Source organism: Nocardia rosealba (assembly GCF_020216065.1).
Classification (GTDB): Bacteria; Actinomycetota; Actinomycetes; order Mycobacteriales; family Mycobacteriaceae; genus Nocardia; species Nocardia rosealba.
Window position 1 is genome coordinate 169,481 of sequence record NZ_JAIWNA010000008.1, and the last position, 56,745, is coordinate 226,225.

Below are 56,745 nucleotides of genomic sequence, written 5' to 3' on the forward strand. Positions count from 1 at the left end.
GCCCTCGGCATCGGCCGACATCTTTACCATCGAACTTCCCCCAATCCTCGAGTTCCCGGGCAGAGTACGTCATTCACATGATTCGACGCACCGGCTCCGCGTTCGGTTCCCTCTTCCGCGAAATTTCCCCAGCGGACGCACCGGAAGCGCGTGGGTGACCCTATCGTTTTTTCATGCGCACCGACACCGTCGACCATCCGCTCGCCGCCACTCTGCTGAGCACGATGCGAGACGCCCGCACCGACAACGCCACCTTCCGCAACGCATTGGCCGACCTCACGGGCATTTTGATGTACGAGGCCCTGCGTGACGCGCCCGTCGTCCGCGAACCGATCAACACGCCGGTCGCCGTCACCGACGGTGTCCGCCTGGCCGCCCCACCGCTGCTCGTCCCGGTCCTGCGCGCGGGCCTCGGCATGGTCTACGCCGCCGCCGATCTCGTGCCCCAGGCCCGCGTCGGTTTCGTCGGCATCGCCCGCGACGAGGAAACCCACCAGCCCGTCCCGTACCTGGAATCCCTGCCGACCGACCTGACCGACCTCCCCGTCTTCGTCCTCGACCCGATGCTCGCCACCGGCGGCTCGATGATCCACACCCTGGAACTCCTCGTCGCCCGCGGCGCCACCGACATCACCGCCGTCTGCGTCGTAGCCGCCCCCGAAGGTGTTGCCGCCCTGTCCGACTCGGGCCTGCCCGTCCGCCTCGTCACCGCCGTCGTCGACGAGAAACTCAACGAACACGCCTACATAGTCCCCGGCCTCGGCGACGCGGGCGACCGCCAATTCGGCCCCCGCTGAAACCGAGTGTTAAGGAAGCTCGAGCGCTCGGCAGAAGTCGGCCAGGTCATCGAGTCTTGCTGTGGCGGCAGCGCGGGCCTTCGGTAGGTCGGCGCTGTCCGCGACCCGGGCGAAGACCTCCAGGTAGCACTTCAATTTCGGTTCGGTGCCCGAAGGGCGGACGACGATGCGGAAGTCGTCGGCCTCGAAGATCAGTGCGTCCGTGCGCATTCGGCCGCGGACCTGGGCTTGATCGGTGAATTTCACCGGTGTGCCCGCGATCTCGACGGGTGGATTCGTGCGAAGGGCCGCCGCGAGGGTGGTGGCTGCCGCTTGGTCGGGCAGACGCAGCGATACCTGACCGCCGACGTGGAGGCCGAATTCGACCGCGTAGGAATCGAGTTCGTCGAGGAGAGTGCGGTCCTGCGTCTTCAGCAGGGCGACCAGATCGGCGGCGGCCACCGCGGCGGAGATGCCGTCCTTGTCGCGCACTGTCGACGGGTCTACGCAGTGGCCGATGGCTTCCTCGTAGGCGTACACGAGTCCGTTGCCTGCCCTGGCCAGCCATTTGAAGCCGGTGAGGGTCTCGGCATAGCGAGCTGAACGGGCGGCCGCCAGCTTCGAGAGCAGGCGCGAGGAAACGATTGTCGTGGCGACGAGCGGGTCCGCGGAAGCGGTGCGCAGCACGTAATCGGCGAGCAGCACACCGGTTTCGTCGCCGCGCAGCATACGCCAGCCGTTCGGTCCCGGCACGCCGACGGCACACCGGTCGGCATCGGGATCCAGGGCGATCGCCACATCGGCGCCCACCCGCTCGGCGAGTGCGAGCAGCAGATCGGCCGCTCCCGGCTCCTCGGGGTTGGGGAATGCGACGGTGGGGAAGTCGGGGTCGGGGGCGAACTGTTCGTCGACCACGTGCACGTCGGTGAAGCCCGCGGCGTGCAGCGCCCGCACGGCGAGGTCACCGCCCACACCGTGCATGGCCGTCAGGGCGATCCGCGCCTCGGCCCGCGCCCCAGGACCGCCCAGCACACCGGGCAGTTCGGCGACCCGCGCCAGGTACCGGTCGACCAGTTCGGCCCCGGACGGTGAAACAGGCTCCCGCTCAACCGGTTCGACGACCTTCTCGATGTACTGCTCGATCTCGGTATCGGCCGGTGCGATGAGCTGCGAGCCACCGTCGAGATACACCTTGTACCCGTTGTCGGCGGGGGGATTGTGCGAGGCGGTGATCTGCACGCCCGCCACCGCACCCAGCTCGCGCACCGCGAACGCCACCACCGGCGTCGGCACGGGCTCGGGCAAGAGGGTCACGGGAAAGCCCGCGGCCGTGAAGATCTCGGCGGTCGCGGTCGCGAATTCGGCGGAACCGTGCCGGGCATCGCGCCCGACCACCACCGCACCGCCGCCGAGACACCGCGCCCGCAACCAGTCGGCCAGGCCGGCGGTCGCCCGCGACACGGTGGTCACGTTCATCCCGTCCGGTCCCTCGCGCAACGGGCCACGCAGGCCCGCGGTCCCGAAGCGCAGCATCTACACCCGCTCCAGGATGCCGCGCAGCAGCTTGCCGAGCCGGGGCGCGGCGGCCTGCCCCTCGGCCAGCACCTCGGCATGCGAGAGATGCTCACCGGTGACCCCGGCGGCCAAGTTGGTGACCAGCGAGATGCCGAGCACGCGCGCCCCACGCGAACGCGCCTCGATCGCCTCGAGCACTGTCGACATGCCGACCAGGTCGGCGCCGAGAGTGGCGAGCATGCGGATCTCGGCGGGCGTCTCGTACTGCGGCCCGAGCAGCCCGGCGTACACGCCTTCACCGAGCGAGGGGTCGAGTTCCTTTGCCAGCGTGCGCAATTCGGGGTCCCAGGCGTCGACCAGGTCGACGAACCGCGCCCCTTCCAGCGGGGTGCGCGCGGTGAGGTTCAGGTGGTCGGCGATCAGGACCGGCTCGCCCACCCGTAGCCCGCCCCTGATCCCGCCCGCGGCATTGGTGAGCAGCACGATCTCCGCACCGGCCGCGATCGCCGCCGACACCGGGTGCACCACCTGCTGGGGCGTGTAGCCCTCGTACAGGTGCTGACGGCCCATCAGCAGCAGCACATTGTTGTCGTTGACGGTGACCGAGTGCACCATCCCGCCGTGCCCCTGCGCGCTCGGTCTGCCGAAGCCGGGCAGGTCAGGCATGGCGATCGAGGCATGCGGCGCGCCGATCTCGGCCGCGGCCTGCTGCCACCCCGATCCGAGCACCACGGCCACGCGATGACGCGGCACTCCCGTACGTTCGGCGATAGCCTCGGCGGCCTGTTCGGCAAGCATGGTGGACAGCCTATTAGCCCCGGCGCGGAAACGGTGCCGCGTGGCTGCACGGAATCCGCCTACCCGCGAGTAGGGCAGGGTTCAGGTGCGGTTTATTCTGCCCGTATGCCGTATTTGGAGCGCTCTGGTGAAGTTTTCGTCCTGTACCTCGGTGACGAGGGGCAGACCGACAACGAGAACCGTTTCTCGCCGGACTGGATCGACGCCTTCCACGCCGAACTCGACAAGGTCGAGGCCTCCGAGGGTGCCGCGGCGCTGGTCACCGTCGCGACCGGCAAGTTCTACAGCAACGGCCTCGACACCGATTGGGTGTTCGCCAACCTGGACAAGATCCACGGTTACCTCGACCGCGTGCACACGCTGTACACCCGCCTGCTGACCTTCCCGATGCCGACCGTCGCCGCGATCAACGGTCATGCCTTCGGCGCGGGCGCCATGCTCGCCTCCGCGCACGACTTCCGGGTGATGCGCGGCGACCGCGGCTTCTGGTCGCTGCCCGAAGTGCACCTCGGCATGCCCTTCACCATCGGCATGAACGCGCTGCTGAAGGGCCGCCTCAGCAATCAGGTGTGCGTGCAGGCGATGACCACCGGGCACCGCTTCGGCGCCGACGAGGCGATCGCCGCGGGCATCGTCGACGCGAAGGCCGACGCCGACGAGGTGCTGCCCACCGCCGTCGCCCGTGCCGCCGCGCTCACCAGCCTGCGCAAGCCGATCACCCCGATCATCAAGACCTCGCTGCACGCGGAGACCCTCGCCGCGCTCGCCACGCCGGTGACCCCGGAGAACCTGCCCTTCGGCAACTGAGGTCCTTCGCCGGTGCGCCCGGGTGGAGCACTGATGCGAGACTGAGTGCATGGCACCCTCGCGTACCGGCGAATTCTCGGCGACCGCAGCCGATACCGCGATCCTCGCGGCTTCGGACGAGCTGATCGGGTTGTCGCACGCCATTCACGCCGAACCCGAACTGGCCTTCGACGAGACCCGAAGCGTCGCCAAGGTTCTCGCCCCGCTACGCGCCCGTGGCTTCGAGATCACCACCGGAATCGCCGGGCTGCCCACGGCCTTTCGCGCCGTCTACGGCAGCGGCCCGCTCACGGTCGGCATCTGTGCCGAATACGACGCGCTGCCCGAGATCGGGCACGCCTGCGGGCACAACATCATCGCCGCGTCCTCGACCGGCGCGGCGCTCGGCCTGGCCGAGGTGGCCGATCAGCTCGGCCTCACCGTCGTCGTGCTCGGCACGCCCGCCGAGGAGAGCGGCGGCGGCAAAGTACTCATGCTCGAGGCGGGCGCCTTCGACGACATCGCGATGGCGATGATGGTCCACCCCGGCCCGGCCGACATCGTCGGCGCCCGATCGCTGGCGCTGGCCGACCTCGCCGTCACGTTCCACGGCCGCGAGGCACACGCGAGCGCCGCGCCGGAACTCGGCCTCAACGCCGGCGACGCGATCACCGTCACCCAGGTTGCTCTCGGCTTGCTGCGCCAGCATCTGCGGCCCGGCCAGCAGCTGCACGGTATAGTGTCCGACGGTGGTGTAGCCCCCAACATCGTGCCCGGACGTGCGGAGTTGCTGTACTACCTTCGCGCTGCCGACGCCGCGTCCCTGGACGACCTGATGCGCCGGGCGAAGGCATGCTTCGCGGCGGGCGCCCTGGCGACCGGCTGCACCCACGACATACGGACGCTCGCGCCCACCTATACCGAGCTCACCCCCGACCCGGTTCTCATCGCTGCCTACCGCGCGCAGATCACCGGTTTGGGACGGGTGCCGATCGCGCCCGAGCTCGAGGTGCTGCGACCGCTCGGGAGCACCGACATGGGCAACGTCACCAACGTGATCCCCGGCATCCATCCGGTGATCGGCATCGACGCCGGTGGCGCGGTGACCCACCAACCGGACTTCGCGGCGGCCGCGGTGAACGCCTCGGCGGATCAGGCCGTGATCGACGGTGCGCTCGCGCTCGCGCGTACCGCTGTCGCGATCGCGCGCGATGAAGTACACAGGGACAGGTTGTTGCAACGTCTGATCGAACGACAGGAGGACATTCGGTGAGTATTTCCGGCCATTCGGGCACCGCACGCGCAGGCGCTGACGCTCTATCGATGGGTGTTGCCACCCCGTCGGTGATGCGTGAGCCCACGGTGTTCCCGACCCGGCCGGTCGCCGAACCAACCATGATGTCGGGAACCGAGATCGTCGACGCATGGCTGGCCGAACACACCGGTGACCTGGTGCAATGGCGCAGGCACATCCACGCCAACCCCGAGTTGTCGCGGGCGGAGTTCGCCACCACCGAGTTCGTCTCCGGCTGGCTCACCAAGGCGGGCCTGACCTGGGAGGTGCTGCCCGGTGGCACCGGACTGATCTGTGATCTCGGACCGTCCGACGGACCGCGCATCGCCCTGCGCGCCGACATGGACGCCCTGCCGATGCAGGAATTCACCGGCCTGAGCTTCGCCTCGACCGTGCCCGGTGTGTCCCACGCCTGCGGCCACGACGCGCACACCACGGTGCTGCTCGGGACCGCGCTCGCACTGGCCGAGGCCGAACACACCCTGCCGGTCGGCGTGCGGTTGATCTTCCAGCCCGCCGAGGAAGTGATGCCCGGCGGCGCGCTCGATGTGGTCGCGGCAGGCGGGATGAACGGTGTGGACCGGATCTTCGCGCTGCACTGCGACCCGCGACTGGAAGTGGGCAAGGTCGGGCTGCGGACCGGGGCGATCACCTCGGCGGCCGACACCGTCGAACTCGTGCTCGACTCACCCGGCGGGCATACGTCGCGGCCGCACCTCACCAGCGACCTGGTGTACGCCATCGGCACCGTCATCACCGGGCTGCCCGGGCTGCTGAGCAGGCGGGTCGATCCGCGCACCAGCACCGTGATGGTGTGGGGCGCGGTGAGCGCGGGCAAGGCACCCAACGCCATCCCGCAGACCGGCATGCTCACCGGAACCGTCCGCACCGGCGACCACCCCACCTGGTTGCTGCTCGAGCCGCTGGTCCGCGAGATCGTCGACAGCCTGCTCGCGCCGACCGGGGTGCGGTACCAGCTCAACTACAAGCGCGGCGTACCCCCGGTGGTCAACGACGCGGCCTCGACCCTGATGTTCGAGAACGCCGTCCTGGCGATCGGATCCGACGCACTGGCCGACACCCCCCAATCGGGTGGCGGCGAGGACTTCTCCTGGTACCTGGAACACGCGCCGGGCGCGATGGCGCGGCTCGGCGTGTGGTCGGGGACCGGCGAGCAACTCGACCTCCATCAGCCGACGTTCGATATCGACGAACGCGCGCTTGCCGTCGGCGTGCGGACACTGACGAATATCGTGCTGCAGGCCTGAGGGGCACTGCGAGGGCGGGGAGTGTGGTAGTTGGCGCACTCCCCGTGCTCGGGGGGTCGGCTCAGGCCGACCCCGGACCCACATTCTTGCTGTTGCGGGTGCGCAAGGCGTGCACGTAGTCCTCGGGTGCGCCCGCCTTCTCGGCGGCATCGGCGATGACACCCAGATAACGCGCCGACGGCAGCCCGCCCTCGTACGCGTCGAGCACGTACAACCAGGCCAGCCGCGACTCGCCCTGGGTGCCGGTGACCCGCAGCCGGATCTTCTTGTGGATGCCGAAGTCGGAGCCCTCCCAGCGGTCGAGGCGTTCCTCGTCCTCCGGGGACACGTCGTAGAGGACGACGAACACCCGGGAGCCCGGATCTTCGACGACGGTGGCCAACGGCCCTTCCCAGCCGATGTCGTCACCGGCGAAGGTCAGGCGCCAACCTTCCAGCCACCCGGTCCCGGACATGGGCGAATGCGGGCAGCGTTCCAGCATCTGCGTGGAGTCCATGTTGGACCCGTAAGCGGCATAGATCGGCACCTGAGGAACTGTAGCCAATAAACCGCGCGGAATTCCTGTCTCCCACCCAGATCGGCTCACGGTCACACTCGGCGGTGACGGCGAACACGCCGAACGTTGTTCACCGAGCCGACCCGGTCGCGTCACGGCGCACCTGAAATGATGGGGCGACAGCGCGGGCGGCCCTCACAAGGGGCGATGCCCGATCAGGCGAGCACAGGAGCGTGACTGGTGGCACGGATTGCGATCATCGGCGGTGGACCGGCGGGTTACGAGGCGGCTCTGGTGGCCGCCCAGCACGGGGCCTCGGTGACCCTGGTCGATGCCGACGGCATCGGCGGCGCCTGTGTGCTGTGGGATTGCGTTCCGTCGAAGACGTTCATCGCCTCCACCGGTCTGCGTACCGATCTGCGCCGCGCCCGCGACCTCGGCATCACCCTGGACGCGAGCCAGGCGAAGGTGAACCTGCCCGAGGTGAACGGCCGCGTGAAGGCGCTCGCCCTCGCCCAGTCCTCCGACATCCGCGCCAAACTTCAGGCCGCCGGCGTGCAACTGCTGGCCGGGCGCGGTGAATTGGTCGGCCCCGCAGCCGGTTTGGCGCATCGTGTGCGTGCCACCATGGCCGACGGCAGCACCGAGGAATTCGAGGCCGAGGTGGTGCTCATCGCCACCGGCGCCAGCCCGCGGGTGCTGCGCGGCGCCGAACCCGACGGTGAGCGAATCCTCACCTGGCGCCAGCTCTACGACCTCCCGGAACTGCCGGAGACCCTGGTGGTGGTCGGATCCGGTGTCACCGGTGCCGAATTCGTCTCCGCCTACACCGAGATGGGTGTGCGGGTGAAGCTGGTGTCCAGCCGCGACCGCGTGCTGCCCGGCGAGGACGCCGACGCTGCCCTCGTGCTCGAGGAAGCCCTCGCCGAACGCGGTGTGGAACTGGTCAAGCACGCCCGCGCCGACGCCGTCGAGCGCACGGCCGACGGCATCGTGGTGAAGCTGTCCGACGGGCGCACCGTCACCGGTACCCACGCCCTGATGACCGTCGGCTCCACCCCGAACACCGCCGACCTCGGTCTCGACCGGGTCGGTATCGAACTCGACAACGGCTACCTGCGTGTCGACCGCGTGTCGCGCACCTCGGTGCCGGGTATCTACGCGGCGGGCGACTGCACCGGCCTGCTCCCGCTCGCCTCGGTGGCCGCGATGCAGGGCAGGATCGCGATGTACCACGCGCTCGGCGAGGGTGTGAGCCCCATCCGGCTCAAGACCGTCGCCTCGGCGGTGTTCACCCGTCCGGAGATCGCGACCGTCGGGGTGAGCCAGACCGCCATCGACAACGGCGAGGTGCCCGCGCGCACGGTCATGCTGCCGCTCAACACGAATCCGCGCGCGAAGATGTCGGGGCTGCGCCGGGGTTTCGTCAAGATCTTCTGCCGCCCCGCCACCGGTGTGGTGATCGGCGGTGTGGTCGTCGCCCCCATTGCCTCGGAGCTGATCCTGCCGATCGCGCTCGCGGTGCAGAACAACCTCACCGTCACCGACCTCGCGCAGACCTTCTCGGTGTACCCGTCGCTCACCGGATCGGTCACCGAAGCCGGTCGTTTGCTGATGCGCCACGACGACCTGGACTGAGCCCCCACGCCCGATATCCGAAAGCTACTGCCGCGTTGCCTGTCTCGCGCTCATATGGTTGACTCACGGCCGAGGCGCGTTCGAATATGAGCGCGTGGTGGATTGTGGGGGATTCCCTCCGGGAAAGGGATTAGCGAAAAGTGAAGCATCGTAAGCCGAGTCGGGCGCAGCGAGCGATGGCAAGCACGTCGTTGCCCCTGGCCGCCGCCGCGGCCGTGGCGACCCTCCTCGCGGCTCCGGCCGGCGCGGTCCCCAGCGACCAGCCGACCACACCCGCGACTCCGGCTCCTGCGCAGCCGGGCACCGAGACCCCGAGCCAGCAGCCGGGAGAGACGCCGGAGACGGTCACTCCCGAGGAGAAGCAGCCGGAGACCCCGGAGAACGTGAAGCCGGGCGAGTCCAAGCCCACGCCGGCGCAGCCGGGTGTCACCACCCCCGCGCCGGAGGAGCCGGAGCAGGCCAAGCCGACGCCGAGCCAGCCGGGCGTCACCACCACCCCGCGTACCGCGCCGCTGCCGGTGCCGGGTCAGGCCGGTCAGGGCAACCCCGCCCAGCCCGCCGTGAACAACCCGGAGAAGCCGGAAGAGGCCAAGCCGGGCCAGCAGGGCGGCACCCCCGCCCAGCAGACGCCCGCGCCCTCGCAGAACCAGCCCGCCGCCCCGCAGGCGCAGGGCGGTGCCGCCGAAGATGGCCCCGAGACCCTGGTGCAGGAGCCGCAGGAAGCGCAGGAGCCCGCCTGGCAGGCGCCGCGCCTGGCCAACGCGCCCGCCGCGCCGGTCGTCGAGATGGAAGGCCCGCACCAGGAAGTCGGCGTCACCGTCGACGGCGGTTCGCTGCTGCCGGGTGTGCTGGCCAACACCCACCACTACAACAACGCTTCCGGTTACGTCGGCACCATCGGCTACCGCACGCCGGGTGGCGGCTTCGGTGACGCCGGTGTGGCGGTCGAGTACGTCGGCGAGAACTCGGTGAAGGTCACCACCTTCAACGGTGGCGACGGCCGCCCCGACAACACCATGGTCACCGTTCTCGACACCACCCAGGCCAACCTGGCCAAGGCGGCGGTCGAGAACTGGATCAAGGCTCAGCCGGGCGGTGCCGCCGCGATGGAACAGGCCGCGAAGGCTACACTTCCGGTGCCGGGGGAGCTGCTGCAGACGATCAACGTCGCGGGTGTCACCACTCAGTGGGGTGGCTCGCTCCAGTACTGACACGCAGTACGTCGTGTGGGGCGGTCGGATGGCGACCGCCCCACACGTGTGTCCTGGGGAAAGGATGGGACTGTGGCCACCGAGGATGACGAGAACGAGCGCGGCCGTAACCGGCCCGCGAGTGAATTCGGTCCTCCCGTAGGCGATTTCGGGCCGCCGGTCGACGACGCCGGTTTCGGTGGACCGCTCGCCGTGCCGCCGCCCGCTCCGCCGGGACCGCTGCCGGAGGTCGGTTGGCGACCCGCGCAGCCGGGCTCCGCGCCCGCGCCCGGGCCGTTCGGTGCGCCGGTGGGTGCGCCGATGCCCCCGGCCGGACCCGTTCCGCCCGCCGCTCCTGGTCCTGTGCCTCCCGCTGGGAGCGTTCCGCCGAATGGAACTGTTCCGCCCCGCGGGTCCGATCCTGTTGTGCCACCGCGTCGTTCGGCTCCGACATCGGTCTTCGGCGATGCCGTGTCGACGCCGCCGCCCACGAGTCCGCCTGCGCCGCCACGTTCTTCGGCGCCGACCTCCGTTTTCGGTGGGGCCACACCGCCACCCACGAACCCTGTTGCGCCGCCGCGTCGTTCGCCGTTCGGCGATGCTGTCGCGACACCGCCGCCCGCACGACCCGCCCCGCCCGCCGACCCGACGGTGCGTTTCGGTGCCGACGCTCCCGCTGCCGGTAGCTCGGTGTTCGGTGATTCGGTGCCGGTGACTTCCGGGAAGGAAGAGACCGAGGTCATCCGGCGCAACTCCGCGCCGCGCCAGCAGCGGGTCACCGAGCCCGAACGCGCCCCCGAACCGCCGCGCGCACCGGCCAAGGACAACGACGCCGAGGACCGGGCCTGGTGGAACAGCCCCGACGACGACGGCGGCGTCCCCAAGCCGCCCGAACCCGGCCTGTCCTGGGCCGACGACCCCATCGCCCGCAGGCTCGCCCCGAAGACGCCGGCCGCGCCGGTCGTCGAGAAGTCCGAGCCCGACAACCGGATGCGCTGGATCATCGGCGGTGTGGTGGCCGCGGTCCTGCTCGTCGTCGCGCTGGTGCTGACCATCGGGCTGGTCAAGCGTGGCGGTGGCGAGGATCCCGGACCCACCGCGGCGCCGGTCACCTCCGCCGCGGGTGCCGAATGCCGGACGATCGCCGACGAGGGTCTCACCGTCGGCAACGGCCCGGGCGACACGTCCTCGGGCGCCCGGGCGATCCTCGGCTTCCAGTACGCCTTCTATGTCGAACGCTCCGGTACGCGGGTGCGTGAGTTCGTCGCGCCCGACGGGGTGACCATCTCGCCCGCCGATGTCATCCAGAAGGCGATCGACGATCAGATCCCGAGGGGTACCACGCACTGTGTGAAGGTGCGCGAGACCGGCGTCGGCGTCTATGACGTGGAGCTGCGTGAGTGGCATCCCGACCGTACGTCGGTGGTCTACAAGCAGGAGATCGTCACCACGCTGACCGACGGGAAGTGGCAGGTCAAGTCCATCACTGCCCTCCCGTAGTCCCATTATCTGGGACAACAATTTCATATTCTGGTGAATGCTGTGCGATCGTTGGTCATCGCGTCCCCTGGCGTTCCCGGAGGTTTCCATGTCGCTGACCAGTCCAGCATTGGCGGGCAAGCTCGCCGGTTTGCAGAGTTCGGCGATCAGGGACCTGCTCAAACTCACCGCGCGGCCGGAGATCATCAGCCTTGCCGGTGGTCTGCCCGATGCGGCACTGATGCCGGGCGAGCGGATCGCCGCCGCGGCTGAGGCGGCACTGCGTGATCCGGCCGTGTTGCAGTACACGGAGTCGCCCGGCTGGCCCGCGCTGCGTGCGGTGATCGCCGAGCGCGAGTCGGCCAAGATCGGCCGGTCGGTGCCGGTCGGCGAGGTGTTCATCACCCACGGTTCGCAGCAGGCGTTGTCGCTGCTGGCCGAGGTGCTGCTCGATCCCGGCGCGTTGGTCGTGGTGGAGGACCCGGCGTATGTCGGTGCGCTGCAGGTGTTCCGGGCGGCCGGTGCGCGCATCGTCGCCGTGCCGCTCGACGCCGACGGGCTACGTGTCGACGTGCTGGAGGAGCTGCTGGCCGCCGGTGAGCGTCCGGCCGTCGTCCACACCGTCGCCAACTTCCACAACCCCGGTGGGGTCACCCTCGCGCCCGAGCGCCGTCGTCGCCTGGCGGAACTCGCTGAGGCACACGGCTTCTGGGTGATCGAAGACGATCCCTACGGCGAACTCTGGTTCGACGAGCCCGCCCCGGCGCCGGTCGCCTCCTACTCACCCCAGGTGATCCGCCTGTCCAGCGTGTCCAAGATCCTGGCCCCCGCCCTGCGCGTCGGCTGGCTGATCGCCCCCGAAAAGGTCTGTCGCGCGGTCGAACTCCTCAAGCAGGGCGCCGACCTGTGCGGCTCGGCCCTCACCCACCAGATCACCACCGACCTGCTCGCCGAGACCGACTGGCTCACCACCCACGTCGACACCATCCGCGCCGCCTACGGCACCCGCGCCCGCGCCCTCGTCACCGCCCTGCGCACCACTTTCGCCGACCGCGTCCGCTGCACCGACCCGACCGGCGGCATGTTCATCTGGGCCGATTTCACCGACGGCACGAACGCCTCAACCCTGCTCCCCACCGCCCTGGAAGCAGGCGTCGCCTACGTCCCCGGCGCCGCCTTCGCCGTCACCGACGCCTACCAGGCCTCCATGCGCCTCTGCTTCACCACCTCCGACGAACCCACCCTCACCGAAGCGATCAACCGCCTGGCAGAAGCAGCCACGACCAGCGTCTGCTGAAGCCGTGTTCGAAATGCGAGCACGAAGATCAGCGTTTTGCGATTGCGCTGCTCAGTAGGGTGTTTTTTCGGTCGGCTCGGTAGCGTGAATGCGAGTTGGCAGCGGGTATTCGGGGCCGGATCCTGTGCGTATGGAGTATTCGAGTTATGTGAAGTTCCTGCCGGCTCGGTATCGGGAGGCGGTGGTCGAGCCGCAGTCGACGTGGTGGGCGTGGCGGGGGCGCAGGGTGCATGTGGCCAGGGCGGAGCGTGGGGACGCGGCTGTTCGGGTGTTGGCGTTGCACGGGGCGGGCGGGCATGCGGGGTTGGTGTGGCCGCTGCTCGGAATCGCTGCGGGGGAGGGTGTTTCGGTCGCGGCGCTGGATCTTCCGCTCTACGGCGACACCGTCGAGCCGAAGCCCGCGTCGGTGCGGTATCGCGACTGGGTCGAGTTGGTGAGCGAGTTCGTCTGTGCTGAAACCGAATCCGACAGCAGGCCGCTCGTGCTGTTCGGTGCGAGTATCGGTGGGATGCTCGCGTACGAGGTGGCGGCGCGGACCGGGCGGGTCGCGCATGTGGTGGCGACTTGCCTGCTCGATCCCGGTGACCCGGCCGCCCGTATGGCAGCCGCTCGCTGGAAGGTGTTGGGTGCGTTGCCGCGCGGTGTGCTCTCGGGAGCGGGGCGGGTAGCGGGCGGTGTGCGCGTGCCGGTCCGGTGGATGGTGGATATGGCGAACATGAGTCTGGACCAGGAATTGTCGCGGCACTGTGGCAACGACCCGAGAGGCGGCGGCGTGTGGATTCCCGTCGGTTTTCTCACGGATTTCCTCTTGTTCGAGCACACACCTCCACAGGACTATCAGGGTTCGCCGGTGTCGCTGGTCCACCCGGCGGCGGATCGGTGGACGCCGCCGGAGCTGAGCGTGCGGTTCCTCGACCGGATCGCCGCCGACACGAAAGCGGTGTTGCTCGAGGGATGTGGTCACTTCCCCATAGAGGAGCCGGGGCTGACGCAGCTGGCCGACACCTTGCGGGAGGTCATCGGCTCGGTCCGCCCGCTCTGACCAGCCGGGGCCGGGCCGTCCACTGCCCGTTCATCCCTCGGGCAGCAACTGCCGCGCCAGTACCAGCAGCGCATCCGCATCGACGGTGTGCCGCGTCATGACACGATGCACCTGGGTGTCGATGGCGTGGACCAGGGTCCGAGCGGTGAGCTGCGGATCGGTTCCGCCGCGCCCGCATCGCCGCAGATGGAACTCCACCTCGGCGACGAGGTAGTCCTCGAAGGCCCGCACCGCCTCCCACTCCGCGGGCAGCCGCAACGCGACGCGGTGCATGAGGGCGTGCAGGGCAGGCCGGTCGCGATGCAGGTCGGCGACGGCCGTCACGATCGCACGCAGCGTCTCGTCGAAGGGTGGCTCCTCGGACCGCAACCGTGCGAACACCTCGCCGAGTCCCGTCCCGGCAGCGAGGAAGTGGCGCTCGGCCAAGGCGCGCAACATCGCCGTCTTGTTCGGAAAGTACTGGTACAGCGTGCCGATCGAGACGCCTGCCCGCTCGGCGATCCGGTTGGTCGTTGCCGCCGCACCCTCGCGGGAGAACACCTGGGCGGCGGCCTCGAGCAGCGTTTCCACGGTCTCGCGCGCCCGGCGTTGACGAGGCAGTTTGCGGGGGCGGTCGTCCATGTTCAGGACCAGTTGTAGGTGCGTTCCACGGCCTTGTTCCATTCCGAACAGCGTTGGGTGCGTTCGGATTCGGTCATGTCGGGGGTCCAGGTGTGGTCGGCGATCCAGTTGTCGCGCAGGTCGTCGAGGTTGGACCAGTAGCCGACGGCCAGGCCCGCGGCGTAGGCGGCGCCGAGGGCGGTGGTTTCGCGGACCACCGGGCGGACCACGGGGACGTCGAGGATGTCGGCCTGGAATTGCATGAGCAGGTCGTTGCCGGTCATGCCGCCGTCGACCTTGAGGGTGGTCAGTTCCAGGTCGAGGTGCTGCGCGGCGGCGTCGGCGCGCATGGCGTCGACCACCTCGCGGGTCTGGAATGCGGTGGATTCCAGTGCGGCCCTTGCCAGATGGGCCTTGGTGACGAAGCGGGTGAGGCCCGCGATGACGCCTCGGGCGTCGGGCCGCCAGCGCGGGGCGAACAGGCCGGAGAAGGCGGGGACGAAGTAGGCGCCGCCGTTGTCGGGGACCGTGCGGGCCAGGGTTTCCACTTCGGCGGCGGAGGAGATGATGCCGAGGTTGTCGCGCAACCACTGCACCAGCGAACCGGTGACCGCGATGGACCCTTCCAGCGCGTAGACAGCGGGGGTGTCACCGATCTGGTAGCAGGCGGTGGTGAGCAGCCCGTGCTTGCTGAAAACCGGCGTCGTTCCGGTATTGAGCAGCATGAAATTGCCTGTGCCGTAGGTGTTCTTGGCCTCGCCGGGCGACAGGCACGCCTGCCCGAAGGTGGCGGCCTGCTGGTCGCCGAGAATGCCCGCCACGGGCGCGCCGGCGAAGGGCCCGGCGGTGATCTCCGCGTACACCTCCGAGGAACTGCGGATCTCGGGCAGCATCGACATCGGCACGTCGAATTCCGCGCAGATCTGCGAATCCCATTGCAACGTGCGCAGATCCATCAGCATCGTGCGCGAGGCATTGGTGACGTCGGTGCGGTGCTCACCGGTGAGATTCCACAGCACCCAGGTATCCATCGTGCCGAAACACAGGTCACCCGCCTGCGCCTTCTCCCGTGCGCCCTCGACATTGTCGAGGATCCAGCGCAGCTTCGGACCGGCGAAATAGGTCGACAGCGGCAGCCCGGTGCGGTCGGCGTACCGCGACGGTCCCTGCTCGCCACCGAGCTCTGTGCACAGCTGATCGGTGCGGGTGTCCTGCCAGACGATGGCGTTGTACACCGGTTCGCCGGTGGTCCGGTCCCACACGACGGTGGTCTCGCGCTGGTTGGTGATGCCGATGGCGGCCAGGTCGCCCGCCGAGCAGCCACTGTTGCCCAGCGCGGCGCCGAGCACCCATTCAGTATTGCGCCACACCTCGACCGGATCGTGCTCCACCCAGCCGGGCTTGGGAAAGATCTGCCGATGTTCGCGTTGCGCGGTCCCGACGATCCGGCCCTGCCGGTCGAAGACGATGCACCTACTCGAAGTCGTGCCCTGATCGATGGCGGCCACATAGCGACGCATTCAGGCAGGCTACCCAACCGCGCGGTCGTCGTAGCAAGCTTTGTCGCCGACGACGAGCGGGAATCGCCCGGTTGGGCGCGGATACCGAATTTCGGCCACGCGCCTCGCCGGGTTCGTCCCACACGCCGGGTGGGCACTACGTTTAGCCTGTAGGCGGCGCCGGGATGTGCCCGGCGTCTGCACCCAACTGTCGGCTGGGACCGGCCGTTCACGGTCGGCGGCGAGGAGTCGAGCATGTCGCAGACACCGGAGTTTCCGTTTCTGAACCCTGGTGAGTTGGTCGCCGGCGGAAAACGGGACCGGCTCGGCCCCGGTGAGCTCGGGCCCGAACACCGGCGCACCGCCTGGGAGCGCCTCGGCAAGGACCGGTTCGACGTGCTGGTCATCGGCGGCGGCGTGGTCGGCGCCGGAATCGCGCTCGACGCGGCGACCCGTGGCCTGTCGGTCGCCCTCGTGGAGGCGCGTGACCTCGCCTCGGGCACCTCGAGCCGGTCGTCGAAGATGTTCCACGGCGGTCTGCGCTACCTAGAGCAGCTCGAGTTCGGGCTGGTGCGCGAGGCGCTCAAGGAGCGCGAGCTGGCGTTGTCGACGCTGGCGCCGCACCTGGTGAAGCCGCTGCGGTTCCTGTACCCGCTCACCCACCGGGTGTGGGAACGGCCGTACGTGGCCGCGGGCCTGACCCTCTACGACACCATGGGTGGCGCAAAATCCGTTCCGGGACAGCATCATCTGACCCGACACGGTGCGCTGCGGCTGGCACCCGGCCTGCGCCGTGACGCCCTGATCGGCGGTGTCACCTACTACGACACCGTCGTCGACGACGCCCGCCACACCATGACCGTCGCCCGCACCGCCGCCCACTACGGTGCCGTCATCCGTACGTCCACCCAGGTGGTGGGGCTGCTGCGGGAGGCCGACCGGGTGGTCGGGGCGAAGCTGCGCGACACCGAGGACGGTCGGACCGCCGAGGTGCGCGCGAGCGTGGTCATCAATGCGACGGGCGTGTGGACCGACGAGGTGCAGGGTCTGTCGCATCAGCGCGGCAGATTCCATGTGCGAGCGTCCAAGGGTGTGCACATCGTCGTCCCGCGCGACCGGATCGTCAGCGACGCGGCGATCATCCTGCGCACCGCCACCTCGGTGCTGTTCGTCATTCCGTGGGGCGCGCACTGGATCGTCGGCACCACCGACACCGACTGGAATCTCGACCTCGCGCATCCCGCCGCGACCAAGGCCGACATCGACTACCTGCTCGACCGGGTGAACGAGGTGCTGGTCACGCCGCTCACCCACGCCGACATCGACGGCGTGTACGCGGGCCTGCGACCGCTGTTGGCGGGAGAGAGCGACGAGACGTCGAAGCTGTCGCGTGAGCACGCCGTTGCCCGGGTGGCGCCCGGCCTGGTGAGTATCGCGGGCGGCAAGTACACCACCTACCGGGTGATGGCGTCCGATGCGATGGACGAAGCGGCACAGGACATTCCGGCCCGCGTGTCGCCGTCGATCACCGAGAAGGTGGCCCTGCTCGGCGCCGACGGGTACTTCGCGCTGGTGAACCAGACCGTGCAACTGGCCGAGCACTACGGCATCCACCCGTACCGGATGACCCACCTGCTCGACCGCTACGGTTCGGTCGTCGACGAGGTGCTCGCCATGGCCGAGGGCAAACCCGAACTGCTGCAACCGATTACCGACGCTCCCGCCTACCTGCAGGTGGAGGCGGTGTACGCGGTCGCCGCGGAGGGTGCCCTGCACCTCGACGACATCCTGGCCCGGCGCACCCGTATCTCCATCGAATACCCCGACCGGGGCGCCAACTGTGCCGAGCAGGTCGCGCACCTGGTGGCGCCGGTTCTCGGCTGGGACGACGACGACATCGAGCGTGAGGTGTCGACCTATCAGGCGCGGGTGCGCGCGGAGATCGAATCGCAGACCCAGCCGGACGACAAATCGGCCGACGCCCTGCGGGTCGCCGCGCCGGAGCCGCGTCCGCAGCTGCTGGAACCGGTACCGCAGGACCGCTGATCCTCAGACCGGATCGATGCGCGCCTTCAGCAAGCAGAAGTAGTTGTCCTCGGGATCGGCCAGCACATGCCACTGCTCATCGCCGGACTGGCCGATATCCGCGGGACGTGCGCCGAGTTCGAGCAGGCGCGCGAGTTCGGCGGCCTGATCGCGGTCGGTGGGGTTGACGTCGATGTGCAGGCGGGCCTTGCCGGGCGTGGGGTTGTCGGTGGGGCTGAGGATGATCGTCGGCTGCGGGCCGCCGAAGCCTTCGCGTGGCCCGATTTCCATGCTGCCGTCGTCGTCGCGATCGAGCACGATGTAATCGAGCACCGCGCACCAGAACTGGGCGAGTGTCTCGGGCTCGCGGCACTCGAGCACGAGCTCACTGATCCGACATGCCATTGCGAAACCTGCTCTCTACCTGGTGAACTGCCGGGAAGTTAGCGCCGGGAAACGATTCTGGCGAGCGTATCGGACCATGGCGGCGTCGGCGAGCTGTTTTCAGGGAACCGGCTGGCAGCGCGGACAGAAATAGATGCCACGTTCGCGCTGGGTGATGCGGTCGGCGGGGTCGTCCTCCCCGAGGAGCTCGGAGGCGATGGCGGTGCCGCAGCGCGGACACGGTCGACGGGTGCGCCCGTAGACCATCGGTCGCCAGGGTGGTTCGTGCGCGGCCTTGCCGAGAACCCGGTGTGACTCGTCGACGAGGGCGGGGAGATCGGCGATATCGCCGACGGGCGTGGCCGGGTGGACGCGGCGCAGGAAGCAGATCTCGCTGCGGTAGATATTGCCGATGCCCGCCAGGTTGCGCTGGTCGAGCAGGGCGAGGCCGATGGGGCGGCGCGGATACCCGGACAGGCGACGCAGTGCCTCGTCGGCGTCCCAGCCGGGTCCGAGCAGGTCGGGGCCGAGGTGATCGATGACGGTGTGTTCCTCGGCGCGCGGCAGGACCTGCACTTTTCCGAGTGAGAAGCCGACGGCCTCGACCTCCTCGGTGGCGAGCACGAGCCTGGCGGTGACCCGCGGTTTGGTCCAGCGTTGGCCGCAGTGGAACACCCGCCACTCGCCCTCCATTTTCAGGTGGGTGTGGATGCTCACCCGTTCGGTGCGTACGAACAGGTGCTTGCCGTAGCTGGCGACCTCGTCGACGACCGCACCGACCAGGTCGACGGTGGCGTAGCGCGGCACACGGAAGTCGCTGCGGGTCAGGGTTTTTCCGGCCAGTGCGGTGCGTAGCCGTTCGGCGGTGCGGAAAACGGTGTCGCCCTCGGGCATCGGCTACACCTGCCTGCGCAGTCGGAGTCCGCGCGGGGTCATCGAGAAGCCCGCCTCGACGAGGACGTCGACGAAGGTGTGGCCGTGCACGGTTTCGCCGTTGATCTTGTCGATCACCAGGCCGTCGACCCGCCGGTCGGTGACCAGTCGCGCCAAGGCGACGGCCGCCGTGCGGCGCAGGCCGATGTCCTCGGTGAAGCTGAGCAGGGTCTTGCCGCCGCGCTCCACATAGAGCACCAGTTCGCCGCCGACCAGTACCACCAGCGCCCCCGCTTTGCGGCCCGGCCGGTGACCGCTGTCGGCATCGCCCTTGGGCCACGGCAGGGCGGCGCCGTAGGGGTTGGCCGGGTCGCAGGCGGCCAGAGCCACGGCGACGCCTACCCGGTTGTTGTCACGGTCGGTGTCGAAGGAACGTAATCGGTCGACGGTGTCGGTGGTGGAGAACTGCGCGCCACCGAGGGTGTCGACGAAATAGCCGCGCCTGCACCGGCCACGGTCCTCGAACTCGGTGAGCACCCGGTACATCAGCGCGAACCCGCCCGGCACGCCTTCGTTCTGTACGGAGCCGCGTGTCAGCACGCCGTACCGCTCGATGAGCTGATCGGCCGTGGCGTGGGCGCGAACGGTGTTGTCGCGCACCCGTTCCGGGAGGATCGACCACCTGCCTGCCAGGTTCGGTGGGCCGGACCGGGTCGGCATGGACGGGCGGGGGAGGTACGCGCGGGCCCGAGGAGCGCGGCGCGGGGTCCGATGCGCGGTGGTGCTGCGCGCGGTGCCGGACAGGAGTGCGCGCACCGGGGCGAAGGTGTCGCCGGAAACGTAACCGGCCCAGACCAGCTGCCACAGGGCTTCGCCGACCGCTTTGTCGTCGAGCAGGCCGGTCGCATCCGACAGTTGCCGGAAGAAATACGCACCGCCGCCACTGAGGTTCGCCGGGAGTCGACGCCCTTCGCCGCCGATGACACCGGGTCGGTCCAGATCTATCACCTCGGCCTCGGTGCTGTCGGTCGGTTCACCGCGCCCGGATCGTAGGCGGGGCTCGATATCGGCGCCGAGAGCCAGGAGCAGGTCCAGCTGAATGTCGGTGGGGTCGATGTCGTCGGGTGGTGGCAGCGTGACCGGGGCCTGTTCGGCCAGGTGCAGGGCGATCCAGCCGTCGCGGGCGGTGATGGCGCCGTGCCCCGACCAGATCACCTCGCCGGTGGCCATGAGTTCGTCGAGCATGGCGGGGGAGTAGTCGCGCACCCGCATCGGCAGGATCAGCGACTCCCACGCCGAAGCCGGAACAGGTACGCCCGCCAGCTGTTCCACCACCGTGGCCACACCGTCGATGCCGCGCAACTCGCCCGAACCGACGTGTTGCCAGGCAGGTAGGAAGCGAGCGAACGCCGCCGTGGCGACCGGCTCGACCTCATGCCGCGCCGCCGCCAGCGACCGACGCCGCAACCGCCGCAACACCTGCGCGTCACACCACTCACCACCGGCCGCACCGGGCGTGAATTCACCCTCCACAACGCGCTTTTCCGCGAGCAACCGATGCAAGGCGGTGACCGCGACCGCCGTCCCCAATCCGAATCGCTCGGCAACGGCGGCGGTAGTGAACGGCGCGTGCGTGCGCGCATACCGCCCGACAAGATCGCCCAGCGGATCCGGCACCGGCTCGATGAACGCCGCAGGCACTCCGATGGGCAACGGCACCCCCAGTGCATCCCGCAACCGAGCCGCATCCTCCACGGCGACCCACCACGTGCGCCCCGCGAACGAAACTTCCAGGGCCCGCCGCGAATCCCGCAGTTCGGCGAACCACGCCGGGGCATCGGAGTCCAGGAGCATCTGCGACTCATCACCGCCCACTGACGCACCTCCGTCGGCAGCCGCAACGCCTACGACTGATACATCGCTGCCGAGCGACCCGGCGCCCACGGACGACTGATCGTGGCCTGCTGGCGAACTGCCATCGGCCGAGGGCTTACTTCGGGTCGACACCCCGCTGCCAGCCAGAGGTGCTAGGTCGTCGGCCGCGGCATAGCGAGCAGCGGTCGCGGTCCCGGGGCGGGGTACGCAGCGGGCGGCGGCTTCGGTGGGCGTGAGGGGGCCGAGGAGGCGGAGCAGGTCGGCCAGGCCTTCGGCGTCGCGGGCGTGGCGTTCGGGGGTTAGGCGTTGGAGTTCGCGTTCGGTGAGGTCGAGGACCGCTGGGTCGAGGAGTTCGCGGAGTTCGACGCGGCCCAGGAGTTCGGCGAGAAGACTCGAGTCGAGGGCGAGGGCGGCGGCGCGCCGCTCGGCCAGCGGGCTGTCGCCGTCGTAGAGGAACTGGCCGATGTAGGAGAACAGCAGGGCGTTGGCGAACGGTGACGGGGTTGCGGTCTCCACCTCGACCAGGCGGATCTCCCGGCGTGCCACCCGCGTGAGCAGGTCGCGCAAGGCGGGCAGGTCGTACACATCGCGCAGGCATTCGCGCACGGTTTCCAGCAGGATCGGAAACTGCGGGAACTTCCGTGCCACGTCGAGCAATTGGGCCGATCGTTGCCGCTGCTGCCACAGCGGGGCCCGCTTGCCCGGGTCGCGGCGCGGCAACAGCAGCGCGCGGGCGGCGCACTCGCGGAACCTGGACGCGAACAGCGCCGAACCACCGACCTGCTCGGTGACGATGTCGTCGATCTCGTCGGGTTCGAACGCGAACAGCTCGGCACCCGGCGGCTGATCCGTGGTGTCGGGCAACCGTACGACAATGCCGTCGTCGGACGCGGTGGGCGCCGCATCGATGCCGAATTGCTCCTGCAAACGCGCGCCGACGGCCAGCGCCCACGGTGCGTGCACCGGCGTGCCGTAGGGCGAGTGCAGCACGAGCCGCCAATCACCGAGTTCGTCCCGGAACCGCTCGACTACGAGCGTCCGATCGGTAGGCAATTGCCCTGTCGCCGTGCGCTGTTCGTCGAGCAGCCCGACAAGATTGGCCGTCGCGTTCTGATCCAGCCCAGCGGTCCGCACCAACTCCTCGAGCCGCGCCGCGGGCTTGCTCAGCTCGGCGCCCGCCGGTGCCGCACTGCGTGATCGGGCCGTGCCGGACTCGCCACCGCGCGGCTCGGCCCCGCTCGATTGGACGCCGCTCGATCTTCCCTGGTCCGCCGCCTCCCTCTTCACCAGCTCGGGCTCGACACCAACCGTTTGCTCGTCGTCCGACGCCGTGCCCGTGGCAGCCATCTGAGCTGTCCTGTCGAGACGCGGGGATCGCACGACGTACGACCCGATCGACGACGGAACCTCTTGTCCGGCAGCGGTATCCGCAGTCGCGAATGCCTTGCCGCGCGCCAGGGTGCCCATACCGGCGACGATCCGGGTCAGTTCCTCGGCCGGAACCTGCCCGGCCGTCCGTACGAATTCGCCGAGCGCCGCACCGAGCTCGGCCGGCCGGCCCAGCCCGTCGCCATGCCAGAACGGCAAGCGGCCGGGCAGCCCGAACGCGGGCGACACCAGCACCCGGTCGAAGGTGATCTCCTCGATCCGCCAACTCGTCGCACCGAGCGCGAACACATCACCGACGCGGGACTCGTAGACCATCTCCTCGTCGAGTTCACCTACACGGGAAGCCTTCTCACCCACCATGAACACCGCGAACATCCCGCGATCGGGAATCGCCCCACCCGAGGTGACCGCCAGGCGCTGCGCACCGGGGCGGCCGGTGAGCGTGCCCGCGTCGCGATCCCACACCACGCGGGGCCGCAGCTCGGCGAACTCGTCGGACGGATACCGACCGGCGAGCAGATCGAGCACGGATTCATAGGCCGAGCGGGGCAGCTGCGCGTAGCTTCCGGTCGACCGGACGACATCGAACCAGGCGTCGACATCGAGCGGTTCCAGCGCGCACGCGGCAACGGTCTGCTGGGCGAGGATGTCGAGCGGATGCGCGGGGATCTGGAGCAGTTCGATCTGCCCGGACAGCATGCGCTGGGCGGCGACGGTGCAATGGATGACATCGGTGCGGTGCTTGGGAAACAGCACACCCCGCGAGATCTCGCCCACCTGGTGCCCGGCCCGTCCGACCCGTTGCAACCCACTCGCCACCGACGGCGGCGCTTCCACCTGCACGACCAGGTCGACCGCACCCATGTCGATGCCCAGCTCGAGACTGCTCGTGGCAACCACGCACCGCAGCCGGCCGGTCTTGAGGTCGTCCTCGATGATCGCCCGCTGCTCCTTGCTCACCGACCCGTGATGGGCGCGCGCCAGCAGGTGTTCGGCACCGTGGATCACCTCGGTGGACGGCCCGAGCTGGGCGGGCGGGGCGTGCTCGGTCTCGACCGGTTCGCCGAGCTTGGCGGCGTAGGCCTCGTTGAGCCGGGCGGTCAACCGTTCGGCCAGGCGCCGCGAGTTCGCGAACACGATCGAGGACCGATGCTCGAGCACCAGGTCGACGATGGCCTCGTCGACATGTGGCCAGATCGAACCCGGCTGGTCGGAGTCGCCGCCGGGATCGGTCATATCCGCCACCGGCACCCGAACCGACAGGTCGAAGGTCTTCGGTGCGGGTGGCCGAACGATGGTGATCGGCGCGTCGCCGACGAGGAACCGCCCGACCTCCTCGGGCGGGCGGACGGTGGCCGACAGCCCGATGCGCTGTGCGGGCCGCTCGGTGAGCTGATCGAGCCGGGCCAGCGACAACGCCAGGTGCGCACCGCGTTTGGAGCCGGCGATGGCGTGCACTTCGTCGACGATCACCGTCTCGACCTCGGCGAGCGTTTCGCGGGCCGCGGAGGTGAGCATCAGGAACAGTGATTCGGGTGTGGTGATGAGAATGTCGGGTGGGGTGCGCTGCATCGCCCGGCGCTGTGCGGGGGTGGTGTCACCGGATCGCACGCCCACCGAGATCTCCGGCGGGTCGAGCCCCAGCCGCTTCGCCGTCTGGGTGACTCCGACCAGCGGGGCTCGCAGGTTCCGCTCCACGTCCACGGCCAGGGCTTTCAGCGGTGAGACATAGAGCACGGACGTCCCTCGGCGGGTGCCGGGTTCGGCGGGCCCACGCTGGGCGAGCTGGTCGATCGCCCACAGGAACGCCGACAGCGTCTTGCCCGAGCCGGTCGGTGCGACGACAAGGGTGTGCTGCCCGTCGGCGATGGCCTGCCACGCGCCGAGCTGAGCCGACGTCGCCTCGGGGAAGGCGCCGTCGAACCACTGCGCGGTAGCGGGGGAGAACCGGTCCATGAGATTCAGTGTGCACCCACCCACCGACAGGTTCCGCGATCCGCGCGCCGCCCGCGACCAGCGTCGATGCCACGGTCGAGGAAGATTCCCCGGTCGAGCCGGGGTGAGGGGTGTGGCTCGGAACACGTCCGCCGTACCCTGGTCCATCGTGCAAACGGTGCTGAGAGTCGACCTCGTCGGCCACGGCCTCACCGAGGCGGTGCGCAAGGCGCGTTTCCCGGTCGACGAATCCCTGGACAAGGCGGGCCTCGCGGCGCTGGATACGTGCTCGCCGCTCACCGGGGCGCAGGTGCGGACGGGCCCGGAACGTCGGGTGCGTGAGACCGCCGAGGCGCTCGGGCTGGTGGGCGAGCGGGACGAGCGACTACGTGACCTGGACGCGGGTGCGTGGCGGGGTACCGAGATGGGCAGGCTGCCGCAGGATCAGCTGTTCGCCTGGCTCACCGATCCGGCATTCCGTGGACACGGTGGTGAGTCGGTGACCGACCTGGTGGAGCGGGTGCGCTTCTGGCTGGCAGAGATCGCCTCGGCGGGTCTGGATACCGTCGCGGTGACGCATCCGTCGGTGATCCGCGCGGCGCTGCTGGTCGTCCTCGACGCACCACCGAAGTCCTTCTGGCGCCTCGATGTGCAGCCCGCGAGCGTCACCCGGCTGCATTTTCGCGGCAATTGGACGTTGCGACTGGGATGAACGACGAAAGCCCCGGAGTCGAAACTCCGGGGCTTTCGGGTGGTAGCGGGAACAGGATTTGAACCTGCGACCTCTGGGTTATGAGCCCAGCGAGCTACCGAGCTGCTCCATCCCGCGTTGCATTCACTACTGTACACGCGGGGTGGCCGAAGGCGAAATCGCCCCTGTGATCAGCCGAAATGGATGCCCTGGGCGAGTGGGAGTTCGGTGGAGTAGTTGATCGTGTTGGTCGCCCGGCGCATGTAGGCCTTCCAGGAGTCGGACCCGGATTCGCGCCCGCCGCCGGTGTTCTTCTCGCCGCCGAACGCCCCACCGATCTCCGCGCCGGAGGTGCCGATGTTGACATTGGCGATGCCGCAATCGGATCCGGCGACGAACTGTTCGGCCTCGCGCTGGTCGAGTGTGAAGATGGCCGAGGAAAGGCCCTGGGTCACACCGTTGTTCAGTGCGATGGCGTCGTCGAGGTCGTCGTAGGTGAGCACGTACAGGATCGGTGCGAAGGTCTCCTCCCGCACCAGTTCGGTCTGCGCGGGCATCCGCACGAGCGCGGGCCGCACGTAGTACGCCTCGGATCCGATCAACTCCACCCGCTCACCGCCGCAGACGATGTCGCCACCCTCGTCCTTCGCGCGCAGCAGCGCCGCCTGCATCGCCGTGTAGGCGCGTTCGTTGACGAGCGGGCCGACGAGCACGCCGTCGTCGAGCGGATTGCCCACGGGCAGTTGGCTGTACGCCGCCGACAGTCGCTCGACGAGCTGATCGGCGATCGAGCTGTGCACGATCAACCTGCGCAGCGTGGTGCACCGCTGACCAGCGGTGCCCGCCGCCGCGAACACGATCCCGCGCACCGCCAGTTCCAGATCCGCGCTCGGCGCCACGATCGCGGCATTGTTGCCGCCGAGCTCGAGCAGGCACCGCCCGAACCGGGCCGCCACCCGTGGCGCGACGATGCTACCCATCCGCACCGAGCCGGTCGCGCTCAGCAACGCCACCCGTGGGTCGTCGACGAGCGCCTCGCCCACGGTCGCGTCGCCCTGAACGAGTTGGTGCACTTGAGGATCCGCGCCGACCTCGAGGGCGGCCCGGCGCAGCAGCGTGTGACAGGCCAACGCGGTGAGCGGGGTCGTCTCCGACGGCTTCCACACCACCGTGTCACCACAGACCAGCGCGATGGCGGTGTTCCACGCCCACACCGCGACCGGGAAGTTGAACGCCGAGATCACCCCGACCACACCCAGCGGGTGCCAGGTCTCCATGAGCCGATGGCCGGGCCGCTCCGACGGCATGGTCGCGCCGTAGAGCTGACGCGACAGGCCGATCGCGAACTCGCAGACGTCGATCATCTCCTGCACCTCGCCGAGTGCTTCGGCGCCGATCTTGCCCGCCTCGAGCGTGACCAGTTCGGCCAGCTCGTCCTGATGGGCGACCAGCAACGCCGACAGCCTGCGCACCAGCGCCGCACGCACCGGGGCGGGCACCGTGCACCACGATTCGAAGGCGGTGGCCGCGCGACCGATCGCGGCGTCCACGTCGGCCGTCGTGTCGGGAGTGAGCGGCAGCAGGACACCACCGGAGATCGGGGTGCGCGCGAGCAGGACGCCCGGCTCGGGCACGTCGGCGCCGAGGCCGTGCAGCAGGGCCCTCGCGCGCAGCGAGAGCTGTTCGGAGAAATGCTCGGTCACGGTGTGCGTCATCACTGTTCACCTTCTGCTGTTGGTACGACTCACGGAAAAGTTCGCTCGGATTTCGGAGGAGAACAGAAAGAAGTCTTCCCCGCGCAACCCCCGGCCTGCGTTAGCCTTCGCTGATGGCGGATACACCGGCTAGACCCCAGCTCGACGATATCGACCGGCTCCTGATCAGAGAGCTGATGAACGACGGGCGCGCCACCCTGTCGAATCTGGCGGAGAAGGCCAGCCTCTCGGTGTCGGCGGTGCAGTCACGGGTGCGCAGGCTAGAGGCGCGCGGCGTGATCCGTGGATACACGGCCAACGTCGACCCCGAAGCGCTCGGGCACCTGCTGTCGGCATTCGTCGCGATCACTCCTCTCGACCCGTCCCAGCCCGATGACGCGCCCGCATTGTTGCAGCACGTTCCCGGCATCGAGGCGTGCCACTCGGTGGCGGGCGAGGAGAGCTACGTCCTGCTGGTGCGGGTGGCCTCACCCCGGCATCTCGAACAGCTGCTGCAGGAGATCCGGGCCACCGCCAATGTACGGACGCGCAGCACCATCATCCTGCAGACATTCTACGACAGGTAACGATTCTTCGTAATTAATCCGTCATTCCGTGGATGTTCCGTAAATAGTTGCGTACCCTCGGGTCGTGACCATCGAACTGGAGCGCCCCGGCGCGGCGGTCACCCCCGCCAACCGGGTCCACGAAATCCTGTCCTCGCACATCCTCGCGGACGGCTTCGATCTTGTGCTCGATCTGCACAAGTCCCACGGCCGCACGCTCGTCGACGAACGCGACGGCACCGCCTATCTCGACATGTTCGGCTTCTTCGCCTCCAACGCCCTCGGCATGAACCATCCGGCACTGGCTCGCGACGAGCGCTTCCGTGCCGAACTGGCCACCGCCGCGGTCAACAAGCCGAGCAACTCCGACATCTACACCGTCGAGATGGCGCGATTCGTCGACACTTTCGCCCGCGTCCTCGGCGATCCGCGACTGCCGCACCTGTTCTTCGTCGACGGTGGTGCGCTCGCGGTCGAGAACGCGCTCAAGGTGGCCTTCGACTGGAAGAGCAGGCACAACGAATCCCACGGCCGCTCACCGGAACTCGGCACCCAGGTGCTGCACCTGACCGGCGCCTTTCACGGGCGCAGCGGCTACACCATGTCGCTGACGAACACCGATCCGGTCAAGACCGCGCGCTTCCCCAAGTTCGACTGGCCACGCCTGGCCACCCCGCACACCTTCGCTGGCGAGGACCTCGACGCGCTCGAAGCCGAAACCCTCGCTCAGGCCGCCCGCGCGTTCGCCGACCGTCCGCACGACATCGCCTGTTTCATCGCCGAACCCATCCAGGGCGAGGGCGGTGACCGGCATCTGCGTCCGGGGTTCCTGGCCGCGATGCAGCGGTTGTGTCACGACAACGACGCGCTGTTCGTCCTCGACGAGGTGCAGACCGGGGTCGGGCTCACCGGAACCACCTGGGCCTACCAGCAATTGGATGTCGCTCCGGATGTGGTGGCGTTCGGGAAGAAGACCCAGGTCTGCGGCATCATGGCAGGCGGCCGGGTCGACGAGGTGCCCGACAATGTCTTCCGGGTGAGTTCGCGGCTGAACTCCACCTGGGGCGGCAACCTCACCGACATGGTGCGCGCGCGTCGCATTCTCGAAGTGCTGGAACAGGATCGGCTGATCGACAAGGTCGGCTCACTCGGCCGCTACCTGCTCGGCCAGCTGGGTCAGCTCTCCGCCGCATACCCGGAGAAGGTGAGCGAGGTGCGTGGGCGCGGGCTGATGTGCGCGATCACCCTTGCCACGCCGCAACTGCGGGACCGGGTGGTGACGGCCCTACGCGAGCGCGAGCATGTGCTGCTGCTGGGGACCGGCGAACGCGGAATCCGGTTCCGTCCGGCACTCACCGTCACCGAAGCAGAACTGGGCAAGGCTGTAGACGCCCTCGACCGGGTACTCGCGACCATCGCGGAATGACGGCAAACCTGTTGGGAGAAACCCGATCCGGTGCCTCCGGGTATTTGACCGAACGGTCAGATATGCCAGACTCGTCTTCCGAGCGAACAACTCGATCGACAACTACCGAACAGGACTCTCGATGAAGAAGCTCGTTGCTGTCAGCGCTGTGATCGCCGGCCTCGCCCTCCCCGTCGCGACCGCGAATGCGGCCACCGCACCTGATATCGCCCCCGCCGCGACCCAGGTCGGGTCCTCGACGGGCGACATCTTCTCGGCGGTATGCGAATTCCTCAACGGCGGCTGGGCAGGCCGGCCCAAGCCCTGCATCTACTGACGAGACCGAACACCGCAGGGCTCAGCCCAATTCGGGGCTGAGTCGTGGGGTGAGGGCGAGGGCGCCTGCGACGAAACGAGTCACCGATTCGACGCCGGTGGCCAGGGCGTCGTCGAATCCCTCGCGCGCCCAACCGGTGATCAGGGCGGTGCCGTCCGCGTCGGGGGTGACGCCGATCTCGGCGATCATCTCCGCCGTGGTCGGCACGCACACCGCCCACGAGAAATGCGACTCGTCGGCCCACTGGGCGACACGGTTCGCCACATATCCGGGATCGGTGATGCCGCCGTCGGCGAGCGCGGGCCGGTCATCGATGCGTTCGTCGGCGCGCAGGGCACGCAGATACCAGGAGCCTGCGTTGATCTCGATCGGTTCCACGGGCCGAGCCTAGCCGGGGCGTCACCGGTAGTACGGCGTGGCCTGAACCCAGTGGAAGCCGCGCGAGACGACCGGGAACTGATCGAGGTCGACCTGGTCGAGCCGCATCCGCACCTGCCGGCCGCCCAGCTTGCCCTCGAGGATCAGCTGATTCTCCTGTGGCCGAAGGTAAGTGAAGGACGCGATTGCCCACTGGTGGGTGGTGTCCTTGGACAGGGTGACGGTCTGCTTGCCGGTGTCGACGCGGGCGGGGAAGGACACCAGTGAATCGTCGAGGCGCTGGGCGGTCATGCCCTGCGGGATGTCGAAGATGATGCGGCGGAAACGTTCGGTCGCGTTCGGCAGGCCGGTTGCCGGTGCGTCGAAGTCGACCAGCGCGGGCACCTGCTCGCCGTCGACCGAATATTCGGTGACATTCCAGATTCCGTAGAGCGGCGACTTCGGCCGGGCATTGCCGTAGGTGTGCCAGCCGTCGTAGGCCTCGACGGCCGTGGCGACGAGGAACCACAGCCCGAGCAGTACCTGGGCACCGAGCATCAGCCGGTTGCCACGCGGTGAGGTGAGCAGGGTGGTCGACCGGCTCGGTTCGACGGCACGGCCGAGCAGCGCCCGGACCAGTCGTGCGAGATCAGGTGCCGCGAGAAGCGTTGCGTACAGCAGCAATTGGAGGGCGAACAGCTTCACCGGCACATCGAAGGTGAGGTTCATCAGCACCACCTGCAGCGCGACGATCACCGCGAGCACCGAGCCGAGCCCGGCGGTGAGCGGCAGGATCAGCAGCACCGCCGCCGTCACCTCGGCCGCCCCGAGTGCCATCTCGTACGGTTCCGACAGCGACGACTGCGCCCACAGCACCGCCATCGGGCTCATGTGCCCGAACGGTTCCACCAGCCGCTCCAGATTGAACGACATCTGGGTCGGCATCAGCTTGATCATCCCGTACAGCATCAGCGCGCTCACCAGCGTGAACCGCACCAGCAACCGGAACCAGCCGTACAGGCGCGCATAGTCGGGTCGACGCCGGTCGAGCACCGACCACACGGCGGTCACCGGAACCGCGACCAGGATCAGGGTGAAGACGCTGATCCACTTGGCGGCGGTGTCACCACTACCGGTGACCGTGTAGTCGACCCGGACATCGAACAGCCGGGTGCCCACCCAGTCCGTGAGCGGATGCAGCGCAGTCCATTTGCCGACCTCGGCCACCACCTGCTGGGATAGGCCGAGAGTACGCAGGAGCGCGTGCAGCAACCACGCACCGGCCATCCCGATTCCGACGGTGACGAACGTGAACCGGAACAGCACCCGGACGGCCGGGTGCCACCCCCGCTCCTCCGGCTCTTCGTGGCCGGCGGACTCCACCGGCGGTCGAGCCAGCACCTGCGTACCCATCCCGGTCTCCCTCTGTTCGTGCCCTCGCCGGTGAGACGCTAAGGGAGCGGGCAGAACTGGGAAATCCGGCAAAACCGGTGCCCCGGAGTTCCGGGGGTCGCCTCAGGCCGGGCTCGGCCGGTCGCCGAGCAGGGCGTGGACGGCGGCGCGGCCGAGGTCGAGGGCCTGGGTGAGCAGGGTGGTGTCGCGGGCGGCGCTGTCGACCGGTGGGGCGCCGGCAGGCGGATGCACCTGCAGTACCCGGTCACCGAGGCCGGCCAGATAGCTGTCCTCCACCGCCTGCTGACCGGGTCGCGCCGACCACGCGCGGAAAGCACCGGGCGCGACCGCACGCAGATATCCACCGCCGACCACCCGATGCACCAGGGGAGCGGGCGGACGTAGTTCCCCGGTCCGTCGCGTGCGCAGGACGAGGGCGTGGGTGGCGCCCGCGCTCACCGCGCTCCGGATCGGCACGGTCTCCGAGAGACCACCGTCGAAATAGCTGCGGCCGGCCAGCTCCACCGGCGGGCCCGCGAGCAACGGCAACCCCGCCGACGCCCGCAGAGCCGTGAGCAGAGTCGGCTTGTCGACGATGAACGGTGCGAGATCGACCGGCTGCCCGGTGCGGGTATCGGTGGCGATCGGGTGGAAGCTGGTCGGATTGGCGAGAATCGCCGGAAAATCCATCGGCTCGATCCCGTCGTATACCCGGTGCACCAGGTAGTGCAGATCGAAAACCGGTCGCCCGCGCACGATCCGCACCGGGTCGACCACCCGCCGCATGATGGTGCGATCCGTCCACGACCGCATCCCCGACGCGGCCCGCCCGCACAGCAGCCACGCCCCGTTGATCGCCCCGGCCGACGTGCCGTACACGGCATCGAACACCGCCGACAGCCCGAGTTCCTCGAGCGCTTGCACCATGCCGCTGGAATACACACCGCGGCTGCCGCCACCCTCGATCACCAGGGCGAGACGGTGCCCGTCGTCGCGATGCCCGGCGGCCTGCCTGCCGCGAATCACCTCGGCGACCGGCACCGGATCCGGCGTGGCTGAGGAATCCGGTTCGATGTGCGCACTGCTGGTCACCCGACCCACATTACGACAGGCCACGGACGCATCGCCCGGCCGCGAGCGCGATCTTCGCCGCCCGTTCACTCAGGGCAATCGTCCCTGAACGCGAACGGACGCCGGTCTACAAGAGACCGGCGTCCGTTCGGGGGGAAACTTCTACTTGATCTCGGCCAGGACGGTGCCCTGGGTGATGGCGGCACCCGCCTCGACGGCCAGCCCGGTGACGACACCGGCCTTGTGCGCGTTGACCGGGTTCTCCATCTTCATGGCCTCGAGCACCACGATCAGGTCGCCCGCCTCGACGGTCTGGCCCTCTTCGACGGCGACCTTCACCACGGTGCCCTGCATGGGCGCGGTGACCGCGTCACCGGAAGCGGCACCGGCACCGCCGCCACCACGCTTGCGCGGCTTGGGCTTCTTGCGGACCACACCGTTACCGGCCGCACCGGCCGCACCGCCACCGAGGGAGAACTGGCCGGGCAGCGACACCTCGACGCGACGTCCACCGACCTCGACCACGACCTTCTGCCGGGGCAGTTCCTCGTCGTCGTCGGCCGGGGCACCGCCGCCGGTGTACGGCTCGACGGTGTTGTTCCACTCGTTTTCGATCCACTTGGTGTAGACGTCGAACTTCTCGCCGTCACCGATGAACGCCGGGTCCTCGACGATCGCGCGGTGGAACGGGATGACCGTCGCCAGGCCCTCGACCTCGTACTCGGCCAGCGCGCGACGGGCGCGCTGCAGCGCCTGCTCGCGGTTCTCGCCGGTGACGATCAGCTTGGCGAGCATCGAGTCGAACTGACCGCCGATGACGCTGCCCTGCACCACACCCGAATCGACGCGCACGCCGGGGCCCGAGGGCTCGCGGTACACGTTGACCGGGCCGGGGGCGGGCAGGAAGCCGCGGCCGGCGTCCTCACCGTTGATGCGGAACTCGAACGAGTGACCACGCGGGGCGGGGTCCTCGGTGATGCTCAGCTCGTGGCCCTCGGCGATGCGGAACTGCTGGCGCACCAGGTCGATACCCGCGGTCTCCTCGGTGACCGGGTGCTCCACCTGCAGGCGGGTGTTCACCTCGAGGAACGACACGGTCTCGCCCTGCACCAGGTACTCCACGGTGCCCGCGCCGTAGTAGCCGGCCTCGCGGCAGATGCGCTTGGCGGAGTCGTGGATCTTGGCGCGGACCTCGTCGGACAGGAACGGCGCGGGCGCCTCCTCGACGAGCTTCTGGAAGCGGCGCTGCAGCGAGCAGTCACGGGTACCGGCGACGACGACGTTGCCGTGCTGGTCGGCGATGACCTGGGCCTCGACGTGGCGGGCCTTGTCCAGGTACTGCTCGACGAAGCACTCACCACGGCCGAAGGCGGCGACGGCCTCACGGGTGGCCGACTCGAACAGTTCGGGGATCTCCTCGATGGTGTGGGCGACCTTCATGCCGCGGCCACCGCCACCGAAGGCCGCCTTGATCGCGACCGGGACGCCGTATTCCTTGGCGAACGCGACGACCTCGTCGGCGTTCTTGACCGGGTCCTTGGTGCCCGCGGCCATCGGGGCCTGTGCGCGCTCGGCGATGTGGCGGGCGGTGACCTTGTCACCCAGGTCGCGAATCGACTGCGGCGAGGGGCCGATCCAGATCAGCCCGGCGTCGATGACGGCCTGGGCGAAGTCGGCGTTCTCGGAGAGGAAGCCGTAGCCGGGGTGGATCGCGTCGGCGCCGGACTTGGCGGCGGCGTCGAGGATCTTGTCGAACACGAGGTACGACTCGGCCGAGGTCTGGCCGCCGAGGGCGAACGCCTCGTCGGCGAGCTTCACGAAGGGAGCGTCGGCATCGGGCTCGGCGTACACCGCGACGCTGGTGATCCCCGCGTCCTTGGCAGCCCGGATCACGCGGACCGCGATCTCGCCGCGGTTAGCTACGAGTACCTTCGTGATCCGTGCGCTGGCATGGCTGGGCACTGAGCCTCCTGTGTGCAATCTTTGGTCGCTTCGGACGGGTCACCGTGTGGGCCCCGCGCCCGGTATCGACAACTTTCGTCTCGGGCGAGTGTAGGCAGTGTGCCAATTCGCCCCGAACTCGGCTAGCCCTACTGTTCAGTAGGTCGTAGGTCACACTACGCGGCCCGCCGACCTGTGAACCCGTTTCAATTCCGCTGATCGACGGTGCCCGGTTCGTCGCCCGCGGCGATCGGCAGGCGAACCGAGTTGCCCCATTCGATCCACGAACCGTCGTAATTGCGCACCGACCTGCGGCCGAGCAGGAAGGTGAGGACGAACCAGGTGTGGCTGGAGCGTTCGCCGACCCGGCTATAGACCACGAGATCCTCGGCGGGCAGGGCGCCGTAGACCTCGTCCAATTCGGCGCGCGAACGGAATCTTCCATCGGGTGAGCAGGCAAGTGTCCACGGGATGTTAACGGCGGTTGGCACATGACCCGCCCGTTGCGTTTCGGGTTCCTTGTCGCCACCGGACTCACCCGCGTACTCCTGCGGCGAGCGCACGTCCACCAGCGGGCGGCCCAGCCGCGCGAGGACCTCCTCGCGGAACGCGCGGGCGGTCGTGTCGTCGCGCTCGACCGAGGGGTAGTCGCTGCGCTCGGGGACGGGCGGGTCGAAGGTGGTATCGCGTTCCTCGGAGATCCAGGCGTCGCGGCCGCCGTCGAGCAGTCGCACGTCCTCGTGGCCGAACAGGGTGAAGATCCAGGCGGTGTGCGCGGCTTGGGCATTGCCGCGATCGCCATAAATCACCACGGTGTCCTCGCGCCGGATACCCTTGGCGCGCATCAGTTCGGTGAATCGGTGACCATCGATGTAATCGCGGGTCACCGGGTCGCTCAGATCACCACGCCAATCGATCTTGACCGCGCCGGGCACATGTCCGATGTCGTAGAGAAGAATGTCGTCGTTGGATTCGATGACCTTCACACCGGGCACCCCGATGTTTGCGGACAGCCATTCGGTGGTTACCAATCGATGCGGGACTGCGTAGGAACCGTAGGCGGGGTGCGGATCCGGGGCGACGGGCACAGTGTGGTCCTTCACGCGAGAGTTGGGCGGGTGCGGCAGTGTCGAGGCCGTAGCCGATGGTATGTCTGTGGTGGCACATCACGAATCGACGCAATGGGCGAATAAAGCGCAGAGCTGTCCGATAAAGTCTCTGGAGAGGAGGGGTGAGCTATGTCCGATTCATGGCCGCGACGGCGACTGCTCGCGATCCTACGTGGCGCCACCGAGCCCCTCGATGCCCAGGAACTGGCCCGCATCACCGGACAGCACGTCACCACCGTCCGTTTCCACCTCGACGTTCTCACCCGCGAATCGCTCGTGCGCCAGTTCCAGCAACCCCCGCGCGGACGTGGCCGACCTCGCATCGGTTACCGCGCGGTGCAGCGGTCGGTCGGCTATCAGGAACTGGCCCAGGTGCTCGCCGACCACCTCGGACCCGACCCGCTCAGCCGCTCCGCCGCCGCCATCGAGGCGGGCCGCGCGTGGGGCCGTCGCATGGATATCGGCTCCCACCAGGTGGAAACTCTCGCCGACGCCCGTGACATCACCATGTCGCTGATGTCGGAACTCGGCTTCGCGCCGGAGAAGGACCCGGTCGGCGAGACCGACGAGCACGTCGGCATCAATCTCACCGCTTGCCCCCTGCGCGAACTGGCCCGCTCGCACGCCGAAGTGGTGTGCGGAGTGCACGTGGGTCTGATGCGCGAAGTGCTGGAACGCAACGGCGCGCGCGGCCGGGTGGAGGTGCGGCTGCATCCGTTCACCGAACCGGAACTGTGCCATGCCAGGCTCGAACTCACCCTCGGCGCGGAAGCCGTCGAGCACGCGGCCGAGGAGCACGGCGAGCGGCCGATCCGGTCGGCCGTCGGCGAGGACCAGGCCGCTCAGCGAATGATCACGCCGTCAGGACCGCGCGTCCCGCCACAGTTGCGTGACACCGACGCCGACGTCTTCGAGCAGCCTGCGCAGCAGTGGTAGCCCGATCCCGATGACACTGGACGGATCACCCTCGATCCGGTCGACGAACCAGCCGCCGAGACCGTCGAGCGTGAACGCACCCGCCACCTGCAGCGGTTCGCCGGTGGCGATGTAGGCCTCGAGTTCGTCCGGGCCGGGTTTGGCGAAATGCACGGTGGTGGAACTGCATTCGGCCGATTCGGCGACGACCTCGCCGTCGCGCAGGCGCAGTACACAGTGGCCGGTGAGCAGATCGGCGCTGCGCCCGGCCATGCTCGCCCAGCGCTCGCGCGCCACCTCGGGCGTGTGCGGTTTGCCTTGTAGCCGCCCGTCGACGAGCAGCATGGAATCGCAGCCGACGACGACACAGTCGGCGGCGAGTTCGGGAATGGTGCCTGCCACGTCGAGGGCCTTGGCACGGGCCAGGGCGACAACGACATCGTCGGCGGACGTATCAGCGGGAAGCGCGGCCGAGACCGCGTCCTCGTCCACGCCGGAGACGCGGACGACGGGATCGATACCCGCCGTCCGGAGCACCCCGAGCCGGGCGGGGGACGCGGAGGCCAAGACCAGCCGGGTCACCCTCAGCGCAGGTGCGACAGCAGCGGGTACACGTACGGCGAGAACGGGGACGAACCCCGGTGCATCAGCGTCGCCTGACCCCAGCCGTCCACCGGCTGATGAGCGGTCGGCGCCGGTGCGCTCGCGGCGGCGGCACTGAACACCGCGACCAGGGCGGCGACGTCCTCGTCGGACGGCGATCCCTTCAGAATGCGCAACAGCGGCTCACCGGCGGGTTCTGCCGGGGCCTCGGTCAGCGTGTCGGTAGACAGTTCGACCTCGTCGACGAGTGGTTCGACAGCGAGCTCGAGCTCGGCGGCGGTCAGCACGTCTTCTTCTGCCACAGTGGTCACAGTGCCAGATCCTTCCTGCGCGTACTTCGGTTCACGGCGCGGTGTCCGCGATCATTCCCGGTGCAACAGCGCCGGGCAATAGTTGATTTCCCCAACAAGTGTGCGCGGCACACGAGGAATATCGCGTTTTCAGAGCGGAATGTTGCCGTGTTTCTTGGGGGGAAGGGTCACCATTTTGCGTTCGAGCAGTCGCAGCGCCGACACGATCTGGCCTCGCGTGTGCGACGGCGGGATGACCGCGTCGACGTAGCCACGCTCGGCGGCCACGTACGGGTTCACGAGGGTGTCCTCGTACTCGTTCTGCAGCTCGAGGCGCAAAGCGTCGACGTCGGCGCCGTTCTGGGCGGCCTCTGCCAGCTGTTTGCGGTAGACGAACCCGACGGCGCCCGAGGCGCCCATCACGGCGATCTGCGCGGTCGGCCACGCGAGGTTCACATCGGCACCCATGTGCTTGGAACCCATCACGTCGTAGGCACCGCCATAAGCCTTGCGGGTGATGATCGTGATCTTGCCCACAGTGGCCTCGCCGTAGGCATAGAGCAGCTTGGCGCCGCGGCGGATGATGCCGTTGTATTCCTGGCCGGTGCCGGGCAGGAAGCCGGGCACGTCGACCAGGGTGATGATCGGGATGTTGAAGGCGTCGCAGGTGCGAACGAAGCGCGCGGCCTTCTCCGAAGCGTCGATGTCGAGGCAGCCGGCGAACTGGGTGGGCTGGTTGGCGACAATGCCGACGCTGCGCCCGTCCACCCGGCCGAAGCCGACGATGATGTTCATCGCGCGCTCGGCCTGCACCTCGAGGAACTCGTCGTCGTCGAGCAGACGACGGATCACCTCGTGCATGTCGTAGGGCTGGTTCGGCGAATCCGGGATGATCGTGTCGAGCTCGAGATCTTCCTCGGTGAGCGAGTCCTCGATGGCGCCGAAGATCGGGTCGGTCGGCTCGGTGCGCGGCGCCTCGGCGCGGTTGTTGCTCGGCAGGTAGCTCAGCAGGTCCTTGACGTAGTCCAGCGCGTCCTGTTCGCCGGAGGCCACGTAGTGGGCGACACCGGACTTCACCATGTGGGTGTGCGCGCCACCGAGGTCTTCCATGCTGACCTCTTCACCGGTGACGGTCTTGATCACGTCGGGGCCGGTGACGAACATCTGCGAGGTCTGATCGACCATCACCACGAAGTCGGTGAGCGCGGGGGAGTACACGTGCCCACCGGCGGCGGCACCCATGATCAGCGAGATCTGCGGGATCACGCCGGAGGCCTGCACGTTGCGGTGGAAGATCTCGCCGTAGAGGCCGAGGGAGACGACGCCCTCCTGGATGCGCGCGCCCGCGCCCTCGTTGATACCGACCAGCGGACGGCCGGTCTTGATCGCCAGGTCCATCACCTTGACGATCTTCTCGCCGTAGACCTCGCCGAGCGAGCCACCGAAGACGGTGACGTCCTGGGAGAACAGGCACACGTCGCGGCCGTCGATGGTGCCGTAACCGGTCACCACGCCGTCGCCGGTGGGGCGGTTGTTCTCCAGCCCGAAGTTCACGCTGCGGTGCTTGGCCAGGGCGTCGAGCTCGACGAAGGAGCCCTCGTCGACCAGTGCGAGGATGCGCTCGCGGGCGGTCATCTTGCCCTTGGCGTGCACCTTGTCGACGGCGGCCTCACCCATCGGGTGTTGCGCTTCTTCCAGCCGATTCCGCAGATCAGCCAGCTTCCCGGCGGTGGTGTGGATGTCGGGGGCGCCCGCCGATTCCGACGCGGGCTGCTGCTGGACACTCGTCATGGGTTGCGAGTGTAACGAGTGATACCGCCCCGCACTACGGCAGTGCGCCTACCGGCCAGTACAGAAACCGCAGCTAGGTGTGGTGATGCCCCATAGCACGCGGCGGCGGGTAGCGTGCCAGGAATGAACAGGGCACCGATCGACGCGCAACGTCTGCGCAGCTCTCTCGTCTCCCCGGCACCGGTGTTCTTCGACCGGATCGATGTCGTCGAATCGACCGGTTCGACCAATGCCGATCTGGTGGCCCGCGCGGCCGATCCCGCTGTCGACCGGCAGGCGCTGCTCGCCGAGGAGCAGGTCGCGGGTCGCGGTCGGCACGCGCGCGAGTGGGTGAGTCCGCCGCGGGCCCAGATCTCGCTGTCGATCCTGGTCCGGTTGCCCGGTATCGACCCGGTGGCGCTCGGCTGGTTGCCGTTGCTCACCGGCATCGCGGTGGTCGACGCGCTGCGTGGCATCGCGGGTCTTTCGCCGGAATTGAAGTGGCCCAACGACGTTCTGCTCGACAACCGCAAGCTCGCGGGCATCCTCGCCGAGGTCGCCGCCACCGGTATCGCGCCCGCCGTGGTGGTCGGTGTCGGCCTCAATGTCGACCTGGACGAGTCGGAACTGCCTGTGCCGCATGCGACTTCGCTGGCGTTGGCCGGTGCGCAGACCACCGATCGCACCGCGCTCGCCGCCGCGATCCTCAGCGAATTCGCCCGCCGGTTCACCGAGTGGGAGCGGGCGGGGTGGGCCACCGACGAACTCGCGGCGGCCTACCGCGAGCGTTGCGCGACGATCGGGGTGAACGTGCGGGCAGAGCTGCCGGGTGGGAAGGTGCTCACCGGTGTGGCCACCGGGGTCGATGCCACCGGGCGGCTGCTGATCGGCGACGACGCGGTGTCGGCGGGAGATGTGACCCACCTGCGCGGGCAGTACTGACCGGGACGCCGCCGGTCAGGCGCTGTGGTCGTCTCCACGACGCCTGACCGACCGGTCGCTATCGATCAGCGCGCCGCCGCGCCTGCCCCCTTGCGTTCGGCCACCTCGCGCTCGCGCGCCAGCAACCTGTCGCGCTGCTCCTCGAACTTCAGCACGTCCTTCTCCAGCTTGGCCAGGAACTGTGCCAACTCGTCGCGGGCCGCCTCGCCGCGTGGCCCGAAGTCGTCGCGGCCGAAGATGTTCCACTGCTTGAGCACCGGCAGCACCACCTCGTCGAGGTGCTGACGAAGGTCGTAGATGCCGTGCTTGGCCATCAGCACACCGTTGCGCCGCCAGTTCGGCATGCCCGCGCCGGGCATCTGGAAGTTGGTGAGCACCTTGGTGATCGCGGGCATCGCCTGATCGGGGACCAGGTCCAGGGCGGCCGCGCACAGGTTGCGGTAGAAGATCATGTGCAGGTTCTCGTCGGTGGCCACGCGCGCGAGCATGCGGTCGGCGACGGCGTCGTCGCAGACGCGGCCGGTGTTGCGGTGGCTCACCCGGGTGGCCAGCTCCTGGAACGTCACGTACGCGACGTTGACCAGGAAGCCGCCCCAGTTCGCCGGTGCGTGGGCGCCCTGGGTCATGTGGACCATCCTGGCGTTCTCCAGCGCGACCGGGTCGACCCCTCGGGTGACGACCAGATAGTCACGGATGACGATGCCGTGCCGGTTCTCCTCGGCGGTCCAGCGACCGACCCAGGTACCCCACGCGCCGTCCTGGGAGAAGTTCTCGGCGATCTCGCGGTGATAGGAGGGCAGGTTGTCCTCGGTGAGCAGGTTGGTGATCATCGCCGCCTTGGCGACATCGGTGAGCTTGGATTGTTCCGGCTCCCAATCGATTCCGCCCATCGCGGCGAAATTGCGACCCTCGTCCCACGGCACGTAGTCGTGCGGGTGCCAGTCCTTGGCGATGGACAGGTGCCGGTTCAGATTCTGTTCGGCGACGGGTTCGAGAGCGGTGAGGATTTCGAGCTGAGTCAGAGCTTTGGTCACGCGAGCCTCCACTGTCGTATGGCGAGCAAGGAGAAATGGGCAAAACCTGGCTTCTAGCGCGGAATCCACAGTATCGCCTCCGCCGTGGCATCGAGAAATGCACCGTCATCGCGCGGTACTGTGCGCATATGGGTTACCCGGAGGATGTCCTCGCGCCCGACGAGCAGCTGATCCTGCACCGCCACCCGCACTGGAAGATGCTGGTCTGGCCGATCATCACGCTCATCGTCGCCACCGCCCTCGCCGGTTTCCTCGGCGGGCTGGCCTGGCGAAACACCACCGGGCACGTGCGAACCGTGCTGCTGGTGCTCATCGGCCTGATCTGGTTCGGGATCATCGCCTGGCGGGTGATCGTGCGGGTGATCGCCTGGAAGTCAACGCATTTCATCGTCACCCAGCGCCGGGTGCTCGTCCGTGAGGGCGTGCTCACCCACACCGGTATCGACATCCCGCTCAGCCGTATCTCCAGCGTGCAGTTCAGTCACGGCGTCTTCGACCGGCTGCTCGGCACCGGCACGCTCATCATCGGGTCGTCGTCGGAGGAGCCGCTCGAATACGACGACATCCCCCAGGTGCAGCAGGTGCACTCGCTGCTCTACCACCAGGTTTTCGAGGCGGGCCGCTCGCCGACCGATCAGCACTGGGGTGGCGGCTACCGGTGAGCCGCGGGTCCAGACCACTTAACCTGGGCACATGACCGCAGTACTTCTGGCCGAGGACGACGAGGCGATCGCCGCACCCCTGTCGCGCGCACTGGGGCGTGAGGGCTACACCGTCACCGTCGAACGCTTCGGCCCGGCGGTGCTGCGCCGTGCTCTCGAAGGCAACCACGACCTGCTGATCCTCGACCTCGGCCTGCCCGGAATGGACGGGCTGGAGGTATGCAGGCAGGTACGCGCGGGCGGCGCCGACATCGCGGTGCTGATGCTCACCGCGCGCACCGACGAGGTCGACTTCGTCGTCGGGCTCGACGCGGGCGCCGACGACTACGTCGGCAAACCGTTCCGCCTCGCCGAACTGCTCGCCCGCGTGCGAGCCCTGTTGCGGCGCAGCGGAATCGGTGACGACGCGGTGGAGGTCGGCGGCATCCGCCTCGAACCGGCGGCGCGGCGCGTACTGGTGAACGGGGCCGAGGTGAACCTGGCCAACAAGGAGTACGAGCTGCTCAAGGTGCTCATCGACCGGGCCGGTCAGGTCGTCGGCCGCGAGACGATCCTGCGCGAGGTGTGGGGCGATGCCGACCTGCGCGGATCCAAGACCCTCGACATGCACATGTCCTGGCTGCGCCGCAAGATCGGCGACGAGGGCCCGATGGCCGAGCGGCGCATCGTCACCGTGCGCGGTGTGGGCTTTCGCCTCAACACCGACACGCACCGGAGCTGACGGGTCGTGCGTCGTCGCATCCTGCGTTCGATCCTCACGGTCCTCACCATCACCACGGTGGTGCTGGGCGTACCCCTGATCTACACCGCCTGGCTCTGGGTGGAGGACATCACCCGCAACGATCTGCAGAGCAGGCTGGAACGCATCGCGGCCGAGGTGATCGCCCAGGAACAGGTCGACGGTTACGTCCACGACGGGCTGGACGTGCGCGCCATCCGGGCGCTGGTGCCCGAGGGCGGCCGGCTCACCGTCGTCTACCCGACGCCGACCGACAATGCCGCGCGCACCGACATCGGCGTCGAGCAGATCGACGACCCTCTGGTCGAGTCGCTGTCGATGGGGACCTCGGCGTCGTTACGGCTGGAGGTACCCGCCGGACCCATGCACGCGCGTCAGGAGCAGGCCGTCGCCGCGGTGGCGCTGGCCGTGCTCGCCTCGCTCGGTGCGGCATTCTCGGTGGCCGTGGTGACCGCGCGCCGCGTCGCCGATCCGCTGCGCGATGTGGCCGCCCGCGCGGCCCGACTGGCGATGGGCGACTTCCGGCCCGACCCCCGCAGGCACGGCATCGCCGAACTCGACCGGGTCTCCGATGTGCTCGACTCGGCGACCGTCGAGATCGCGGGCCGTCTGCAACGTGAGCACGCGCTGGTCGCCGACGTTTCCCACCAGCTGCGCAGCCGCCTGACGGCCGTGCGGTTGCGCTTGGACGAGCTGTCGACCCACAACGATCCCGAGGTGGTGCACGAGGCGGAGGAGGCGATGGCGCAGGTCGACCGGCTCACCGACGCCATCGACGACCTGGTCCGCGCCTCCCGCTCCGAAGACGCCGCCGATCGCGACCCGGTGCCGGTGATGGCCGAGCTGCGCGGTGTGGTCGCCGAATGGACGCACCCGTTCCACGAGGCGGGCCGCGAACTGAGCCTGATCGGCGACGAATCCCTGCGCGCGCCGATCACCGGTTCGCGGTTACGTGAGGCGGTCGCGGTGCTGGTCGACAACGCCCTCATGCACGGCGGCGGCACCTGCACGGTGTCGGTGCGAACGGTCCCGACGATGAGCGCGCGTGACCCACTGATCTGCGTGGAGGTAGCCGACGAGGGCGAAGGCATTCGCGACGAAATGGCCCCGCACATCTTCGACCGGGGTTTCTCGGCCGGTGGGTCGACCGGTGTGGGGTTGGCACTGGCGCGGGCCCTGGTGGAGGCCGATGGTGGCAGGCTCGAGCTGCAGCGTCGCCGTCCGGCTCTGTTCGCGGTGTTCCTCGGATCCAAGGTCAACCGGTCGCAGAACGCGACGCTGACCGAACCGCGCTGATTTACCAACCGCGCCTGGTCAGCTCTTGCCGAGCGGTTCTTCCTCGACGAGCTCCTCCAGTTCGGCGACGATCTCGTCCATCTCGTCGGGGAACACCCACCGCCGCATCGCCCAGAACCGGAACGCCATCTGCAGCAGGTTGCCGATGACGAACGCGCTCACGAAGTCGGCGATGTTCTCGGTCAGGAAACTCACATTCGGCTGCCGCAGATCGAACACATAGCTCGAGATCCACAGCGGTATATTGCTCAGCGCCACGCCGATGCCGCTGACACCGAAGAACAGCAATGCCTCGTGATGTTTCTCGCGGCCGCCGCGATTCTTGAACGACCATTCGCGGTTGAGCACATAGGACGCGATCACCGCGACCACGCCGGAAATGATCTTGGCGGTGACCGGCTTTTCCGACAGAACGGTCCATTTGAGCAGGTAGAACAGGCCGCTGTCGATCACGAACGTCGTCGCGCCGACGATGGCGAACTTGATCAGCTCTTTATGCCGGAGCGCGAGCTCGCGCAGGCGCGGGGGAAGGACGCTGACCACGTCGTCGACGATTGACACGAGTTCCGAGTGTACCGGTAGCAAAGATTCGCATTCGACATGACAACATTGCACGACGTGACTGCACGTTCGTTCGATCCGTCTGCCATGCCCACCGTCACGATGGTCGGTGGGGGCCAGCTCGCGCGCATGACGCACCAGGCCGCGATCGCCCTCGGCCAGCGTCTGCGGGTGCTCGCCGAGAACCCCGGCGATCCCGCCGCCCAGGTGAGTCCCGATGTCGTGCTCGGTAGCCACGACGACCTGTCCGCGCTGCGCACGGCCGCCAAGGGCTCGCACGCGCTCACCTTCGACCACGAGCACGTGCCGACCGAGCACCTCGACGTGCTCGTCGCCGAGGGCGTGAACGTGGCGCCACCGCCGCAGGCGCTGATCTTCGCCCAGGACAAGCTGGCGATGCGGACCAAGCTGTCCTCGCTGGGTCTGCCGGTGCCCGCGTTCGTCGAGGTCACCTCGCCCGCCGACGCGGTCGCCTTCGGTGACGAGCACGGCTGGCCGTTCGTGCTCAAGGCCGTGCGCGGCGGGTACGACGGGCGAGGGGTGTGGATGCCCGCCGATGCCGAGGAGGCGACGGCGCTGGTCACCGACCAGCTCGCGCACGGTGTGCAGCTGCTCGCCGAGGCGAAGGTCGACCTGAAGCGTGAGCTGTCGGCGATGGTCGCTCGTTCGCCGTTCGGGCAGGCGGCCACCTGGCCGGTAGTGGAGACCGTGCAGCGCAACGGTCAGTGCGCGGTCGTCATCGCACCCGCGCCCGACCTGCCAGAGGACACCGGCGCCCGCGCGGAGACGATGGCGCTGGAACTGGCGGCCGGGCTCGGTGTGGTCGGTGTGATGGCGGTCGAACTGTTCGAAACGCACGACGGCGAACTGCTGGTCAACGAGCTCGCCATGCGCCCGCACAACTCCGGGCACTGGGGCATGGACGGTGCGCGGACCGGTCAGTTCGAGCAGCACCTGCGCGCGGTGCTCGACTACCCGCTCGGCGACACAACCCCGTTGGCGCCCGTCACGGTGATGGCGAACATTCTCGGCGCGGCCGAGGCGCCCGAGATGTCGATGGACGAACGGCTGCACCACTTGTTCGCCCGGATGCCGGAGGCGAAGGTGCACCTGTACGGCAAGGGTGAACGGCCCGACCGCAAGATCGGGCACATCAACATCCTCGGCGACGACGTGGCCGAGGTCCGCGAGCAGGCCGAGCGCGCCGCGCATTGGATGTCGCACGCGGTTTGGACCGACGGTTGGGACCCGCACGGCGAGTGAACCGCTGACAACCCCGCGCACCGCACCTCCGCCGAAAGGAATCAGATGAGCACCACCGGACCCCAGGTCGGCCTGATCATGGGCAGCGACTCCGACTGGCCAACCATGGAAGCCGCCGCCGAGGCCCTCGCCGAGTTCGGTATCCGCTTCGAGGTCGGCGTCGTCTCCGCTCACCGCACCCCCCAGCGCATGCTCGACTACGCCCGCGAAGCCGCAGGCCGCGGCCTGAAAGTCATCATCGCTGGCGCGGGCGGCGCAGCCCACCTCCCCGGCATGGTCGCCTCCGCCACCGCCCTCCCCGTCATCGGCGTCCCCGTCCCCCTGAAATACCTCGACGGCATGGACTCCCTCCTCTCCATCGTCCAAATGCCCGCAGGCGTCCCCGTAGCCACCGTCTCCATCGGCGGCGCCCGCAACGCAGGCCTCCTCGCCGTCCGCATCCTCGCGTCTTCCGACGAATCCCTGCGCACCCGCATGGAACAGTTCCAAGCCGGCCTCGAAAAAATGGTCCTGGCCAAAGACGAAGCGCTGCGCACCAAACTTTTGGGCTGAGAAGGCCGAGCCGGTCGCATTTCCGGCGACCGGCTGCCCGAATTGCCGAATTCCGGTGAACCGCCGCACTTTTCGTACGCTGACCTGCTATCACGTACGTTCGCCCCATGGTGACCTCATCGCACGAAGCGATGCATCGGATCTTCCAGCACGACGCGGCAGCGATCGCGCACGCGTTCACTGTGCTGAAGCTACCCTTCGCCAAACCGATAGCGGTGGAGCAGGTTTCGGTCGACCTCACCGAGACGGCACCGGTCGAGCGGCGAGCCGACACTGTCCTGGACATCACCACCGTCGACGACAGATTTCTGATGGTGGTCGAGGCGCAGTCGGCGCCCGACGATTCGCGGCCCGACTCCTGGTCGTATTACGTGACTTTTCTGCGGAACAAATACCACCTTCCTGTCATTCTCGTGGTCATCTGCCATGATCACCTCACAGCGCGGTGGGCGAGCACCCCGATGGAAATCGGTCACACATTCTGGACCACGATCACCCTGTATCCGCTGGTGCTCGGGCCACACAACGTTCCCGCTGTCACCGACCCGGCCCTCGTGATTCAAGACCTACCTTTGGCTGCGCTGTCGGCCGTCACCCATGCCCGCGAAGCGGATATCGGTGCGATACTGGAGGCAATCGTCACAGGTATCCGCCGGACGGGCGGCGATGAGACGACCGAGTTCTACGTCGAGTTGATCGAGCAGGGCATCTCTCATACCGCAGCGGCCGAAACCTGGAGGAAGTACATGGCCACCGATCTCTCGTTCTTTCGTTCCGAGTCCGCGCAGAAGCTCAGGGCGCAGGGACGTGAGGAAGGCGTCGCCGTGGGTCAGGCCAAAGCTGTGCTGCAGGTCTTGCGGTACAGAGAGGTCGTTGTCACTGATGCGGCCGCGCAGCGGATTCGTGACTGTCAGGACGAGGCGAAGTTGGCCACGTGGTTGCGCCGGGCACTGGAGGTGTCCTCGGTCGCCGAGTTGTTCGATGACTGATCCGCTGACGAGTGAATGTCCGTCGGTGTCGCGTGAGGCGGCTGTAGGGCGGTGACTACGGTTGACGTCCGTGGCACAGGATGATGCGGCGCAGTTTCGGCTGACGGTGGTTGATCAGGCGTTGCGGTTGTTTGCCGAGCGGGGGTATGAGGCGACGACGGTCGACGAGATCGCGGTGGCGGCGGGGATTTCCCGGCGGACGTTCTTTCGGCAGTTCCGGTCGAAAGAGGACGTGATCTTCGCCGATCACGAGTTCCAGCTGGCATCGGCACAGGAGTTCCTGGCCGAGGGGCGGGGGGATCCGTGGGATGCGGTGTGTGAGGCCGTGATCGGGGTGTTCGAGCGGTTCACGCAGTGGCGCGATATCGCGGCGCGGCGGTATCAGGTGGTGCGGCGGGTGCCCGCATTGCGGGAGCGGGAGATCGTCACCGTGTTCCGGTACGAGCGGTTGTTCACCGAGTTCCTGCGCGAACGGCTACCGGAGACGCCGGATCTGGCGCGCGTGCAGTTCACGGCCGCGGTGACCGCAACTCACAACTACCTGTTGCGGCGGATGGTGCGTGGCGAACCGGGGGCGGCGGTGAGCGATCTGCGGACCGAACTCGCGCTGATTCCCCGTGGCAGGCGCGACGCGTCCGAGGGAGAGGAACTGGTGGTCGCGGTGTTTCCGCGCGACATGCCGCCGCGCGAGCTGGCCGACCGGCTCACCGCGCGCCTCGGTAACCTGTGAGCCACCGGGCTCGCGGCACCACGCAAAAGTGACACTCGGTGCCACACCCATATCCCCATGTAGCGGTAGAGTGCCGCGCGTATAATCCTTTGTGGATTGGCACTGCGTGCCGAACGTAAGCCCGCTGTGCGAGGCGCAGCGAACACCACCAGAACCAGGAGTGTGCCTTCGATGGCTGGAAACCCCGATTTCGACCTGTTCAAGCTCGAGGACTTCCACGACGAGCTGCGGCAGGCCATCCGCGGCCTGGCCGAGAAGGAGATCGCGCCCTACGCCAAGGACGTCGACGGCAACGCCCGGTTCCCCGAGGAGGCGCTCACCGCCCTCAACGCCGCGGGTTTCAACGCCGTGCACGTGCCGGAGGCCTACGGCGGCCAGGGCGCCGACTCCGTCGCCACCTGCATCGTGATCGAGGAAGTGGCCCGCGTCTGCGGTTCCTCCTCGCTGATCCCGGCCGTCAACAAGCTCGGCACCATGGGCCTGATCCTCAACGGCTCCGAGGAACTGAAGCAGAAGGTCCTCGGCGACCTGGTCGAGGGCAAGATGGCCTCGTACTGTCTGTCCGAGCGTGAGGCCGGCTCCGATGCCGCCTCCATGCGCACCCGCGCCAAGGCCGACGGCGACGACTGGATCATCAACGGCTCCAAGTGCTGGATCACCAACGGCGGCAAGTCCGAGTGGTACACCGTGATGGCCGTGACCGACGCCGACAAGGGCGCCAACGGCATCTCCGCGTTCATGGTGCACAAGGACGACGAGGGCTTCGTCGTCGGCCCGCTCGAGCACAAGCTCGGCATCAAGGGTTCGCCGACGGCCGAGCTGTACTTCGAGAACTGCCGCATCCCCGGCGACCGCATCATCGGCGAGCCCGGCACCGGCTTCAAGACCGCGCTGCAGACCCTCGACCACACCCGCCCGACCATCGGCGCGCAGGCCGTCGGCCTGGCCCAGGGCGCGCTCGACGCCACGATCGCCTACACCAAGGACCGCAAGCAGTTCGGCAAGTCCATCGCCGACTTCCAGAACACCCAGTTCATGATCGCCGACATGGCGATGAAGATCGAGGCCGCCCGCCTCATGGTCTACACCTCCGCGGCCCGCGCCGAGCGTGGCGAGAAGAACCTCGGCTTCATCTCCGCCGCCGCCAAGTGCTTCGCCTCGGACGTGGCCATGGAAGTCACCACCAACGCCGTCCAGCTCTTCGGCGGCGCCGGCTACACCACCGACTTCCCGGTCGAACGCATGATGCGCGACGCCAAGATCACCCAGATCTACGAGGGCACCAACCAGATCCAGCGCCTCGTCATGAGCCGCCAGCTCCTGCGCTGATCCCTTCAGCGTTGAACGCCCCCGGCAGGATTCCTGCCGGGGGCTTCGTTTCATCTGGCCCCGACCACCTTTCGCCACTCGGAACGGCGAGATCTTCGCTCGAAACAATGAGGCGGCCGAACCCTCACCGATTCGAACGTGCCGAGCGGAGAGCAACTGGGGAGAACAGCTTCCAGTGCGGCGACCTGCAAAGGGGTGTCAGGAGACCCGAAGGACATCCGCGCCCTTTGGTAATCGACACAGCTCGCTGCTGGGAGCCCGCCGGCGATGGCTCGAGTCGTTAGCGTGATCGCCCGAGTGGCCGGGAATGCGGCCGGTGATTCTCGAGGTGATGTGGTGCGACGTGACCGGATGGCTCGGTGGGTCGCGGTGTTGGGGGTTGGGGTGGCGTTGGCCGGGTGTGCGGCCGAGGAGGCGCCGGGGATCGTGGCGCTGAAATCGTTGCCTCGGCTGGCCGAGTACCCGGCCGGGTATTCGCTGGTGGGCAAGCCGGCAAGTATCACCGCCGCCGAGGCGGGTACGGCGTTGCCGCTCACCTTCACCGATGAGGTGTGCCGTCCGCTGATCGAGAATCCGATCGGTGCGGGGGCGCGGGAGTCGGTGGCTTCGAATACGAGCCCGGCGGTGTTCCTCGTCCAGATCGTCGAATCCGACTCGGCGGTGGCGGGTTTGACCGACCTCGTGCAGCGGTGCGCGAACGTCGAGGCGCGCACCGGGGACCGCACCTTGAAGATGGCCGTGTCGACGGGGGAGGCGCCGAAGACGGTAGCTTCGGAAGCCGTCGTCATCCGGACGAACGGGAACCAGGAGACGCGCGTCGAGGGTGCGCCGCCGGTGCAGACGCCGGTCGCCCAGCAGCGTGTTGTCGCCAGGGTCGGGAAGTACGTGGTGTCCGCGCTGGTGATGCTGTCCGCGATGTCGGAGCAGAGCCAGACCGCCGAGCTCGAGGTGCTGCGACGGGTCTACGAGATCGCCGTCGACCAACTGGCCCGCGAGATCGCGTGAGCGCTCAGGGGACCAGTTCGGCGTATTCGGGGTGTTCGGCGATGTACTTCTCGACGTACCAGCAGGTGGGCACGACCTGGTAGCCGTTGGTCCGGGAGTCGTCGAGGCCGTATTTGACCACGTCGGCGGCGACCCCGCGGCCCCGGAACTCGGGGAAGGTCATGGTGTGGTGGAAGTCGCGGACTTTGGTGTCCTCGCGTTCGGCGTAGTCGGCGTATCCCGCGAGGACGTCGTCGAGGTAGATCTCGTAGCGGGTATCGGCGACGTTGTGCTCGAGCCTGGTGGTCATACCGGATGCTAACCCGTCGCGGTCGGCGGATGTTCCTACAGGACCGCGCCGGGGTTGAGGATGCCCGCCGGGTCGAGCGCGTCCTTGATGCGGCGGGTCAGGGCCATCACCTCGGAGCCGACCTGGTCGGGTAGCCACGCCTTCTTGAGCCTGCCCACGCCGTGCTCACCGGTGATGGTGCCACCGAGGGTGATGGCCAGGTCCATGATCTCGCCGAAGGCGCGGTGGGCGCGGGCGGTGTTGTCGGGGTCGGTGGGGTCGTGCACGATCAGCGGGTGGGTGTTGCCGTCGCCCGCGTGGGCGATGACGGAGATCAGCACGTCGTTGCGTTCCCCGATGGCGGCCACGCCGGTGATGAGCTCACCGAGCCGGGGCAACGGCACGCCGACGTCCTCGAGCAGCAGCGGCCCGATCCGTTCCACCGCCGGAATCGCGAACCGCCGCGCGGCGGTGAAGGCTTCACCTTCGTCAGGATCGGCGGTGTGGAAAACCTCTGTCGCCCCGGCCTTTTCGCACAGCGCGAGCATCGTCTGGGCTTCGTGCGTCGCGTACTCGCCGGGTGCGTCCGACCGGGCGACGAGCAGTGCGGCGGCGGTGCGATCCAACCCCATCCGCATCTCGTCCTCGACGGCATTGATCGCGACGGTGTCCATGAACTCGAGCATCGCGGGCCGCAGTGCCGAGGTGATCGCGAGGATCGCGTCGGTGGCGGCGGTGAGTGTGGCGAAACCGGCGACCACGGTGGCCTGCGGTGGTTGGGCGGGCAGCAGGCGCAACGTGAGTTCCGTGATGACCCCGAGCGTGCCTTCACTGCCGACGAACAGCTTGGTCAGCGACAACCCCGCCGAGTCCTTCAGCCGAGGCCCACCGAGGCGAACCACGGTTCCGTCGGCGAGGACCACTTCCATGCCGAGCACGTAATCGGTGGTCACACCGTATTTCACGCAGCACAGCCCACCCGCGTTGGTGGCCGCGTTGCCGCCGATCGAGCACATCTCGAACGACGACGGGTCCGGCGGATACCACAGCCCCTCGGCCGCGACGGCCCGCTTCACCTCCGCATTGAGCAGGCCCGGCTGCACCACCGCGGTGCGTGTCACGGGATCGACGGTGATCTCGCGCATCAATTCGGTGGACAGCACGAGCCCGCCGTCCACCGCCGTCGCGCCGCCCGAGAGCCCCGACCCGGCGCCGCGTGGCACCACCGGCACCCCGTGCGCCTGCGCCCAGCGCAGCGTGGCCGCCACATCGGCGGTACTGCGCGCCCGCACCACCGCCACCGGCGTCCCCGCCTGGGGGTCACGAGCCCAATCCTGCCGATACCCCTCCATCACATCGGCATCGACTACAACTGCCCCCTCGGAAATCTCCGAAACCAGCGAATCCAGATCCACCCGGCGATCGTCCATTCCCCACGCTAACCCGACCAGGCCCTCTCGAGTATGCGATCGCCACGCTCTGGTGGCGGCGTCACCCGAGAGCCCAACGCCACCAGAACCTGGTGATCAACCGTCCAGATGTGATGTGTGACCGAACAGGGCCGCGAGGGCATGGTTGTGATTCGGCGCGGCCGGTTGGTGTATACGGCGTTTGAGTGGTCACAATGCAGGGGAGGGTGTGATTTTGTCGGGGCGCCCGGCGTGTTTTCTTGTTCCGTTGCCTGCGCATCGCGCACGCGATGTCGTTGTGCCGCACCGTTTTTCGCAGGGAGGATCGGATGATGAGGGAACCTCGGGACCGGGCCGAGCTGGTCGGCGCGCTGCTGGGCGCCGATATCGAGGCCGACGCGATGCGTCGCGTGTACGCGGGCGACCACGACGACTGGATGACGGCGCTCGAGTCGACGGGCCTGTTCGATCTGCGCGCGCTCGCCGAGATCGCGAGCTCGTGGGCCGCCGACCCGCGCGTACTGCGTGACGCGCTGCTGGCCGAGGCCGACGAATTCACCCGCCGCCGTTGCCTCGCCGAGTGGGCGGCGCTCGAGCGCGGTCCGGTCGTGGCCGTCGGCCGCTAGCGCTCAGGGCGTTTGCCCGTTGCTCACCTCGATGTCATGTGCCGCTGGCAGGCTGACCGGGTGGAGCAGCAGGCGAGTGTCACGGATTCGGCCGCCGACCGGTTCACCCGCTGGTGCGAGGGCGTTGTCGCCCGGTTGCCGTGGGGACTCGACCGGTACGTGCCCGCCACTTTCCTCGGCTTCGCCCTCATCAACAGCTTCACCTTCGGCGTCGATCTGCTGCTGCTCACCCTGCTGCACGACGGTTTCGATCTGCCCGTGTGGTTGTCCATCACGTGCGCCTATATCGTCGCGTTCGGCCTGAGTTTTCTGCTGAATCGCACTTTCAACTTCCACTCGCACGCGCCGATGGGCAAGCAGGCGGCGGTGTATGTGGTCGTGGTGGTGGTGAACTACCTGGCGTTCATCCTCGGCGTCGGATCGGGTCTCACCGCGCTCGGCGTGCAGTACCACGTGGCGCGGTTGCTGGCCGGTGGGTGCGAGGCCGTGTACATGTACTGCGCGATGCGCTGGATCGTATTCCGCAAACGGACACCGGCGCCCGACCTGGCCGAGGCCGACACCGCACGCTGAGTCCCTCAGCGTGGCCCGCGCAGCACCTCGGTGTGTTCACCGTCGACCACGACGACATCGTCATCGGTGAGCGCCCAGTGCGGGACGCCTTCTTCCTGGTAGCGCGCAAGCATCTTCGCCGATTCCCCATCCGGATCGGTGGCCGAGTCCAGGTGCACGACGAGCTGCCGATCCACGAGTCCGAGCCCGTCCCATCGCGGTGCTGCCCCCGTGGTGGGCAATACCTCGCCCGGGTCGTCCATCGTCTCCAGTCCGTGCAGATCGGGCGTGAGCAGGCAGGCCCCCGCGCTGTACCCCGCATAGGTCAAGGCGTCCTCGCGCAACAGCGCGGGAAGCACCGAATCAGCTCCGCTGCGGGCGAATTGGGTACGCAGGACGAAGGTGTTGCCGCCGCGCACCCACACCATCGAGTACTCGCGCAGCCGACGCTCCAGCTGCGCGGGCTGCCCGACGTAGTCGCGCAGATCCAGCACCTCGGGCGAATATCCTTGTCCACGTAGGGGTTCCATGTCGCTGGCGACCGCAGAGGCCCACGCGGCGGGCCAGGCGTCACACGCGTTCGGAATCACCGCGACCTTGCCTTTGCCGCCGGCCAGCGTGGCGAGTCGCTCGGCGAAACCGCCGAATCGGTAGGAGGCCAGGAACAACCGCATCAGATGGTGAAGGCCAGATTCTGGACCAGCCGATCGCCGAGAGCGGCATCGCCTTCGACGACCACCTTCCCCGGGTGCGTCGCCGCCGACTGCCTGCCGCCGCGTAGACGCGCGAAAAGCCCCGAGTCCAAACGGATCACGGTTGTCGGCTCCCCGTCGGCTTCGTCGAGTACCGAACCGCGCCCGCCCTCGACCGCGAGGTGCACCTGCCGGGTGACCGGGCCGGTGAGGTCGAGTGTGATGCGTGAACCGTCGGGCGCCTTCGCGCCTTTCACCACCGCGCGCCCGAGCCCGAGCGTGAGTTCGGTGAACGCCGCCTCGGCGCGCGCACCGCCCTCGTCGACGCTGCGGCCGATCCCGTCGGCGAGGTCGAGCTCGTGCATCCAGCAGTCGAACAGGCGCACCCGCATGAACCGGCCGTAGGCCACCTGCCCGACCGGCGATACCGTCGGCGCCTCCCACTCCTCGTCGGTCATGGCGGCAAGGGCGGCCCGGCGCAGCTCGGTGACCTCGTCGAACAGCGCGAGCAGGCGTTTGCCCGACAGCGGCCGCAACCGGTCGACCCAGATCTCGTTGAGCACGGCGACTTCGTTGCGCACGTGCGGCAGCGTGCGCACATCGGTCTTGGGGCGCAACGGATCATGGGCGGGCGGGGTGCGCCCGAGCAACCACGATTCGGTACCGATCACGTGCGCGACCACATCGAACAGCGTCCAGCCGGGCAGGGGAGACGGTCGGCGCCAGGCCTTTTCGTCGAGGTCGGCGACCAAGGCGGCGATGGTCTCCCACTGCTGGGCGAGCAGATCGGTGAGCAGTTCGCGCGACGGTGTCGGTTCGGTCATCCCTGTACTCCTTCTGCTTCGCTCGACGGGGTCGGCCGATCCGGTTGCCGCCCCGGCCTATTCGCCTCGGCGTCGAGCGCGTCGATGCCCGCGCGGATCGCCGCCGCAGTCGAGGTGGGTTCGTGCGGACGTCGCAGCAGGAACCCCTTGGCGAAACCGAGTTTGTCACCGTGCTTGCGCGGCACCACGTGCAGGTGCACATGGCCGACGGTCTGGAAGGCCGCGGTGCCGTCGTTGATCGCGAGATTGGCGCCGTCGCTGGCCAGCCCGCTCCGGCGCAGGGCGCGGGCCAGGCGATGACCCACGCGGAAGACCTGTGCGCCGAGATCGGGATCGAGGTCGTCGAGTTCGGTGGCGTGGGTCTTGGGGATCACAAGGGTGTGGCCTCGCGTGATGGGCCGGATGTCGAGGAACGCGCAGACGGCGTCGTCCTCGTAGACCTTGGTCGCCGGCGCGGCACCGGCCACGATCCGACAGAAGACGCAGTCGTTCACACCGTGAACCCTACGGCGTGGCCCTCGGGACGCAACAGTCCTTGCATGACACACGTCACGTCCCGCTCGGTGGTCGGCCGTCCTACCCGCACTCTCACGTCCAGGTAAGTATCGGACCTGCTTGTGCGTTCTTGTCCTTGCCTACCTGCGGCTACGAATGTGTAGTCAGGCGCCACCCGGCGCCCGGCGGGCCGAGGAAGTGGCTGTCGCTGCGGAAACAGGTCCGCTCTGTCCGTTTTATGGTCAAGAGTCCAGTTCTCCGCTGTGACGGGCATCTCCGCTAGGCTCACCGCGAGCCGAGTACAGTTGCGAGGATTTCAGTTGAACTTACTGACCAGTAACGTCGGCTGAACCGTTGTTCCCAGGCTCGAAGCCAGCACGAAAAGGAAGTCTGACTAGTGGAGACAACGCAAAACGTTGGCGAGGTTTCGCCGCGCGGCGCGCGTGTCGGAGTCGTTCGCGAGTCCGGCGTGGGTGAGCGGCGAGTCGCCCTGGTACCCAAGATCATTCCCACCCTGTCCAAGCAGGGTGTCGAGGTGATCGTGGAAGCCGGTGCGGGCCTCGGCGCGCTCATTCCCGACGCGGCCTATGTAGAGGCCGGTGCGACGATCGGCGATCCGTGGTCGGCCGATGTCGTGGTGAAGGTGGCTCCGCCCAGCGATGCCGAGGTGGCCAGGCTGTCGTCCGGGCAGACGCTGATCGGCTTCCTCGCGCCCCGCAACGCGGAGAACCAGATCGGCGCGCTGAAGGCGGCCGGTGTGCAGGCCTTCGCGGTGGAGGCGATCCCGCGTATCTCGCGTGCGCAGGTGATGGACGCGTTGTCCTCGCAGGCCAACGTGGCCGGGTACAAGGCTGTGCTGCTCGCCGCCTCGGAGTCGACCCGGTTCTTCCCGATGCTGACGACCGCGGCGGGCACCGTGAAGCCCGCGACCGTGCTGGTGCTCGGTGTGGGTGTGGCGGGTCTGCAGGCGCTGGCCACCGCCAAGCGTCTCGGCGGCCGCACCACCGGGTACGACGTGCGCCCCGAGGTCGCCGACCAGGTGCGTTCGGTCGGTGCGCAGTGGCTCGACCTCGGCATCGACGCCGCCGGTGAGGGTGGGTACGCCCGCGAGCTCACCGAGGAGGAGAAGGCCAAGCAGCAGCAGGCGCTGGAAGACGCGATCAAGGGTTTCGACGTGGTCATCACGACCGCGCTCGTGCCGGGCCGCCCGGCGCCGCGCCTGGTGACGGCGGCCGCGGTGGAGGGCATGAAGCCCGGCAGTGTGATCGTCGACCTGGCCGGGGAGACCGGTGGCAACTGTGAGCTCACCGAGCCCGGCGAGATCGTCGTCAAGCACGAGGTGACCATCGCCTCGCCGCTGAACCTGCCCGCCACCATGCCCGAGCACGCTTCGGAGCTGTACTCCAAGAACATCGCCGCGCTGCTGGAACTGATGCTGGTCGACGGCAAGCTCGCGCCCGACTTCAGCGATCAGGTGCTGGCCGATTCCTGCGTGACCCGTGAGGTGGAAGCCTGATGTACACCGAACTTCTCGCCAATATCGCCATTCTCGTGCTGTCCGGCTTCGTCGGCTTCGCGGTGATCTCCAAGGTCCCCAACACCCTGCACACCCCGCTGATGTCGGGCACCAACGCCATTCACGGCATCGTCGTGCTCGGTGCGCTGGTGACGCTGGGCAACGTGAAGGATCCCTCCCTGCTGGTGCAGGTGATCCTGTTCGTCGCCGTGGTGTTCGGAACGCTGAACGTCATCGGTGGCTTCGTGGTCACCGACCGCATGCTCGGCATGTTCAAGGGTAAGAAGAAGGCGGCCGAGTGATGCACGCAGTCGACAATATGACCTACCTGGTCAACGGCCTCTACATCGTGGCCTTCTCCATGTTCATCTACGGCCTGATGGGGCTCACCGGCCCCAAGACCGCCGTGCGCGGCAACCAGATCGCGGCCGTCGGTATGGCGATCGCCGTGATCGCCACGCTGATCTCGATCCGGCACACCGAGATGCTGAACTGGATCCTGATCGCCGGTGGCCTGATCGTCGGTGTGGCACTGGGTGTTCCGCCGGCCGTGCGTACCAAGATGACCGAGATGCCGCAGTTGGTCGCGGCGTTCAACGGTGTCGGTGGTGGCACCGTCGCGCTCATCGCGTGGGCCGAATTCATCGACAGCTCGGGCTTTTCCGCGCTGCACGACGAGCCGACCATCCACATCATCATCGGTTCGCTGTTCGCCGCGGTGATCGGCTCGATCTCCTTCTGGGGCTCGATCATCGCCTTCGCCAAACTGCAGGAGATCCTGTCCGGCAAGCCGATCGGCATCGGCAAGCTGCAGCAGCCGCTGAACCTGCTGCTGCTGCTCGGTTCCATCGTGTGTGCCGTGGTGATCGGTCTCGGCGCCGACGACGGTGGCGTGTCGCAGCTCTGGATGATCGCGCTGCTGGTGCTGGCCGGTGTGCTCGGCCTGATGGTGGTGCTGCCC

55 protein-coding genes and 1 tRNA gene (2 of these 56 only partly in view) are annotated in these 56,745 nt (G+C 68.4%); 30 read left to right on the forward strand and 26 right to left on the reverse strand.

Going from position 1 to position 56,745, the window contains the following annotated elements:
• A protein-coding gene (locus tag LDL21_RS25345) for a hypothetical protein (protein ID WP_067490775.1) crosses the window boundary here: on the reverse strand, positions 1-30 show its 5' end (the start). It extends 291 nt beyond the left edge of the window; 30 of the gene's 321 nt are visible here — the first part of the coding sequence; the start codon lies at positions 28-30; its stop codon lies beyond the left edge, outside the window.
• A 143-nt stretch (positions 31-173) separates the two neighbouring features.
• Between LDL21_RS25345 and upp the strand changes: the two genes are divergently transcribed.
• A complete protein-coding gene (gene upp, locus LDL21_RS25350) occupies positions 174-797 on the forward strand; it encodes a uracil phosphoribosyltransferase (RefSeq protein WP_067641384.1) in 624 nt (207 codons plus the stop codon).
• 9 nt (positions 798-806) lie between these two features.
• Here the strand turns inward: upp and LDL21_RS25355 are convergent, their stop codons facing one another.
• Both LDL21_RS25355 and LDL21_RS25360 read right to left on the reverse strand, forming a co-directional pair.
• Positions 807-2,309 (reverse strand): phospho-sugar mutase, encoded by a 1,503-nt coding sequence (locus tag LDL21_RS25355; RefSeq protein ID WP_225282049.1) that lies wholly within the window; start codon positions 2,307-2,309, stop codon positions 807-809.
• Positions 2,310-3,089: a purine-nucleoside phosphorylase gene (locus tag LDL21_RS25360; protein WP_225282050.1), complete on the reverse strand. Its 780-nt coding sequence runs from the start codon at positions 3,087-3,089 to the stop codon at positions 2,310-2,312.
• 105 nt (positions 3,090-3,194) lie between these two features.
• Here LDL21_RS25360 and LDL21_RS25365 point away from each other — a divergent pair, with 105 nt between their 5' ends.
• The 3 genes from LDL21_RS25365 to LDL21_RS25375 all read left to right on the forward strand — a co-directional run bounded on the left by LDL21_RS25365 (position 3,195) and on the right by LDL21_RS25375 (position 6,437).
• Entirely contained in the window at positions 3,195-3,896 is a 702-nt protein-coding gene (locus tag LDL21_RS25365; RefSeq protein ID WP_225282051.1) for an enoyl-CoA hydratase-related protein, read from the forward strand.
• 49 nt (positions 3,897-3,945) lie between these two features.
• Positions 3,946-5,148, forward strand: a complete 1,203-nt coding sequence (locus LDL21_RS25370; RefSeq protein ID WP_181697561.1) for a M20 family metallopeptidase — start codon at positions 3,946-3,948, stop codon at positions 5,146-5,148.
• Positions 5,149-5,273: 125 nt separating this feature from the next.
• The gene (locus LDL21_RS25375; RefSeq protein ID WP_225282126.1) at positions 5,274-6,437 is read left to right on the forward strand and encodes a M20 family metallopeptidase; all 1,164 of its coding nucleotides are present in this window, start codon (positions 5,274-5,276) and stop codon (positions 6,435-6,437) included.
• A 61-nt stretch (positions 6,438-6,498) separates the two neighbouring features.
• On the opposite strand, the gene LDL21_RS25380 is transcribed toward LDL21_RS25375, so the two are convergent.
• Complete coding sequence (locus LDL21_RS25380; RefSeq protein WP_067490738.1) at positions 6,499-6,963, reverse strand: gamma-glutamylcyclotransferase family protein; 465 nt, start codon at positions 6,961-6,963, stop codon at positions 6,499-6,501.
• Between the two features lie 210 nt (positions 6,964-7,173).
• Between LDL21_RS25380 and LDL21_RS25385 the strand changes: the two genes are divergently transcribed.
• From LDL21_RS25385 to LDL21_RS25405, 5 genes are all read left to right on the forward strand, one after another.
• Positions 7,174-8,571: an NAD(P)H-quinone dehydrogenase gene (locus LDL21_RS25385; RefSeq protein ID WP_225282052.1), complete on the forward strand. Its 1,398-nt coding sequence runs from the start codon at positions 7,174-7,176 to the stop codon at positions 8,569-8,571.
• A gap of 176 nt (positions 8,572-8,747) precedes the next feature.
• Entirely contained in the window at positions 8,748-9,782 is a 1,035-nt protein-coding gene (locus LDL21_RS25390) for a hypothetical protein (RefSeq protein WP_225282053.1), read from the forward strand.
• Positions 9,783-10,472: 690 nt separating this feature from the next.
• Entirely contained in the window at positions 10,473-11,261 is a 789-nt protein-coding gene (locus LDL21_RS25395) for a DUF8176 domain-containing protein (protein ID WP_225282054.1), read from the forward strand.
• 88 nt (positions 11,262-11,349) lie between these two features.
• The gene (locus LDL21_RS25400) at positions 11,350-12,537 is read left to right on the forward strand and encodes an aminotransferase-like domain-containing protein (protein WP_225282055.1); all 1,188 of its coding nucleotides are present in this window, start codon (positions 11,350-11,352) and stop codon (positions 12,535-12,537) included.
• 130 nt (positions 12,538-12,667) lie between these two features.
• Positions 12,668-13,579 (forward strand): alpha/beta hydrolase, encoded by a 912-nt coding sequence (locus LDL21_RS25405; protein WP_225282056.1) that lies wholly within the window; start codon positions 12,668-12,670, stop codon positions 13,577-13,579.
• 30 nt (positions 13,580-13,609) lie between these two features.
• On the opposite strand, the gene LDL21_RS25410 is transcribed toward LDL21_RS25405, so the two are convergent.
• Positions 13,610-14,242, reverse strand: coding sequence for a TetR/AcrR family transcriptional regulator (locus LDL21_RS25410; protein ID WP_225282057.1), 633 nt, complete (start codon positions 14,240-14,242; stop codon positions 13,610-13,612).
• The gene (gene glpK, locus LDL21_RS25415; protein ID WP_225282058.1) at positions 14,203-15,699 is read right to left on the reverse strand and encodes a glycerol kinase GlpK; all 1,497 of its coding nucleotides are present in this window, start codon (positions 15,697-15,699) and stop codon (positions 14,203-14,205) included. The genes LDL21_RS25410 and glpK overlap by 40 nt, the downstream gene beginning before the upstream one ends.
• A 234-nt stretch (positions 15,700-15,933) precedes the next feature.
• On the opposite strand from glpK, the gene glpD reads away from it, so the two are divergent.
• Entirely contained in the window at positions 15,934-17,724 is a 1,791-nt protein-coding gene (gene glpD, locus LDL21_RS25420) for a glycerol-3-phosphate dehydrogenase (RefSeq protein ID WP_225282059.1), read from the forward strand.
• Positions 17,725-17,727: 3 nt separating this feature from the next.
• On the opposite strand, the gene LDL21_RS25425 is transcribed toward glpD, so the two are convergent.
• The 3 genes from LDL21_RS25425 to LDL21_RS25435 all read right to left on the reverse strand — a co-directional run bounded on the left by LDL21_RS25425 (position 17,728) and on the right by LDL21_RS25435 (position 24,180).
• Entirely contained in the window at positions 17,728-18,108 is a 381-nt protein-coding gene (locus LDL21_RS25425) for a VOC family protein (protein ID WP_225282060.1), read from the reverse strand.
• Positions 18,109-18,207: 99 nt separating this feature from the next.
• Entirely contained in the window at positions 18,208-18,981 is a 774-nt protein-coding gene (locus LDL21_RS25430) for an Fpg/Nei family DNA glycosylase (RefSeq protein WP_225282061.1), read from the reverse strand.
• Positions 18,982-18,984: 3 nt separating this feature from the next.
• Positions 18,985-24,180: an Lhr family ATP-dependent helicase gene (locus LDL21_RS25435; protein WP_225282062.1), complete on the reverse strand. Its 5,196-nt coding sequence runs from the start codon at positions 24,178-24,180 to the stop codon at positions 18,985-18,987.
• A 157-nt stretch (positions 24,181-24,337) separates the two neighbouring features.
• Here LDL21_RS25435 and LDL21_RS25440 point away from each other — a divergent pair, with 157 nt between their 5' ends.
• On the forward strand, positions 24,338-24,871 hold the full coding sequence (locus tag LDL21_RS25440; RefSeq protein WP_443678056.1) for a histidine phosphatase family protein: 534 nt from the start codon (positions 24,338-24,340) through the stop codon (positions 24,869-24,871).
• 40 nt (positions 24,872-24,911) lie between these two features.
• On the opposite strand, the gene LDL21_RS25445 is transcribed toward LDL21_RS25440, so the two are convergent.
• Together LDL21_RS25445 and amaB are read right to left on the reverse strand one after the other, a co-directional pair.
• Positions 24,912-24,988: transfer RNA gene (locus tag LDL21_RS25445), tRNA-Met, on the reverse strand.
• A gap of 53 nt (positions 24,989-25,041) precedes the next feature.
• A complete protein-coding gene (gene amaB, locus LDL21_RS25450; protein WP_225282064.1) occupies positions 25,042-26,565 on the reverse strand; it encodes an L-piperidine-6-carboxylate dehydrogenase in 1,524 nt (507 codons plus the stop codon).
• 113 nt (positions 26,566-26,678) lie between these two features.
• Here amaB and LDL21_RS25455 point away from each other — a divergent pair, with 113 nt between their 5' ends.
• From LDL21_RS25455 to LDL21_RS25465, 3 genes are all read left to right on the forward strand, one after another.
• Positions 26,679-27,131 carry an Lrp/AsnC family transcriptional regulator gene (locus tag LDL21_RS25455; RefSeq protein WP_067490712.1) on the forward strand — a complete coding sequence of 151 codons (453 nt, stop codon included), beginning with the start codon at positions 26,679-26,681 and terminating at the stop codon, positions 27,129-27,131.
• 64 nt (positions 27,132-27,195) lie between these two features.
• Positions 27,196-28,536 carry an L-lysine 6-transaminase gene (gene lat / locus LDL21_RS25460; protein ID WP_225282065.1) on the forward strand — a complete coding sequence of 447 codons (1,341 nt, stop codon included), beginning with the start codon at positions 27,196-27,198 and terminating at the stop codon, positions 28,534-28,536.
• 121 nt (positions 28,537-28,657) lie between these two features.
• Complete coding sequence (locus LDL21_RS25465; RefSeq protein WP_067981606.1) at positions 28,658-28,852, forward strand: hypothetical protein; 195 nt, start codon at positions 28,658-28,660, stop codon at positions 28,850-28,852.
• A 21-nt stretch (positions 28,853-28,873) separates the two neighbouring features.
• Here the strand turns inward: LDL21_RS25465 and LDL21_RS25470 are convergent, their stop codons facing one another.
• From LDL21_RS25470 to LDL21_RS25490, 5 genes are all read right to left on the reverse strand, one after another.
• A complete protein-coding gene (locus LDL21_RS25470) occupies positions 28,874-29,230 on the reverse strand; it encodes a hypothetical protein (RefSeq protein ID WP_181697549.1) in 357 nt (118 codons plus the stop codon).
• 21 nt (positions 29,231-29,251) lie between these two features.
• Entirely contained in the window at positions 29,252-30,622 is a 1,371-nt protein-coding gene (locus tag LDL21_RS25475) for a DoxX family protein (RefSeq protein ID WP_225282066.1), read from the reverse strand.
• 102 nt (positions 30,623-30,724) lie between these two features.
• Positions 30,725-31,693: a patatin-like phospholipase family protein gene (locus LDL21_RS25480; protein WP_181697547.1), complete on the reverse strand. Its 969-nt coding sequence runs from the start codon at positions 31,691-31,693 to the stop codon at positions 30,725-30,727.
• A 141-nt stretch (positions 31,694-31,834) separates the two neighbouring features.
• Positions 31,835-33,634 carry an acetyl/propionyl/methylcrotonyl-CoA carboxylase subunit alpha gene (locus LDL21_RS25485; RefSeq protein ID WP_225282067.1) on the reverse strand — a complete coding sequence of 600 codons (1,800 nt, stop codon included), beginning with the start codon at positions 33,632-33,634 and terminating at the stop codon, positions 31,835-31,837.
• Between the two features lie 185 nt (positions 33,635-33,819).
• Positions 33,820-34,701 carry a sulfurtransferase gene (locus tag LDL21_RS25490; protein ID WP_181697546.1) on the reverse strand — a complete coding sequence of 294 codons (882 nt, stop codon included), beginning with the start codon at positions 34,699-34,701 and terminating at the stop codon, positions 33,820-33,822.
• Between the two features lie 150 nt (positions 34,702-34,851).
• Between LDL21_RS25490 and LDL21_RS25495 the strand changes: the two genes are divergently transcribed.
• Entirely contained in the window at positions 34,852-35,658 is an 807-nt protein-coding gene (locus LDL21_RS25495; protein WP_181697545.1) for a helix-turn-helix transcriptional regulator, read from the forward strand.
• Here the strand turns inward: LDL21_RS25495 and LDL21_RS25500 are convergent.
• The 3 genes from LDL21_RS25500 to LDL21_RS25510 form a co-directional block, all read right to left on the reverse strand.
• The gene (locus tag LDL21_RS25500) at positions 35,584-36,219 is read right to left on the reverse strand and encodes a Maf family protein (RefSeq protein WP_225282068.1); all 636 of its coding nucleotides are present in this window, start codon (positions 36,217-36,219) and stop codon (positions 35,584-35,586) included. The genes LDL21_RS25495 and LDL21_RS25500 overlap by 75 nt on opposite strands.
• A gap of 2 nt (positions 36,220-36,221) precedes the next feature.
• Positions 36,222-36,551, reverse strand: coding sequence for an acyl-CoA carboxylase epsilon subunit (locus LDL21_RS25505; RefSeq protein ID WP_181697543.1), 330 nt, complete (start codon positions 36,549-36,551; stop codon positions 36,222-36,224).
• Between the two features lie 129 nt (positions 36,552-36,680).
• Positions 36,681-38,321, reverse strand: coding sequence for an acyl-CoA carboxylase subunit beta (locus LDL21_RS25510; RefSeq protein ID WP_067641427.1), 1,641 nt, complete (start codon positions 38,319-38,321; stop codon positions 36,681-36,683).
• Between the two features lie 123 nt (positions 38,322-38,444).
• Between LDL21_RS25510 and LDL21_RS25515 the strand changes: the two genes are divergently transcribed.
• A complete protein-coding gene (locus LDL21_RS25515; protein ID WP_225282069.1) occupies positions 38,445-39,242 on the forward strand; it encodes a biotin--[acetyl-CoA-carboxylase] ligase in 798 nt (265 codons plus the stop codon).
• A gap of 65 nt (positions 39,243-39,307) precedes the next feature.
• On the opposite strand, the gene LDL21_RS25520 is transcribed toward LDL21_RS25515, so the two are convergent.
• Complete coding sequence (locus tag LDL21_RS25520; protein WP_225282070.1) at positions 39,308-40,276, reverse strand: acyl-ACP desaturase; 969 nt, start codon at positions 40,274-40,276, stop codon at positions 39,308-39,310.
• Positions 40,277-40,404: 128 nt separating this feature from the next.
• Here LDL21_RS25520 and LDL21_RS25525 point away from each other — a divergent pair, with 128 nt between their 5' ends.
• The 3 genes from LDL21_RS25525 to LDL21_RS25535 are packed head-to-tail and all read left to right on the forward strand — an operon-like array spanning position 40,405 to position 42,973.
• Positions 40,405-40,938: a PH domain-containing protein gene (locus LDL21_RS25525; protein WP_181697540.1), complete on the forward strand. Its 534-nt coding sequence runs from the start codon at positions 40,405-40,407 to the stop codon at positions 40,936-40,938.
• Between the two features lie 31 nt (positions 40,939-40,969).
• On the forward strand, positions 40,970-41,659 hold the full coding sequence (locus LDL21_RS25530; protein ID WP_067490653.1) for a response regulator transcription factor: 690 nt from the start codon (positions 40,970-40,972) through the stop codon (positions 41,657-41,659).
• A 6-nt stretch (positions 41,660-41,665) separates the two neighbouring features.
• Positions 41,666-42,973 (forward strand): sensor histidine kinase, encoded by a 1,308-nt coding sequence (locus LDL21_RS25535; RefSeq protein ID WP_181697539.1) that lies wholly within the window; start codon positions 41,666-41,668, stop codon positions 42,971-42,973.
• Positions 42,974-42,991: 18 nt separating this feature from the next.
• Here the strand turns inward: LDL21_RS25535 and LDL21_RS25540 are convergent, their stop codons facing one another.
• Entirely contained in the window at positions 42,992-43,534 is a 543-nt protein-coding gene (locus LDL21_RS25540; RefSeq protein WP_181697538.1) for a GtrA family protein, read from the reverse strand.
• Positions 43,535-43,573: 39 nt separating this feature from the next.
• On the opposite strand from LDL21_RS25540, the gene LDL21_RS25545 reads away from it, so the two are divergent.
• From LDL21_RS25545 to LDL21_RS25570, 6 genes are all read left to right on the forward strand, one after another.
• On the forward strand, positions 43,574-44,797 hold the full coding sequence (locus tag LDL21_RS25545; protein ID WP_225282071.1) for a 5-(carboxyamino)imidazole ribonucleotide synthase: 1,224 nt from the start codon (positions 43,574-43,576) through the stop codon (positions 44,795-44,797).
• A gap of 45 nt (positions 44,798-44,842) precedes the next feature.
• Positions 44,843-45,349 carry a 5-(carboxyamino)imidazole ribonucleotide mutase gene (gene purE / locus LDL21_RS25550; RefSeq protein WP_181697536.1) on the forward strand — a complete coding sequence of 169 codons (507 nt, stop codon included), beginning with the start codon at positions 44,843-44,845 and terminating at the stop codon, positions 45,347-45,349.
• 107 nt (positions 45,350-45,456) lie between these two features.
• Positions 45,457-46,338: an RpnC/YadD family protein gene (locus LDL21_RS25555; protein WP_225282072.1), complete on the forward strand. Its 882-nt coding sequence runs from the start codon at positions 45,457-45,459 to the stop codon at positions 46,336-46,338.
• Positions 46,339-46,408: 70 nt separating this feature from the next.
• Positions 46,409-47,068: a TetR family transcriptional regulator gene (locus LDL21_RS25560; RefSeq protein ID WP_181697535.1), complete on the forward strand. Its 660-nt coding sequence runs from the start codon at positions 46,409-46,411 to the stop codon at positions 47,066-47,068.
• A gap of 171 nt (positions 47,069-47,239) precedes the next feature.
• On the forward strand, positions 47,240-48,397 hold the full coding sequence (locus LDL21_RS25565) for an acyl-CoA dehydrogenase (protein WP_067641442.1): 1,158 nt from the start codon (positions 47,240-47,242) through the stop codon (positions 48,395-48,397).
• Between the two features lie 267 nt (positions 48,398-48,664).
• On the forward strand, positions 48,665-49,402 hold the full coding sequence (locus LDL21_RS25570; RefSeq protein ID WP_225282073.1) for a hypothetical protein: 738 nt from the start codon (positions 48,665-48,667) through the stop codon (positions 49,400-49,402).
• 4 nt (positions 49,403-49,406) lie between these two features.
• Here LDL21_RS25570 and LDL21_RS25575 read toward each other — a convergent pair whose 3' ends face one another.
• Positions 49,407-49,691 (reverse strand): GNAT family N-acetyltransferase, encoded by a 285-nt coding sequence (locus tag LDL21_RS25575; RefSeq protein ID WP_067490634.1) that lies wholly within the window; start codon positions 49,689-49,691, stop codon positions 49,407-49,409.
• A gap of 35 nt (positions 49,692-49,726) precedes the next feature.
• On the reverse strand, positions 49,727-51,100 hold the full coding sequence (locus LDL21_RS25580) for an FAD-binding oxidoreductase (protein ID WP_225282074.1): 1,374 nt from the start codon (positions 51,098-51,100) through the stop codon (positions 49,727-49,729).
• A gap of 311 nt (positions 51,101-51,411) precedes the next feature.
• Here LDL21_RS25580 and LDL21_RS25585 point away from each other — a divergent pair, with 311 nt between their 5' ends.
• Positions 51,412-51,705, forward strand: coding sequence for a hypothetical protein (locus tag LDL21_RS25585; RefSeq protein WP_067490675.1), 294 nt, complete (start codon positions 51,412-51,414; stop codon positions 51,703-51,705).
• A gap of 36 nt (positions 51,706-51,741) precedes the next feature.
• Complete coding sequence (locus LDL21_RS25590) at positions 51,742-52,278, forward strand: GtrA family protein (protein WP_372462225.1); 537 nt, start codon at positions 51,742-51,744, stop codon at positions 52,276-52,278.
• 5 nt (positions 52,279-52,283) lie between these two features.
• On the opposite strand, the gene LDL21_RS25595 is transcribed toward LDL21_RS25590, so the two are convergent.
• Genes LDL21_RS25595 through LDL21_RS25605 form a run of 3 tightly spaced genes read right to left on the reverse strand, consistent with a single transcriptional unit; the run spans position 52,284 to position 54,267 of the window.
• Positions 52,284-52,931 (reverse strand): Type 1 glutamine amidotransferase-like domain-containing protein, encoded by a 648-nt coding sequence (locus LDL21_RS25595; protein WP_225282076.1) that lies wholly within the window; start codon positions 52,929-52,931, stop codon positions 52,284-52,286.
• Positions 52,931-53,773, reverse strand: coding sequence for a maleylpyruvate isomerase family mycothiol-dependent enzyme (locus LDL21_RS25600; protein ID WP_181697527.1), 843 nt, complete (start codon positions 53,771-53,773; stop codon positions 52,931-52,933). Before LDL21_RS25600 ends, LDL21_RS25595 begins: the two co-directional genes overlap by 1 nt.
• Positions 53,770-54,267: an HIT family protein gene (locus LDL21_RS25605; protein ID WP_225282077.1), complete on the reverse strand. Its 498-nt coding sequence runs from the start codon at positions 54,265-54,267 to the stop codon at positions 53,770-53,772. The genes LDL21_RS25600 and LDL21_RS25605 overlap by 4 nt, the downstream gene beginning before the upstream one ends.
• Positions 54,268-54,665: 398 nt before the next feature.
• Here LDL21_RS25605 and LDL21_RS25610 point away from each other — a divergent pair, with 398 nt between their 5' ends.
• The 3 genes in view from LDL21_RS25610 to LDL21_RS25620 are tightly spaced (at most 17 nt apart) and all read left to right on the forward strand, a layout consistent with a single transcriptional unit that may run on beyond the window.
• Entirely contained in the window at positions 54,666-55,784 is a 1,119-nt protein-coding gene (locus LDL21_RS25610) for a Re/Si-specific NAD(P)(+) transhydrogenase subunit alpha (protein ID WP_225282078.1), read from the forward strand.
• Positions 55,784-56,086, forward strand: a complete 303-nt coding sequence (locus tag LDL21_RS25615; RefSeq protein WP_056818017.1) for an NAD(P) transhydrogenase subunit alpha part 2 — start codon at positions 55,784-55,786, stop codon at positions 56,084-56,086. Before LDL21_RS25610 ends, LDL21_RS25615 begins: the two co-directional genes overlap by 1 nt.
• 17 nt (positions 56,087-56,103) lie before the next feature.
• Positions 56,104-56,745: the 5' end (the start) of an NAD(P)(+) transhydrogenase (Re/Si-specific) subunit beta gene (locus tag LDL21_RS25620; RefSeq protein WP_181697616.1), read on the forward strand. 777 nt of this gene lie beyond the right edge of the window; the window shows 642 of its 1,419 coding nt (coding positions 1-642); the start codon lies at positions 56,104-56,106; the stop codon falls past the right edge of the window.

Bases quoted from the DNA above. Each gene is read 5' to 3' on its own strand.
- upp (WP_067641384.1), top strand. From the start codon at position 174: ATGCGCACCGACACCGTCGACCATCCGCTCGCCGCCACTCTGCTGAGC.
- LDL21_RS25355 (WP_225282049.1), bottom strand. From the start codon at position 2,309: ATGCTGCGCTTCGGGACCGCGGGCCTGCGTGGCCCGTTGCGCGAGGGA.
- LDL21_RS25360 (WP_225282050.1), bottom strand. From the start codon at position 3,089: ATGCTTGCCGAACAGGCCGCCGAGGCTATCGCCGAACGTACGGGAGTG.
- LDL21_RS25365 (WP_225282051.1), top strand. From the start codon at position 3,195: ATGCCGTATTTGGAGCGCTCTGGTGAAGTTTTCGTCCTGTACCTCGGT.
- LDL21_RS25370 (WP_181697561.1), top strand. From the start codon at position 3,946: ATGGCACCCTCGCGTACCGGCGAATTCTCGGCGACCGCAGCCGATACC.
- LDL21_RS25375 (WP_225282126.1), top strand. From the start codon at position 5,274: ATGTCGGGAACCGAGATCGTCGACGCATGGCTGGCCGAACACACCGGT.
- LDL21_RS25390 (WP_225282053.1), top strand. From the start codon at position 8,748: ATGGCAAGCACGTCGTTGCCCCTGGCCGCCGCCGCGGCCGTGGCGACC.
- LDL21_RS25400 (WP_225282055.1), top strand. From the start codon at position 11,350: ATGTCGCTGACCAGTCCAGCATTGGCGGGCAAGCTCGCCGGTTTGCAG.
- LDL21_RS25405 (WP_225282056.1), top strand. From the start codon at position 12,668: ATGGAGTATTCGAGTTATGTGAAGTTCCTGCCGGCTCGGTATCGGGAG.
- LDL21_RS25410 (WP_225282057.1), bottom strand. From the start codon at position 14,242: ATGGAACAAGGCCGTGGAACGCACCTACAACTGGTCCTGAACATGGAC.
- glpK (WP_225282058.1), bottom strand. From the start codon at position 15,699: ATGCGTCGCTATGTGGCCGCCATCGATCAGGGCACGACTTCGAGTAGG.
- glpD (WP_225282059.1), top strand. From the start codon at position 15,934: ATGTCGCAGACACCGGAGTTTCCGTTTCTGAACCCTGGTGAGTTGGTC.
- LDL21_RS25425 (WP_225282060.1), bottom strand. From the start codon at position 18,108: ATGGCATGTCGGATCAGTGAGCTCGTGCTCGAGTGCCGCGAGCCCGAG.
- LDL21_RS25430 (WP_225282061.1), bottom strand. From the start codon at position 18,981: ATGCCCGAGGGCGACACCGTTTTCCGCACCGCCGAACGGCTACGCACC.
- LDL21_RS25435 (WP_225282062.1), bottom strand. From the start codon at position 24,180: ATGGACCGGTTCTCCCCCGCTACCGCGCAGTGGTTCGACGGCGCCTTC.
- amaB (WP_225282064.1), bottom strand. From the start codon at position 26,565: ATGACGCACACCGTGACCGAGCATTTCTCCGAACAGCTCTCGCTGCGC.
- LDL21_RS25455 (WP_067490712.1), top strand. From the start codon at position 26,679: ATGGCGGATACACCGGCTAGACCCCAGCTCGACGATATCGACCGGCTC.
- LDL21_RS25465 (WP_067981606.1), top strand. From the start codon at position 28,658: ATGAAGAAGCTCGTTGCTGTCAGCGCTGTGATCGCCGGCCTCGCCCTC.
- LDL21_RS25475 (WP_225282066.1), bottom strand. From the start codon at position 30,622: ATGGGTACGCAGGTGCTGGCTCGACCGCCGGTGGAGTCCGCCGGCCAC.
- LDL21_RS25495 (WP_181697545.1), top strand. From the start codon at position 34,852: ATGTCCGATTCATGGCCGCGACGGCGACTGCTCGCGATCCTACGTGGC.
- LDL21_RS25510 (WP_067641427.1), bottom strand. From the start codon at position 38,321: ATGACGAGTGTCCAGCAGCAGCCCGCGTCGGAATCGGCGGGCGCCCCC.
- LDL21_RS25515 (WP_225282069.1), top strand. From the start codon at position 38,445: ATGAACAGGGCACCGATCGACGCGCAACGTCTGCGCAGCTCTCTCGTC.
- LDL21_RS25525 (WP_181697540.1), top strand. From the start codon at position 40,405: ATGGGTTACCCGGAGGATGTCCTCGCGCCCGACGAGCAGCTGATCCTG.
- LDL21_RS25530 (WP_067490653.1), top strand. From the start codon at position 40,970: ATGACCGCAGTACTTCTGGCCGAGGACGACGAGGCGATCGCCGCACCC.
- LDL21_RS25545 (WP_225282071.1), top strand. From the start codon at position 43,574: ATGACAACATTGCACGACGTGACTGCACGTTCGTTCGATCCGTCTGCC.
- purE (WP_181697536.1), top strand. From the start codon at position 44,843: ATGAGCACCACCGGACCCCAGGTCGGCCTGATCATGGGCAGCGACTCC.
- LDL21_RS25555 (WP_225282072.1), top strand. From the start codon at position 45,457: ATGGTGACCTCATCGCACGAAGCGATGCATCGGATCTTCCAGCACGAC.
- LDL21_RS25565 (WP_067641442.1), top strand. From the start codon at position 47,240: ATGGCTGGAAACCCCGATTTCGACCTGTTCAAGCTCGAGGACTTCCAC.
- LDL21_RS25570 (WP_225282073.1), top strand. From the start codon at position 48,665: ATGGCTCGAGTCGTTAGCGTGATCGCCCGAGTGGCCGGGAATGCGGCC.
- LDL21_RS25575 (WP_067490634.1), bottom strand. From the start codon at position 49,691: ATGACCACCAGGCTCGAGCACAACGTCGCCGATACCCGCTACGAGATC.
- LDL21_RS25580 (WP_225282074.1), bottom strand. From the start codon at position 51,100: ATGGACGATCGCCGGGTGGATCTGGATTCGCTGGTTTCGGAGATTTCC.
- LDL21_RS25585 (WP_067490675.1), top strand. From the start codon at position 51,412: ATGAGGGAACCTCGGGACCGGGCCGAGCTGGTCGGCGCGCTGCTGGGC.
- LDL21_RS25590 (WP_372462225.1), top strand. From the start codon at position 51,742: ATGTGCCGCTGGCAGGCTGACCGGGTGGAGCAGCAGGCGAGTGTCACG.
- LDL21_RS25595 (WP_225282076.1), bottom strand. From the start codon at position 52,931: ATGCGGTTGTTCCTGGCCTCCTACCGATTCGGCGGTTTCGCCGAGCGA.
- LDL21_RS25600 (WP_181697527.1), bottom strand. From the start codon at position 53,773: ATGACCGAACCGACACCGTCGCGCGAACTGCTCACCGATCTGCTCGCC.
- LDL21_RS25615 (WP_056818017.1), top strand. From the start codon at position 55,784: ATGTACACCGAACTTCTCGCCAATATCGCCATTCTCGTGCTGTCCGGC.